We start from the raw sequence: 57,671 nt of genomic DNA, 5'->3' as shown, positions 1-57,671 counted from the left end.
ATGAATATAAGAATAACTAAGCAAGCTGCAGAGGAGTTTGCCAGCATTAATTCAAAAGCTTACCGGATTGTATTGCAAGGCTATGGCTGATCAGGTCCATATTTTGGATTGGCTCAGGGTGAGCCACAGGATGGAGAAGTAACAGTGGAAAAAGACGGCATGGCTTTCTCAGTAGAAAGGGAAATCGCCGATGTAGTCAACTATTTAGAAATTGACTACAATAAAGGCTGGCTTAGAAAAGGTTTCTCGATATATGTGAACGGTTCAAGAAGCTCTTGCTGATAACAAAGGCTGTATATACAATGACTTGCATATACAGCCTTTACTTCTAGTTAATACACCTGCCTGATACAAAAAAATACCACAGAACACTTGGTTTAACTATTATATTCCGTTTAAAGATTTATATGAAAAGGAAACGAAGGATTTGGACTATATGCCTAAATTTGATGATTATATTTACACAATAACACATCGTGGTTATGAAATTGCAACGTATGAAAATGGAGAAGTTAAATTAATAGGGGAGTAGATATTAATAGAGGTAATTACAGAGATATTAAGGAAGGTAATATAAGGTATATCAATTATTGATATGCCTTTTTTATTATTAGAAGATAAATTCTCGATTTTATCAGGATATTAGGCTTTAAAACCGTTGCGGCTCAAAGAGTATAGATGATGTAAGTTTCAAAATACATAATTAACATATACTATTCAAATAATAAGCAATAATGAAGCTTAACTATTACTAATATCATTTGGTGGAGGGAACTACATACATGAATACTGATAAACCCTTAGTTGCTATTTTAATAGGAATGATTTGTACTATACCTTTTCAATTATTTACTATGGTTACGAAATATATGGGATTATCGAAATACACTCTTTATCAATTAGATAGTTTTGCGGTTACAGGGAATAGACCAGTCCCTGTGATAGGGATTATTGTTAGTTCTATAGTTGCAGGTTTTATTGCTTTTGTCCTATATTATGGAATAAACAAAGTTGGTTCTGACTATCTCATCTTAAAAAGTGCGTTTTTGTCATTATTCGTTTGGGCAGTTTTAGAATTTTTCTTAACTGTTACACTAGAAGGAAAAACCTTTCCGTATAGACCAGTAAGTGGCTATCTCGCTGAATTTCTTGGTGCGATTTTTTTTGGAGTAGTATTAGGTTTAGCGTTTAAAAGGTACTTAATAGAAACAACAGTTAAGACAAAGTGATTAATAGTGTTTTATATAAGCTCGTATAGATGGTCTTATACCGTCTATGAGCTTTTTTATGTATAAGAGGGTAAATTTTAGGAAAGAAAATATACCCCTTCTTGCTTCTTCTGCGATAGTGTAGGTGAATCGAAGTTATATAAAGAAAAGATTATTTGCTCAAAGTGTATGAATGAATTGAGTGAGTGCTAAGCATAGCTAATTACCATTACAACACATGATTAACACTTTATGCACTTTAATAGGTCTGAGAAGCGGTTATTTACAAGGGTACATAGAGCAAAAAAGTATATAAATTGATTAAGATGACTAGAATACCTCAGAGTGAAAATATTAGAACTTTTATATTTGCGACTAATATGGTAATATATAATAGTGCCAATCAGTTGGTCTACTCTCAAATTAATCAGTTGGTCGGCTCAGTAATACGTGCGCTCATAGCTCAGCTGGATAGAGTGGCTGACTTCGAATCAGTAGGTCGGGGGTTCGACTCCCTCTGGGCGCACCATATATATGAATAAATAAATATGCATCTATAGCTCAGCTGGATAGAGCAGCGGTTTCCGAAACCGTGTGCCGTGGGTTCAAGTCCCTCTAGGTGCACCATTTTTAGATAATAATTAAAGTCTTGATATTTCAAGGCTTTTTTGCTTTGTGAAACTATGTTAAATTTCGACACTGAAAACTTTTTTGTGGTTTAGCTGTAACGTTATATGGTTATTGGAATATGTGTTTATATTGCAAGTAGTGCTAGAATAAAAGTGGAAGTAGTAAGTTGACAAGTTGACAGACTGGCACTATAACTATTGACCGCTTTATCAATGGGGATTAAAAAAGATGACTCCTGTACAGTTCAGAAATCATCTTTTGAGTGCTTAGCACTTTTTATAAATGTCTTTGACATAGGTATCAGTTTAGACAGACTGGCACCCTAGATACTAACTGGCTGTGTAATCTACTATTTCTTCAGGAGAAGAGGCAATAAATAAATGCACTATTGACAGAATAAAACTCCTTAAAATGGAGTTTTTTTGTTTTTAGTACTTTTATTTACCGTTCATATAAAAAATCCAGCATTTTACATTTAAATATAGCAATGATTTCCAAAATTTGATATAATCTGATTATAAATTACATTCTTTGTTTTTGAGTGGGGGGGGGGTGATAAATTTTGCGGGTTAATATTCTGGATGTACGTAAACTCTTAGAAAAAGAAAAGAAAGGAATATTGCTGACTGAAGAAATAATTGGAAATGTCGATAATATTACCAAGGATATCCAGAGCTATACACACAATGATGATATCGTTATGTTGAAAAAGCTTAAAAGATTATGTTTAGTAAAGGCATTGACTAAAGAAACAGCAGAGATGATAAGAAACATCGGAATGTACCATTTTTACAAGAACGATACTAAAAAGGCAACCAGGTACATTAGTCAGTCTCTAAGGATTACAATGGAACAGAAGTCATATAATTTGATAGTTCAATTTTTAGCTGACAAAGGGTTAGTGAGTTTCTATGACCTAAAGTACAAGTCAGCCCAAAAAGCATTTAAACAAGCCCTCGAACTTTTGCCTTATACAGATGGCTTAGAGGATAAAACGCAATATTTACTCTATTTGCGTACTGGCATACTATATTGGCACATGGAAGATTACATTAATTCGTACAATGTGCTTTGCGAAGCATTAATATATGCAAAAGAAATCCCACAGCAAGGGAAAGTACTCTTAAATATCGGTGCAAATTATGAAAGGCGTGAGTTATATAATGAGGCACTTGAATATTTCAACAAAGCACTAAAACTCTACGGGGAAGATTATTCGATTGAAAGAAGTAGCATACATAATAGTATTGCAGAATTGTATAAGAATATAGGTAACTATGAAAAAGCTTTGGAGCATATAAACGAAGCATTTGTATTATTGGAAAGTAAGAATATGAGCAAGTTCTTTATATTCTTTATGACATATACTCAGATTAAAATATTACAGGGCGAGTCAAAAGACGAACTAAATAGGCTGGTTGAATTGATAAGTCAGGTTAATGAAATCTTCATGTACAAATGTTTCATCGTTGATGGAATTAACATTGCTGTAAAAGCAGATTTGGAAGACAAACAGATAATGGCCCAATATGCAAAACAGATTACAGATATAATGGATAAGATTGGTAAGGGAAGTAAAACTTGCAAAGGGGAACTCAATAATATTCTAAGCGATATGTGCCTTTCATTAAAAGTACTAAGTTCAAATTAAGAAGGAGGAAAACCAATGAAAAAGCTAATGGTTATTTGTCTTTTAGTTATCACTATCACTTGTACGTCTTTCATGACTGTATTTGCTGTTCATGACACTACACCAGATGCGGTTGTGAATCCTGTAACAGAGGAGCAGTATATTCAAAATACCGATGAGGAATCAATTAGACTTGATGCTCCGCCAATAGTGGTATTAGTGCATGATACTGACCCTGACTAATGTTAAATATACGTTGCAGAGCCTCCAGATAAACTGGGGGCTTTGTGTTTTTTGACACAGAATAATATGTATATTGGTGGATTAATTAACAAGTATTTACAATTAAACAATTTGGTGATAGAATGAAACATGTTGAAAAATGGATAGAAGTTATATGCCAGTCTGTCAACTTGTTAGCTTATTTCTGAATAAGTTGATAAGTTGACAGACTGGCACCCCAAATATAATATAAAGGGGGCTTTTAAGTGGCGAAGCGTAAAAATATTGTTGTAACCTCAGTAACACAATATATCAAAGATGTTGCTTTATCAGATAGCACGAGATTCTATACGCGAACAACAAATTATATGCCTCTATTCCGTGGACAAGCCAATGCAAATTGGCCAATAGAACCATCTGTATATCGAAATAGTCGTTTTAGACATGAGGGCAACTATATACGTGAGATTGAGCGTATTGAACCTGATTCTTTTACAGGGTTAAGCTATATTGAAAAACTCATGAAAATGCAACATTACGGATTACCTACTCGACTTATAGATTTTACGACAAATTCATTGGTTGCCCTGTATTTTGCATGTTGTGGAGAACCCACAAAAGACGGAGCAGTTTTTGAATTACACGCATTTCCTCTTTATCGGCAGGAATTTGTTTGGATATCAATTGTGATGAAGTATATCTTTGAATTTAGTAGTTTGCCTTTTGTGCCACAAGTGCTTATTGATGAGATAAAAAACAATTTGTTAAACTACCCTTTGAGAGGCGTTGAAGATTTGCACAATGATGAGGCTATAATTAAAATACTAACAGATCCGATCGGTATCTATCCCAAACTCACAAATCAAAGATTAAGGTGTCAGGATGGAGTTTTTGTTCTTTGTGGCATGAAAATCAAAGAAAACACGAGCAGTGGTATAGAATTCTGTGAAGCAAGCTATTTATCAATTGACGATCTCTGGCCTGAAAGCAGGACGATCATCATTCCTGCTGCCACAAAAGAACAAATATTGTCCGAACTAGATATGATAGGTGTTAATACAAGGATATTATTTCCTGAACTTGAATCACAAATCCAATACGCAATAAAGCATGTAAATGAGCAAAAAATAAAATATTACATATAATTCTTATTAATTGAATTTCTTATTGATATGTTATATTGATAACTACACATTGGATTATCCATATAATTCAAAGTTGAAATATTAGACATTCTGCGATACAATATACCTAGCCCATTGTTTACTAAACATCTGGCTAATTAATTACTATACTAAGGAAGGCTCGGTATTTGACCTGACAATTGCATAGATTGTAACAAATTTTATTGATGACAATTTGATGACACTTTTTGAATTTGATGACATAACGGTAACGAATTCTATAATACAATGATAGAATAAAAAGCTTATATTACAATGCTTTAAGCAAGCATAGATAAGTTTACATAACAAAATATTACTGACTTCGAATCAGTAGGTCGGGGGTTCGACTCCCTCTGGGCGCACCATGTAAATCCTCGTCACAGGACGTTATAACAAGCACTCCTTTTGGGAATGCTTGTTTTTGTTATGGTTAAATAATCAATAACCTAAGCAGCTGTTAATTATCTACCTGAGAAGGCACCTGTCCCTTGTCCCGCTTAGGAGACGACTATGGATAAATTAAAAAAATATTTATTACCGGCGATTTTTGTAGCCTTATTCGGAGAAATATACTTCTATCCCATAAACAGCAGTTTGAGGATATCTGCAGGTATTATCGCCTTGAACCTAATTGTATTAATTGCTGATGATATTTCAGAATATTATACTGCCGTTTTTGCAGGTGTTATTGTTTTTCTATTGAGAATCATAATAGGTGTGTATTTTTCAGGTATCCCTTTTACTGATATAATACAATATAACTTACCTTCAGTAGCTTACTATTTGGCATATGGATTCCTGATATTATTGCTCCGTATTCGAAAATATAAAGAACACTTCTTTCCTGCTATCTTTCTTTTCTCATTAACAGATTCTCTAAGCAACACCGTTGAGGTTCTTATACGCGATGGAATTGTCAGTTTTGATATAATACAAGTATTCATTCTTATAGGTTTAGTCAGAAGCATCGCAGCATACTTTATTTATCTTCTCTACAAAAACCAAGAGCTTTTTATACTTAGACGGGAGCACCAGAAAAGATATAGCCAATTAAATATCCTTATATCAGATATTCAGGCTGAAATGTTTTATTTGAAAAAATCTATGGGAGATATCGAAAACGTTATGAGTAAAAGCTACAAATTATATGAAAAACATAAAGAAAACGAAGATTTACAAGAAGACACTCTTAATATCGCCCGTGAAGTACATGAAATCAAAAAAGAATATTATCGTATATTAAGTGGCTTTCAAAGTTTCCTGAAGAGCTTTGAAAACAATGGAACCATGACCTTGAAAGATATGCATGCAATAATCAAAGACAACACGAACCGTTATCTTTCTGAACATGAAAAGAAAATAACCATGCATTTTAATTTTAGAGATGATTTTAAATTAAAAAAATATTATAGTCTTTTTACTATCCTAAATAATTTAATTATAAATGCGATTGATGCCTGTGATATTGATGGAATAATAAAGGTAAGTGAAAAGAGCGATGAGGATAACATCTACTTTTGTGTGGAAGATAACGGTGTTGGAATTGAAAAAGATATTCTTCCCTACATATTCAATCCGGGATTTACTACAAAATACTATGATAATGGCAAAGCATCCACAGGTATCGGCCTATCCCATGTAAAAAATATTGTTGAAGAATTGCGAGGCAATATTAATGTGGGGTCTGCTTTAGAAGCAGGAACTATTTTTGAAATAACCTTACCAAAGAATTCTTTATTGGGGTGATATTTAATGGAAAATACTTTTTTCATCATCGATGATGACATCAATATAAGAAAGATGTTTACCCATATTATTTCAAAAAATAATTTGGGTAAAGTTGTAGGCGAATTAAGTAGTGGGGAACATGCGGTAAAAGAAATTATATTCTATAATCCTGATATTGTACTGATTGATCTTCTTCTGCCAGTCAGAGATGGCATCCAAATTATCGAAGCTGTCAAAGCTGAAGGCTATCAAGGGAAATTCATTATGATTTCGCAGGTTGAAGATGAGGATATGATAGCAAAGGCTTATGAAAGAGGGATAATATTCTTTATCGGCAAGCCAATAAATATGATTGAAGTAATAAATGTAATAAAAGGTGTCTGCCACAACATTGAATTGGAGCGTTCTATGCAGCTAATAACGAATGCAGTTATTAATATTAATCAAAATAAGCAGCCTGCTTCAAAATCCATTACTAGTAATAATGCATTTCAAGTTTTCACCGATATTGGAATTATCAGCGAAACCGGCAGTAGAGAACTTATGAAACTGGTTCAGAAGGTTATGGATTTTAAGAAGGTTTCCCCTTCAGAACAATATCAACTTCAAGATTTTTATAAAGAGATTGCTGAAGAAGAATATAAAGGAGAAGATGCAGCTACTAATACAAAGACAATTGAACAGAGAATAAGAAGAGTTATTCTAAAGGCTTTGGAAAACATTGCCTTATTAGGGCATGATGATTATTACAATGATAAATTTGTAGAATACAGCGCTATTTTATTCGACTTCAAGCAAGTAAAGCAAGAAATACGATATATAGAAAATTCCCGGGAGGAAAGAGGAAAAATCAGTGTGAAAAAGTTTGTTGAAGGAATAATTTCTAAGTCAAGCTAATGTAACGCTTATTACAGTATATATTATCTGACAATTGCATTACGCGATTCATTTAGTGCCAAAGATTGAATTTTATAAATCTTTTTGTCGGATTATAAAGTACTCGGTAGTCTGATGTAGGACCTCCATAAAATTAATCTGTATCATTATATTATTTTTATGGAGGTGTTTTTTTATGGTTTTAAAGTTCGATCTTATTCAAACCATCGCATTGGCTGTAGCTGTGCTGTTCCTGGGACAAACCTTAAGAAAGAGAATAGATTTTCTTGAAAAATATTGTATTCCTGCAGCTGTAGTAGGAGGATTGATATTTGCAACACTTTTCCTGGTACTTAGACAAACAGGCATATTGGCTCTTGAAATGGATATTACACTGCAAAAGGTTCTTATGACTGCATTCTTTACAACAGTCGGCTTTACAGCAAGCTTTAAGCTGCTAAAAAAAGGCGGTATAAAGGTTTTAGTATTCTTAGGAGTGTCTGTCATTTTAGTATTATTACAAAACATTGTGGGCGTAAGTCTCGCGAAGGCTTTCAACCTTAACCCCCTACTCGGACTTGCTACAGGATCCGTTCCATTGACTGGCGGCCACGGTACCTCAGGTGCATTTGCCCCATTATTTGAAAAGGCCGGAGCAATAGGAGCCACTACAGTAGCCATGGCCTCTGCTACTTTCGGTTTGGTTATTGGTAGTATGATTGGCGGACCTATCGCAAAACGTTTAATTGAGAAATATGGTTTGTCACAAAACCATCACAAGTCAAAGGCAGCAGGTAAAGCTGCTGTGATATTGGTGGAAAAGACAAAAGAATTGATTCCAGGCAACTTTGCCTCCGCTGCTTCTCAGATTATCTTGGCAATGGGATTGGGTACGATTATTTCAACCTTTTTCCAAAGCGTAGGTATGACTTTCCCATCATATTTAGGTGCGATGTTTGCAGCTGCTATAATGAGAAATATATCTGACGGTACAAAATTATATAATACTTTTATGGATGAGATTGATGTTATCGGAAGTGTTTCACTATCCTTATACCTATCAATGGCCTTAATGGGATTAAAGCTTTGGGAGCTGGCAGAACTGGCTGTACCATTGGTTGTTATGCTGCTTGCTCAAACAATCCTGATGATATTATTCGCTTACTTCGTAACCTTCAGACTTATGGGCAGAGATTATGAAGCAGCAGTACTGGCAAGTGGACATTGCGGCTTCGGAATGGGTGCTACACCTAATGCCATTGCAAATATGGAAACACTCGTAAGCAAATATGGAGCTGCTCCAGCGGCATTCTTCATACTGCCATTAGTAGGAAGCTTATTTATAGACTTCTTTAACGCAGGTATTATTACTGCATTCATGAATTTCTTCGCATAAGATGACTAGAAAAGTTACGTGCCAGTCTGTCAACTTGTTAGCTTATTTCTGAGTAAGTTGATAAGTTGACAGACTGGCACCCTAGATATGCACCAAGTTACCGCTGCAGAAGCTGTGGACACTTAAGCTTTGATAAGCTTCTGCCCTATCGTTACGAGGAATTCCAGGGAGGATACCATTTTCTCCACATCCTCATCGCTTAGCTTTGCAAACTGCTCCTGCATGATGGGGTATAATCTTTCTATAAGATCATTCAAATACTCTTTGCCTGTCTCTGTCATTTCAATATTTATTATCCTTTTATCCGTTGAGGATGAGTTTCTTCTGATCCAGCCTTTTTCCGTCAATCCGTAAATAACTGACGTCATATTGGGTTTTGCAATGCCGATCCACTCTCCAATCTTGGAAATAGGCATGGGCCCGAATTTTTTTAGGGTGAGCAGGATCAGGACATATACCTTCGGGGTATTTGGTTCTCCCACGAGGCTATAGATATAGTTCACATAATTGCTATACTGTATCGGATAGAACAATATGGAATCACTCATTAGATATTCATCTCTCGATTTTTTCATCAGTATGTCCTCCTATTTGATTATGCTCACTTTTTCACCGTCATTCAAGAAGCTTTGCCCTTCTGTTATAATTGCAGCTCCTTCTGACAAGCCTTCAGTAACCTCAGTGATTTTATCATTGGAGAGTCCGGTCTCGACTGAGATTTTTTTGACTTTTCCAGCTTCGACAAGAAACACATATTGAATCGCATCGGCTACAAAGATTGCTTCATTTGGCACGGCTATTATACCTTCCTTGCTCTCCAGCGGCAGTATTACCTTGGCCAACATGCCCGGCTTGATTACATTGTCAGGGTTTTCAAGCCTGAGCTTGACAGTATAAGCCTGGGTTTTGGGATCGGCAGTGGGGCTTATGGTATCTATGATGCCTGTAAACTCGCTTTTCGACAGCGCGGTTATTTTCATGGGTACCTGCTCACCGGTATAGAGTTTTTCAACTACTGTATCAGGCACACTGATTGATATGATTAGAGTTTTTGAGTTGATCACAGTAAAAACCGGTATACCGGTTGCGACAAATTCACCTTCATCGATACTGCGCATTGATACAACTCCGGTAATCGGTGCGGTGACAGCGGAGTCACTGACTTGAATAGAAGCAGACTCATAAGCTGCCTGCGCCTGTTCCAACTGGGCTGATGCTATTGCAGCAGTCTGGGGTGCTGCCTTTTCATTCAGGATTCTTAAACCATCCTTTGCAGAGTTCAGCTGAATTTCTGCGTTTTTAAAGTAGGTTTCTGCAGCTTCCAATTGCTGCTTGGAGACTGCACCAGAGGTGTACATCGTCTGTACCCTCTCATAGCTGCGCCTGGCATCGTCGTATTGCAGCTGTGCCTGGTTAGCTGCCGCTTCCAGCTGCGTGACCTGCTGAACAACTGAGGAATCACTTGCTCTCACCAGGTTTGCTTGTGCATTGACAACAGCTGCTTTTGATTGATTGAGCTGCGCATTTACCGATTTGACATCCAGGCTGAACAGCAGATCGCCCTTTTGCACCTGACTGCCGACATCTGCCTTAACCAGCTCAACCTTACCCGGCAGCTTTGAAGCTATGGTTACCTCTTCAAGGGGAGTGACCTTTCCCGCATATTCGACAGCAATGCTTATAGATGACTTTTTTACCTCAGTGACTTTTACATTTTTTACGGTTTGCGTGTTTTCCTGATTTTTGCTGCACCCAACCAAGGGGAGCAAGGTTAGGGCTGCAATCAGGAGCAGAGAAATCCATTTATGTATCATCCGCCTAGACTGTTTCATTTGTGGCACCTCCGTTAATATTGGTATTTTTACTGCGCTTACGGTGGATATGATTTTTCCAATCATCCATTAGGGTATATACTACAGGGAGCAGAACGGGAGAGAGAAGTGTTGAAGTTATTAGTCCGCCAATCAACGCAACTGCCATGCCCGATTTTATTTCGCTGCCCTCGCCCAAGGCCAATGCCAAGGGCATCATTCCCATGATCATGGTTATGGATGTCATTATAATCGGCCTCAGCCTTGTGATCCCTGACTCCAGCAACGCTTCCCTAAGTGGCAGTCCTCTTTTCATAAGTGTATTGGCATAGTCAATTAGCAAGGTTCCATTCTTTGAAGCCAAACCATCCAGCATGATGATACCTATAAGGGATATGAGATTCAGCGTTTTCCCCGTTATTGCCAGAGCAAGCAAAGCGCCTATGATGCCACAGGGTAGGGAAAGCATCCTGATTAAAGGTGTAAGATACGATTCATATAGCACAACCAGTATCATGTAAATGAGAAGGATCGATGCGACTAATGCCTTGATGAAGGAAGAAAAGGAGTCTGTCATGTTCTCCTGATCACCGCTCAGTTTTATCTGATAGCCATAGGGCAGCTTCAAGATCTTGAGCTTTTCTGTGATTTCACCATTTGCATCACTTAGAGCCCTTCCTTGAAGGTTTGCAGATATTGTTACGACCTTTTGCCGATCAAGCCTCAGTACTTCCTGAGGACTATCAGACTGGTATATCTCGGCAATCTGGCTCAGAGAGATCGGCTGACCTGCCGGACTGATCACCTTTATAGCTCCAATATCACCGGGGGTTCTTACCTGATCCTTATTGAAGCTCACTATTATGTCGTATTCATCCCCGTTTTGCCTGAACACACCAGCCTCGGTACCTGCGATGGCAGTCCTCAGGGTTGAAGCCAGGCCGGCAATGGAGATTCCGTATTCTGACGCTGCAAGTCTGTCTATTTTAACTTTTATTTCCGGCTGGCTTGCCCTTATGGAGTTGTCTATGTCAACTGCGCCGGACACTGACCGGACTATGTCCTCTACCTCTCTGGATACACCCTTCAAAATCTCTGTATCTGTACCCGTTATATTCAGTATTACAGGCTTTGCACCGGCTACCGAGGTTTGCCCCACTATACTGGGCTCTGAAACGGAGAAGCTGATTCCTGTAATACTCTTCCCCCAGCCTCTAAGCTCCTTGGCCAGCTGTGATACATTCTTCTTTCTTTTGTTCTTGTCTACCAGATTGATATTGATTTCTGCTGCAGCCTCATTGCTTTCAGCCCCTACAGTTGTAAAAAACTCCTTGACCTCAGGCATGGACTTGAGGTGCTCCTCTACCTGCTTGGTTTTTTCATTGGTCTTTTCCAGACTGGAGCCCGGAGTCAAGCTCAGACTCACGTTAAGCTTGCTCTGATCAAACTTCGGCAGGAACTCAGCATCTATAACACCAAGGGGGATGAGAGCAGCGCTGAATACGACTCCTGCCATAACAATGCTGACAATCTTCCATCTGTTGTCAAGACACCAGACTAGAAAGCTGCTGTAGGCCGGTTTGGCATATTTATCAAAAAGCTTCGAAAGCTTTCCTTGGTTTTCACTGTGTTCTTCGTCAGGTTTTCCTATACCACCGGACTTTTTATATATTCTGGACGCCATCAATGGTGTCAAGGTGAAGGATATAAAAAGGGAGAACAAGGTGGCGAAAACCACTGTGAGGCCGAACTGCCTGAAAAATTGGCCTACCAGGTCTGTCATAAAGGCTATTGGTGCAAAGACAACGACATCGCAAAGAGTGATGGCAATGGCAGCAAGGCTTATTTCCGCACGTCCGTCTATGGCAGCTGTTATATGATCCTTGCCCATATTCATATGCCTATGTATATTTTCCAGAACAACTATAGAGTCGTCTACCAATATGCCAACACAGAGAGCCAGCGCAGTAAGGGAGACAATGTTGAAGGTGAAATTCAGCACATACATGGCAAAAAAGGTGGAAATTAATGAGGTTGGTATGGCAATAAGCACGATCAGCGAGGAACGCCAACTCCTCAGAAAGAGGTAAAGTACGATTGCTGTAGTAATGATTCCTTCCACCAGATTTCTTTTGGTCTCCCCCAAGGAGGAATTGATGAAATAGGTGGAATCCTCAGCGATTACCAGGTCGGTACCGGGAGATAAGGTCCCTTTCAGAGCTTCAAGCTCATTTTTTACTTTATTGGCAGTAGCCACGATATTGGCATCACTTTGCTTGCGAATAAGAATTCCTATGGAGGGCTTGCTGTTAAGCCTTACAATATCCTCAGCGGCAGGGTACTGCAGCTCTATGTCGGAGATATCGTCCATACGAACATTCCCACCGGTTGACAGAGGAATGCGGAGATCTTTTATTTCATTTATGTTCTCAAACTCCCCCAATAATCTGACAGTCTTATTTCTTGCAGCCTGTTGGATCTGTCCGGCAGGTATATTCAAATTTTCTGCCTTGAGCTTTGAAATGACAGTGCTCACATCGATGCCATAGTATTCCAGAACTGTCTTGTCCAGCTTTATGGAGAGCTCCTTCTTATAAGCACCGCGGAGTGTGACATTTCCTACTCCGGGCAGCTTTTCAACCGCCTGCTTGATCCTGTCCGCTTCCTTATACAGCTCCTCATAAGCCTGCGAACCTGAAACGGAGAGAATAAGAATAGGAGAATCATTGATATTGTACTTGTGAATCACTGGTCTTGAGGCATCCTCGGGCAATTTGTCAATCGCGCCGTCTACAGCCTTCTGCACATCTATGACTGCCGTATTTGGATCAGTAGACATGGAAAACTGCAAGACGCTGTAGCCATAACCCTCTCCTGCTGTAGAATGGATGCTGTCGATACCGCTGATGCCGGATACGGCATCTTCAATGGGTTTGACGATATCCTTTTCAATCTCTTCAGCACTCGCGCCGGCATAGGTCGTCTGAATGGCCATTATTGGCGTGTTCGCAGAAGGAAACAGGTCTGCCCCAATGCTCATATAGCCCATGACACCCAGACCGATAAACAAGGCAACCAGGATTATTATAGCAGTTGGCCTTTTAACGGATAGTTCGGTTATATTCATTTTCCCCCACCTTTACATTAAGCTTGATTAAATGGTACTAAAATATTTTATGCCATATAATGGTTATATATTATAACTATTATATGGCATAAATGATGATATTTCAAGGCTAAAATTACCGTTGCAGTAAGTATGCCAGTCCTTTATTTTCCACAAGCAATACTATTATTTGTTTACAAATACTCACTAGTTTAACTAACCCTAAAACCTGACTATATTTCAATGTTCTTTGACTTGAATTCTTCCTCTGTATCACAGAATGTAAGTTTCCCATAATAGCGGCGGTTGTCTATATACTGCGGTATACCCGATTTCCTCAGAACATCGCTGAATATCACATATTCATGGCGCCCGCTGCCATCATCGTATTTGACATAATCCAGTACTTCATTGCGTATCAGGTAGGCACAGTGAACTAAATTCACCTCGATAAGGCCTTTGATCTTTTGGTTGAATATGTCGCAGAAAGTATCCGAATGCTTGTAGTAGCCATTTTCATCAGTTTCAGGGTGATAGTTGGAAAAAAGGCGTAGGGGGTCATCACCATCATGAAGCATTGGTCCAACAACCGGTAAACCTGTGGATAGCAGCATTTCAAGAGTCTCTGGGACGACAAAGTTGTCACAATCAACTACAAAGTAATGGGTTCCCTTCGCTTTTGCCCAATCTATCGATTCCTGGCGAAGTCGTGCCAGCACCTTTAACCTCAATGAAACCCATTCATGAGGAGCGTAGTTTTGTACAGGTTCCTCAACATCACTGGAATCAAAGTAAACCTCTGAATACCTGTCCCTGACTCGTTTTACCCACTGCTCAAGCAAAGCAGCAGTATTGTCCCAGTTATTGTTTGTACGTATATAGAGCTTTATCTTGGATGCAGGGTAAGTCTGGTTCTCAATCTGGTTAAGGTACAAGGGCAATACATGGGCCTTATCCTTTGCAAGAATAGCAATAGTAACAAATTCTGTGGATGTCATCTAGTTTAGCACTCCTTATTTCTATTTATGAAACAACCCAAGAAGGTTTGTTGTTTGCTATATAATATGTTGTGAAAGTTGAAAGGTTCGGACAAACTGTTAAAATGGATAGTTTTATACTATCCATTTTTTTATCTGCGCAAGTAGTTTCTGAGGCTGCATGCCGTTGTCTTCGAGGAATTTGACCATATCCATTGTAAAAGCAATAGATTTGTCAGGTGAGATGTTCAGCTTATTTATTGAGCTAACGAACTCCTCCATAAAAGCAATATGCCTATAAAATTCAGAGTATCCTTTATAGCCAATATTGTTATCCGGTATTGCCGTTGGTGCAGTCTTCACACTTTGACTGGCTGAATCGGGCAGAGGGGCAGAAATACTTGGTATTAACTTGTTACTTGTTTCATCTTCAGCTATGAATACTTTATTCTTTATCAGATAATTACTAAAATCCTTAACCTGAATTGTCCTTCTGAATTCAAAGTATTTGCGCAGCCCGGCAAAGTATACAATCATGACTTTCGCAAATTTTTTTACAACTCCGCTTTCTTCTAAGCTACTCCTTAGTGCACGTGCTTCTGCATTTTGTATTACATCATAATCGATGCCTTTAACTGATATAACATTATGCCGTAAGTATAATGACATATCTTCCTTATTAGCACCGTCAAGCGCTTTATTTATCTCGGACACCATGAAACAAGGGCTTCCGTTCCAAGTTATCAGGTGTATCTCAGACTCGTTATATATGAGTTTTCTCAGTACTATATTCAATTTGCTACCTCCTGTCTTAAGAATATTATAGGACTTATAACGAATTATGTAAACTTACAGGTATGTGGTAATTTGTGGTATTACTTTATTTTATCTGGTAATTGTATGTGTGACAAATTATAATAGTATAAAATGGGGTGGTTGTCGGTAAGGGACTATGCGTTAAAGGAGGAAACAAGTGGAAAAGTTCGCGAAGTTGCAGGAATTGTTAAGAAGCTACGGAAAAGCTACCATAGCATATTCAGGTGGAGTGGACAGCAGTTTTCTTTTAAGGGTGGCTTTGGATACCCTGGGTAAAGAAAATGTTTTGGCTATAACAATACTTTCTAGTGTAACGCCAAGAGAAGAGCTGGCTGAGACGGAAAAGTTTCTGGCTGCTATGGATGTAAATCATATTTTTATTAAGAAGAATGTATTAGAAATACCGGGCTTTAAGGAAAATCCTAGTGATAGGTGCTACATATGCAAGCATAAGGTATTTGAAGAGATACTTGAAAGAGCGAAGGAAAAAGGCATAGCAGTAGTAGTGGATGGTACAAATGCAGATGATGAGGGAGATTATAGACCAGGACTGAAAGCGCTGCAGGAGCTTAAGGTGTTGAGCCCTCTTAAGCTTAGCGGTCTTGGGAAAAGTGAGATAAGAGAGCTTTCTAAAGAGTTGAAGCTTAATACTTGGAATAAACCGAGTCTAGCCTGCCTTGCCTCCAGAGTACCATATTATGAGGAGATAACAGAAGAAAAGCTTAGTATGGTGGATAAGACGGAAGCATATTTAAGAAGCCTTGGCTTTACACAGTTGAGAGTGAGATGTCACGGCAAGCTGGCAAGGATTGAGCTTGTACCTGAGGATATTAAAAGGATATTTACAGAAGACTTGAATAAAGCCATTGATAGCAAATTGAAAGAAATAGGTTTTCAATATGTTTCTATGGATTTGATCGGCTACAGAACAGGCAGTTTAAATGAGGTATTGGGCAAATTGCACAGGGATTAGCAGGAGCAATTGGGCTGAATGCTGCATTAGGATGATTGTTTTTTAATGGGAGGAACGTTGACATGCACATGGCAGATGCGCTAATAACGCCTTTGGTTGGTGGAGTGATGTATATTGCTGCTGCAAAGGTGGGGAATGACTCCATAAATAGAATTAAAAGTGACATGGATGATACTAAAATACCTATGATGGGAGTCATGGGAGCCTTTATATTTGCGACTCAAATGATAAATTTCACTATACCAGGTACAGGATCAAGCGGACATTTGGGCGGAGGTATGCTTTTAGCAGCTATTCTCGGCCCTTATGCAGGTTTTTTGGCTATGGCAGCGGTACTTACCATTCAAGCATTATTTTTTGCAGATGGAGGCTTGCTGGCTCTGGGCTGCAATATATTTAACATGGGCTTTTATACTTGCTTTATAGCCTATCCCTTTATATACAAAAGGATTTTAACAAAAGGCTATTCTACAATACGTATTACTTGGGCATCTATGTTGGCTTCTATAGTAGGATTGCAATTGGGGGCTTTTAGTGTTGTTGTTCAGACAATGCTATCAGGAAAGCTGGAGCTTCCCTTCACGACATTCTTACTGCTGATGCAGTCAATCCATCTTGCTATCGGTGTAGTTGAAGGCTTAATAACCGCAGCGGTGATCAACTTTATCTGGAAGGCCAGGCCTGAACTGATAGAAGGTTCTGGTGGTTCAAAGACTACTGGCGGCAATGTTCCCTTCAAAAGAATTTTGTTGTCATTGATAATTGCAGCCTTAGTAATCGGAGGTATATTATCCTGGTATGCATCCGGCAATCCTGATGGATTGGAATGGTCTTTGCAAAATTCAGCAGGGCAGGGAGAGCTGAAACAAGGCAGTGAGCTGAGTCAAATGCTTTCCGCTATACAAAATAAACTTGCTATTTTGCCGCATTACAGTTTCAAGTCAGGTGCAGAAGCGCCAAAGCAAGCAGGCACCAGTATTTCCGGAGTAGTGGGGTCAGCAATAACCTTGTTTCTAGCAGCTTGTGTTGGTATAATAATAAAGGTCTTGACTAAGAAAAAGAATCGATGATAATACATAGCAGTCCGAAGCAGGCATGCCCTGCAAATAAATAGCTATGGGGATTGGTAGATATGGTGGATATAACAAAGGCATACTACAAAATATTCATACTGGATGAATTGGCTGAAAAAAAGACTGCTATTCACAGGACCAATCCTGTAGTAAAGCTGGTTGTAACCTTTATATACCTATTAGTTGTTGTATCCTACGATAAGTATGATATATCGGGGCTTTTACCCATGCTTTTTTACCCAGTTATCATAATGACAGTGGGAGATATTTCTCTTAAACCAATACTGGTTGGTCTAGCAATAGCGGCACCCTTGGTAATTGGGGTTGGAATATTCAATCCGTTTTTAGACAGGGCTATAGTGGTTGCTATAGGAGGTATTGGTATTTCGGCAGGCATGCTGTCTTTTGCTTCATTGCTTATAAAATGTGGACTGACAGTAACGGCGGCTTTGCTTCTGCTGGCTACTACAGGTATGAACAAGATTGCAGCTGCTTTGCAAAGACTGCACGTACCACAAATATTCATAATCCAGCTTCTCTTAACCTATAGATACATATCAGTGCTTATGGGAGAGACCTCCAGGGTATATAATGCCTATACCATAAGAGCACCATACAAAAAGGGCATAAGCAGAAATGTTTGGGGGTCTTTGATTGGATTGCTGCTGCTGCGAACCTATGATAGGGCACTCAGACTATATCAGGCTATGAAGCTGAGGGGCTTTCAAGATCAGTACTATGGAGTAAATCTCGATAAGCTTAATAAAATAGATATAATATACTTACTGGGATGGACAGCTTTTCTTTTAGTAGCAAAATTTAATGATATACCCATGCTTTTAGGGTTATTAGTGACAAAGGTGATAAAATGAGCCACCATATAATTGATTTTATAAATATATCTTACTCCTATAATGACGGCAATAAGGCTTTAGAAAACCTTAATATCCGTATTCACCATGGAGAATCAGTAGCAATAGTAGGAGCTAACGGAGCTGGGAAATCCACCATGCTGAAGCTGTTGGTAGGTATTTTGATGCCAGAGCAAGGTGAAATAAGGTTGGGTGAATTTCCTGTTACTAAGAAAACATTGAACATGATACGACAGCAAATAGGTTTTACCTTCCAGGATCCGGAGGATCAGCTGTTCAATACAAGTGTTTATAATGATGTTGCTTTTGGGCCAAGAAACTATGGCTTAGATGAAGAGGAAGTTGAGAGAAGAGTAATAAAAGCACTTCAGACAGTGGGAATAGAACACCTCTTGCATCGTGCCCCTTATAAGCTGTCTGGTGGAGAGAAAAGAGCAGCAGCAATTGCAACAGTGCTGTCCATGGAGCCAAGTGTTTTGGCTATGGATGAACCTACTGCTGCTTTGGACCCCAAGTCCAGAAGAAGATTAATAAATCTGCTGCAGGGTTTTATGCATACAAAGCTTATAGCGACCCATGACTTGGATATGGCACTGGAACTATGCAGCAGAACGATAGTACTGAAGAATGGGAGAGTAGAGTACGACGGACCCACTACTGAAATCATGACGAATTCTCAGCTGCTCGAGGAATGCGGGCTGGAACTACCTTTAAGTCTGCAAGGCTGTCCAATATGTGGGCATTAATCAATCAAAAGGCTCCCTATTTTGTCACATGCTTTATTATTCTACCTGCCATATCAGCAAAATCTATATTTGTATTATATATAATTTGCTTTATTCCTGGCGTATCTAAAGCTGCTATAAGCTTGTCATAATCGTTATTATCAAATTTCTCAATAATTTTTCTAAAACTGGATATGTTTTCTACATGATTCCTTACTTTCTCTACCTGTTTTGTGTAATCCTCATTATTAATGATGGCCCTTGCTGCCAAGATCCCACTTATTATCCCCTCTGGAGCTCCGACACCAAGCAATCTCTCTGTTAGCCCAGCTGCTCTCCCCGCAAGAAGTATATTGCGAACTTGAAACTTTCTTACTTTTCCTGTTGAAAATGGTGGGGGAAGTAATTTATACAAGAATTCTAAGTTAGTTAAACCTTCTTTCTGTAAGAACGCAGAATACAACCTTTCTGAATCAAATTCATCACATCCGATTGTATACAACCCAACTATTGCTTGTGTTGAGCTAAAAGGCGTTAATCTGGCATAACCGGAACCAGTATAACTGGTATCAAGATAAAGGCTCGCTGATTCTTGATTAAAATCTCCTAACGCGACACCGCCCATTATACGGACTAATCCTTCATCTTCCCATATCCCTAAATCTCTGGCTACTATATCATTTCCAGTTGTTACTACGACCCAATCATAATTTTTAGACAGTTCTTTATAATCCACGTTACTATTGAAATGAACTACAGTCTTTCTTAAAAATCTCCTCAATTGCGACTCTATTGATTCCTCACCTTTGCCCCTGGCAATAAAGTAGCCTAGTTTACCATCAATACTAGCAGTCTGATTTGGCGACTTTAATACAATGTTCTTGCATTCACCGATTGGATTTAGGTCCATTTTGTACTCTTTTTTAAGATAGTCAATTATGTCACCGGTATCTCTAAAAAATATGCTTGGCCAATAATTCACAGATGGCCATACCCATCCAACTGTATGGTCTCGTTCATAAAGGTCAGCATACACCCCAAGTCTTTCACACTCGAGTGCACATGCAAGGCCTGTAACGCCAGCACCAAGGATTGCTACTTTCATTTTTCGCACCTCTTCTAAATCATAAGTCACATCTATTATCTAATAGTATGCGTCCGATTATGCAATAAAAGGGGTCCGGGGCAAAGCACAGGTTTTTTATTTACCACTTATTGAAATGCATCCTTTCCTCCGCCTTTATAGAGTGCTGTCTGATTTTTCTGGCACTCTCGTCTGGATAACCCAATGCTATATAGCAAGGAACTTCATAGTCTTCTGGTATGCCTAGTCTATTTTTTATATGCTTGGTCTCTCCATCCAGGCAGGGGATTCGTGTTACGCCATATATGCCTTCGCTTGCTGCAGCAAGCAGTATGTTCTCAATACAGCACCACATTGCAGCCAGCCCATTTAATGAGGACAGTTTAGAAGGTTCCAGAAGCGGCGTTTTCTGGCGCATGCATGGTATGATAAGACATCCGGAATTTACAAGCATGCTATACTGCTTTTGGTTTGCATCAATATACATTTCACGCTGATATTCATCGGCATATCCCCTTCTATTCACCAATTCTGTTGCTTCTTCCTCGGTATAGCTTTCATTCAATTGCTCTATCAGATTTGATCTGGCTGCCCGGTCATTTAACAGTATGAATTCCCACTGGCGCAAATGATCGTTGGAGGGTGCCTTGAGCCCCGCATCAATAATTCTTTTAATTACTTCAAGCTCTATTTCCTTCTCTTGGAAATCTCTGACTGTTCTCCTGGAATTAACGACTTTATAAAAATCCATATGAGCTCCTCCTTATTATGTTGATTAGAATTCTAATCATAGTCTCAAAAAATTTTATATATGATTGTCTTTATTTTCTTTCAGATTGGACAGTACTTTAGTCAGAAGAGTATCAAGCTGTTCTTTTTCCTTATCGGTAAGACACATAAGCGGGTCATAGAGGGCCATATCTTCAGGACCGGATGCACCTTTCAAGGAAGCAAGCTTCTGTCTACCTTCTTCAGTGATGTAAATCCTAATCTGCTTTGCATTTTCTATGTCCTTTTCCCTTCTAACCCATTTTTCCCGCTCTATGTTCTTAATGATGACTGTAGCAGTCGGGCGATCGCAGAAAAGCATATCGGCAATCTGGGAGGGGTAAAGGAACTCTCGTTTTGTTAACTGGTTCAAGACATACTGCTGGTTCAGAGTTATCTTATGTGGAACCAACTCCTTCTGAAGAGCGCGCCTCCACGTAAGAAATACTATTCCCATTTTAGACATTAAAGACAGTTTGCGCATATTTTATCTCCATTTACATAGTTAGAATTCTAACTATAGTATATTCATTTCATTTTTATGTGTCAATACTATTTCTATTAATTAGCAGCTTTTGCTTTTTGAGCAAATCAAAATGGGTTATAAATTGTGTTGAAGAATTAGAGGATTATGGAAATAGATGGAGAAATAAAAACAACAAATATAAATAGGGGTGAAATGAATGAAAAGTATTAAAATCAAGCAGGTAGATGCATTTACGTCTATACCTTTTGGAGGTAATCCTGCCGGGGTTGTCACAGATGCCTCAGGTGTAACTGATGATGTTAAACAGAAAATTGCTAAAGAAATGAACCTTTCTGAAACTGCTTTTGTTTCTACTTCAAGGGTTGCTGATTTTAAGGTACAGTTTTTCACACCCAGATTTGAAGTGGACTTATGTGGTCATGCCACAATAGGCACATTTTCAGCACTTTATGAAGAAGGAAAGCTGGATTTGGGCAAAGATATATTTTATCAGGAAACTAAGGCTGGTGTATTGCCTGTAGAATTGATGAGTATCAACAATGAAAAAGTGTTTATGATGACGCAAGCTACCCCTAAATTTGAAAGCCTTGATTTAAGCAAAAGTGAAGTTGCAGAGCTCTTAGGCTTGAATGAAGGTGAATTGCTGGATATACCGGCTATGAAAGTTAGTACCGGGATATGGTGGCTGGTGTTTGGGATAAAAACACTGGATAAGCTTATGAATGCAAAGCCTGATTTGAAAGCTGTTGAAAGGATAAGTGAGAAGTATAAGCTGATAGGAATTACTCCTTTCTGTCTTGAAGTATTGGACCAGAAATATAGTTATCATATGAGAGCAATTGCTCCCTTTGTTGGAATTGCCGAGGATCCTGTTTGTGGTACCGGCAACGGAAGCGTAGCTTCTTATATAATACAGAATAAACTTGTAGAATGCGATGAAGCTATCGATTTGATTGGAGAAGAAGGACAGGAAGTTGGCAGACCAGGTTGTGTATATGTGAATATTTCAAAACAGAACAGCGAAATACAGAGAGTAAAGGTAGGCGGCACAGCTGTTACTGTTTTGGATGGAGAATTGAGGTACTAGAGGTCATAATTCACGATGAAGAAGTATTTAATGCGCTAAGGGTGGTAAAATAGACATAAGAAGTGTGATAGTAGGAGGTTTGGAAATGCTTACAAAACTTGATGTGAAGCTTGAAGAATTGATAGCAGAGGGTAAGATCAAGACTAAATGGTCCGAGCTTGAAGATCATGGTATAGCTGAGTTGGTGCATGTGATGTTCGGATATGATTTAAGTGGGGATAGTGTTGGTACAACAGCCATTATAGAGAACAAAACAATTTACTTGCACTTGTATGAAGGGGTCATGTATGAGCATGAAGGTGAGGTATATACCCTTGCCAGAGCTTACATTGATACAGATAACAATCTTATCTTCTCAACTCCAAGAGGCGAGCTGTTCCTATATGAGACATATGTAAAAGATGCCGAGGACCCCAGGTATTATTTTGGAAGTGAATAATATGGGTTGGCAAGATAAAAGCCCTAATGTATGATACATCAGGGCTTCTGCTTACTCTTCCAGACTTATTTGCTTGCTATTTTCCCATAGCCCATGGATATTGCAATATGACATTGCATAGATGGTACCGGACTTTTTGATCTTAATCTGAGTCAGTCCTACCGGATCCGTAAAGGTCTCCCCTTCTCCATGAGCGGAGAACCTGAAACTAGCCACTTCGGTTGGGAATTTTGAGCCTTCTGGCTGGAAAAATACTTTAATCCACACTATGTGGTGCTCGAAGGTATTTGGATGGGGTACAGCGTCACCGATTGACACCTTTATTTCAAAGGGAGTATCGAGTTTTACCTTTTCCGGGCAGTGAATCACTGGCACATGTTTTTCGCCCTTCCAGTCGCCTGATTGAATCAATTGGCTTAATGCATTGATGATAATCACACTCCTTCAAATTGTTAAGTTAATTATATCTCATTTAGTATATAAAGGAATCATAATTTTATTACCTGCAATTAAGCAAATTGTTCTGTTGATAAATATTCGTGGGGTACTATCGCGGGAGTTCAGGAAAATCCTGTCAAAACTTGCGAAAAATTTAATAAAGGATACAGCTTCCAAATATAGAAATTATTAAGTTATATAATGATGCCGGAATTACTAATATCCGAATCGAATCAGTCTCAGTTGGATTTGGGGTGAATGAAATGAAGGAAGTTGTCAGTGCTATAGAAAGATATCAGCCGCTGTGGGGCTTCTGGAGAGTGGAGGAGCTTATAGGCCAGGGGGGTGGCTGTGAAGTATACAGGGCGTATAAGGAAGAATGGGGCAAAAGGTATATCTCTACTGTTAAGCTAATGAGCTTTTCCATTGGCAAGAGCGATATTAAGGAAGCACAAGATATAGGTATTGATGAGGCATCAATGCCGGAATATTTTAAAAGCATGGTGGGCAGCATCCTTAACGAAATTGAGCTGATGTACAAATTAAGGGGAAACAGCAACATTGTAATTTATGAAGACCATGCAATTTATCAGAAGAAAGGTGAATTAGGCTGGGATGTACTGATAAGGATGGAGTTCCTTCAGCCATTGCCGGATTTTCTGATAAGCCGGGAGCTTGGAAAGAGCGAGGTGGCAAAGCTTGGAATTGATATATGCAAGGCCCTGGAGGCATGCGGCAGGGAAGGCATAATACACAGGGACATCAAGGATTCCAGCATATATGTATCAACTAAAGGAGAATTCAAGCTGGGCGGCTTCAGTCTGGCAAAGGAGCTCTTAAAGGGCGGAAGGACGGCTCTGGCTCAATTCAACCCCTTATACATGGCTCCTGAGCTATATAAGGAACAGAGCTATGATTCTTCAGTAGATATATACTCACTGGGAATTGTCATGTACAAATTACTTAACAGAGGGAGACTGCCATTTTTGCCTCTGCCCCCGGACAATATTACTGTTGATGATACAGAAAAATCCATAGCTGGCAGGATGGCAGGAGAAGAATTGCCATTGCCTGTAGATGCAGGCGAGAACCTGGGGGCGATAATTCTAAAGGCATGCAGCTATGATAAAAAGGATAGGTATAAGTCACCCAATGAGTTGAGGCAAAAGCTGGAGCGCTTCTTGAAAGCGGATGCAAGGTCTGCAAAGGGAGATGGCTTGGCAATAAACAGCACAGCTGAATGCGCAGCAGGAAAAGCTGATTATGAAGAGGCCCAGATAGCTGTAGATAAAGGAGGAGCCGATGCACGGGCAGCATATGCGCAGGAGCTTGAAAAGATAGCAGTAGTCGAGCTTGTTGCATCGATAGATAAAATGAATAATGCAAAAAAACGCGCGAGAAAGAGATTTATAGTCTCAGTTGCCACCGGGATTATAGCGATGACACTGGCATTTACTTTAGCATTTATTAATGCATATGAGTTTAAACCACCTATAAAAGAGACAGCAACTGATATTATAAAGATTACTCCTTTACCGACTACAACGACAACAACAACTCCAGCCCTAGCCCCTCAGCCTGTTATGGGAAAAAGCGGGGAGGAATATTTCAAGATGGGCTTGGGATATATGAAGAGTAAGCAATATGGGCTGGCCCTTTCTGCTTTTGAAGAATCAAAAAGGCTGGGATACGAAAGCGGTAAGGTGGACAGTCAGATCAAGACTGTAAGAAACTATTTGAAAGTGCAGAAGCTTTATAAAGAAGCAACAGATTATTATGTACGGAATGACTATGAAAGAGCTATTACAGCTTTTGCAGAGCTGGCTAAAATTGATGCCGGTTACAGCAGCTCTGCCCAGTATGCCGATTCCTTCTTTCAGCTTGCCGGGAAGCATAACTTATTGGGGGTGCAATACTTCAATGAAGGCAAACTGGAGCAGGGAGAAAATGAATTTGATAAAGCCTTGAACAAGCTGGAATCCATGAAAGCATGTATAAGTAATTACGATCAAGAGCAGTATTCCAAACTGAAGACTGCATATCTGGGGAACAAAAATAGAATATTGGAAAAGGCTGAAAAGGTATATGAATGCTTTAAATTAGCTGATGAGTGCAATAAAACTGGAGTAAATTACTTTAGTCAAGGAAAGTATGATAAGGCAAAGTTGGAATTTGAGAAGGCAGTAAAGTATATGGACGAAATAAGGCTGCTGGTACCGAAATACTCAGCCAATGGATATGACGGCTTAGTGCAGATTTATGAGGGAAACTTGAGGCGTACAGAGTAATCAGGATTTTGTGAAATCGACCTGGGCTTCAGCATCCATTCCAAGCCCGGCTGCTTTGGCTGGCTTTGAGGAGGAAATGTAATATAACTATGAAATTTGGGTGCGGATTAAGAAATTAATCAAAATTGCTCCTCTGCACAGAAAACAAGTAGAACGTTTTTTTAGCAGACAGATATAGGATATTACAAAATATTGCATTCTTCATATGGTGTAATTTGGATAAGCAGGCAATATAAAACGAAAGCGGTGGTAAGTCTCGGAGTTGGACACTGCCTGTCAGTAAAAATAGCTAGGAGGTAATAGAATGGTGAGAAAGAGAAAATGTACTTTATGTATGGTTCTATGTATAGTTCTTCTCGTTAGTTTCACAACTACTTACGCTACTCCTGCTACAGTTGGAAACGCAGCAGAGATACATAGTGATGCAACAGTGGTGGATACTCATTCAGACACATTACTAAACATTATAGACCGTACTACATGGCTTCCCGCTTCAAACATTGGCAATGAAACAGATTTCCAGTTGGACATACCAAAGATGCAGCAAGGTGGAGTCGATGTACAGACCTTCGGTGCATATACTGGTGGGTATGCTATTCCTACTGGGGGACAGGACTTTACCAGGGGAAACAGCCGCATACTGGCTCTTATCAATGCCCTGAAATGGACACTGGATAACAATCCGGACACCATAGAGCAGCCGTTAACCCTCAAAGATATCGAAAAAATTGAACATTCTGGAAGGATTGCTGCATTATCCAGCATCGAAGGAGCCTATTCACTCAATGAGGATACAGGAATTGAGTTGTTAAGGCAGTACTATGACCTTGGTGTGAGGATGTTAGCGCTTAATTGGAGCAATTCCAACGCACTAGGCGAAGGTGTAAACAATAAATACAAGGATGGCACACCTTCTTCAGGCGGTCTGACAGAGCTTGGCAGGGAAGTAATAAGAGAAATGAACAAGCTGGGTATGATTGTGGATGTATCCCATATGAATGAGGCAACCTTCTGGGAAACTATAGAAGCTTCGGAAGCACCAGTAATCGCCAGCCATTCTTGCGTATACAACATAGCAAACCAAGTCCGCAACCTGAAGGATGATCAGATAAAGGCTATAGCAGATGGGGGCGGTGTAATCCAAGTCAATTTTTATAATCTGTTTTTAGGAAATCCCGCAACTGTTACGACCAAAGATCTGGTTGACCATATCGATTACATAGTAAACCTGGTAGGGATTGATTATGTGGGACTTGGCTCTGACTTTGATGGAGCAGACATGCCGATAGACCTCCAGAATGTATCCTTTGTGCCTAATATCACAAAAGAATTGCTTGAAAGAGGGTATATAAAGAGTGATATAGAGAAGATACTTGGCGGGAACTCTTTAAGGTTATTCAAGGAAGTTTGGGGAAAAGCCGCAGAGAATGAAAATAGCGGAGCAGCCCCAATTATTGAACCTTCAATAGCAATGGGGGAAATAATTAGTACTGCAACTCCTACACTAACTGCAGCAGTAAGTACTGACAAAGGCTCCAAGCTTGATATTGACAGCTTGAAGCTAATAGTGGATGGAAATGTATATACTCCTGAATTTGATGAGACAACGGGAACTATGAGCATAGCTGTTACAGAGCCATTAAAGGAAAAATTCCATGTTGTAACCTTTGAAGCAGCAAATCATAGCGGCAAGACTACAAGGGAAGCCAGAATTTTTTGCATTCAGTAGCAGTAATTGTAACAAAAAATCAATAAACCGGCTTAAACCGGTCTATTGATTTTTTTGAATTCCTTTTTAAAGCTAAAGGCATAGTTTATGTAAGCGACAGTATAGACATTTGAATTCTAGATATAATATGAGTGGAAGTTCTTTCATGCATTATTCTAAAAAAAATTACAGCTAATCCAGTAATAAGCTGTTGACATAGCTTACTTTCTTTTGTATAATAAAAAAGTCGGTTGACGAAACTGTACAAAACAAACAAACCTGCGCCATTAGCTCAGTTGGTAGAGCAATTGACTCTTAATCAATGGGTCCACGGTTCGAGTCCGTGATGGCGCACCATTTTTATTTTTTGGACTGTAAACCTTGAGAAATCAAGGTTTTTTTTAATTTTTGGATTTTTGCCGAAAACAGCTAAACATTTTTGTTATTGGGGTAGTTATTGTAACGCTTTTTCTGGTTTATATAGAGCCATTTATGTTAAATAAAATTTTCCATAAATACTATTTTATGTTAAATTTTACTGATATAATAAAGCTGAAACTAAAAGAAATACAAATTCATATATTCGGGGGGAACAATTATGTCATTTCAAGTGCCAATAACAATAAGTGAAGCTATGGAGAACATTGAAAACCATTACTATTTGTTACCAGCAATCCAAAGAGAATTTGTCTGGAACTACGAAAAGGTTGAGAGACTTTTTGATTCTATTATGCAAAATTATCCGATAAGCTCCTTTTTATTTTGGAGAATAGAAGGAGAAACAAAAAACCGTTATAAGTATTACAGTTTTTTGAAAGAATATCGAGAATTGTTTAGGACGCAAAGCGATGAATTCGGAACTGAAGGATTGCATGATTTTTATGCTGTTTTAGATGGACAACAGAGGCTTACTTCTCTATATATTGGGTTAAAGGGTAGCTACGCACATAAAAAGCCAAGAGTTTTCTGGAAAGATACAGAAGATAATATACCTACAAGATATCTTTACTTAAATATTGAATCTGCAGTAAGCAATCAAGAAGATGGTAGAATATATGACTTTAGATTTCTTACTTTAGATGAGTTCGAGTTTGATAGTGGTCATAAAAAGTGGTTTAAGGTTGGTAAGATACTTGATTTGAAGGATAATTTTGAATTCAACAAATACTTAGATACATATGGATATAAGGATAGCGAATTTACTTATAAGGCACTTTCAACATTACATAATGTCATTCACTCAAAACAATTAATAAATTATTTTCTAGAAAAGGAACAAAATATTGAAAAGGCGTTAAATATATTTATTAGAATAAATAGTGGTGGTGAGCCTTTAGATTATTCGGATTTATTAATATCTATAGCGATAGCACACTGGGAAAATTTAGATGCAAAAAAAGAATTTCAAAAACTTATAGAATCTATCAGAGATGAAGGGTTCTTTATAACAAAAGACTTCATTTTAAGAGTCTATTTAGTTTTACATAGTGATAATATTAAATTCAGGGTTAGTAACTTCCAGGCTGATAGTGCAAAACAGTTTGAAGAAAAATGGGATGAAATAAAAAGTGTAATTAAAACATCGTTCGCTTTACTCAGATCTTTTGGCTTCACAGAAAACACATTAACATCAAAAAATGCAATTATACCGATAATCTATTATTTATATCATAAGGATATTTATAAAGATTTTGTGAAATCAAAATTAATGCAAAGTGATAGACGTATCATTCAAAGATGGATTAACTTAGTATTGTTACAGAGAGTGTTTGGGCGCTCTTCGGATACCATACTTTCATTATTAAGAAATGTTATTAAAAGCTATCTTAGTTTGCCTTGGTTTCCATATGAAGAAACAGTTTCTAAATTAATAGATAGTGGCTATATCAGCACAGACGAAAAGTATTTAAGTGAGATATTATATACTCAAAAAGATGATAATTATACATTTTCAATTTTATCATTACTGTATCCACATCTTGATTATAAAAATAATGATTTTCATAAAGACCACATTCACCCGGAAAGCTGTTTTAATATCAACCATTTAACCAACATTGGGATTACAAATGATGATGATATAAAATTTTACTTAGATAAAAATCATTATAATAGTATACTTAACTTGCAGCTTATTGATTCAAGAGAAAATGAATCTAAAAAGGATAAAACGCTAGTTGATTGGGTAACTAAGGAAAATATTGATATACAAAAGCAATTAATTCCAAATTGTTTAAGGATCGAAGATTTTAAAATTTTCATAGAACAAAGAAAGACACTTTTATTAAAGAAACTAAAGGATATACTATAACCTATTTTAGCAACTTATAAATGCACGAAAGTAACCTTTCGTGCATTTATGTCCTGTTTTTACTTTTTATTCCCTTACATACTATAAACTGCTATAATTTAACTAAAGTGAATTTATTATCCAATAATTTATATAATTGGGAGGATTACTTATGGAATGGATAAAATATTTATCGATTATCATCGTTTCTATTGTTCTATTAATAATTTTATTAGTTTATAAGAAGCCTTTAGTGAAAATGTTAACCAGTGTTGCCTCGACAAAAAGATTTGAAAAAACCAAAGATGGTTTTAAAATAGAAGTTGGAGGCTCAGAAAGTGATGATACGTTATTATTACCATCTAGTAGAAAAGAAATTATTAATAAAGATATTGTAGAAAATAATTGTGTTAATGATGAATGTGATCATATAGGTGATGGAGATAAACCATTTGATTGGATATCCCATTATATGAATAAAGACTATGATATTGCAATTAAAGTATTAGAAAGACTAATAGACAAAGCTGAAGATTCAAAAGAAGTAGCAGATAATGAGTATATTATAGGTTTATGTTTGTTAAAAAAAGATTTTAATTCAGGATATAGAAAATTAAATTCTTTTGCTGAGAAATATCCAAGTGATTCAAGACCATATTTGGCATTATCATCAGAATACTTATTATGCAAATTACCTAATGAGGCAATTAACATACTTGATTTAGGCATAAGTAAAATAAAAGATAATTGTAGAATACTGAAAAGAAAAGTAGAAGTTTTAACAGAGCTAGAAAGATTCCCGGAGGCATTAGATATAATAAGTATGCTTGCCGAACATTACCCTAACGATATTGAATGTAACACGCTTAAAGCTGATATTTATATTAAGAAGAATGACTTAGACAATGCTTATGCAAGCTATAATATGGCATTAATGAAAAATCCAAGTGATGAAAATCTTTTAAAAGTTTATGCAGCATTTCTTTATAATAGCAATAAAAAAGAAGAGGCGTTATCTATTTATAAACGTATGATTGAATTATATCCTAAAAATGAGAATTATATAGGCCTACTGGGCAATACATATTTAGATTTGAACTTTTATAATAAAGCATTAGAATGTTATGAAAAAGCCAATGAATTAGCTAATAATAATCAATCATGGATTATTGCTAACATAGGAAATGCTTATAAAAACAAAGGTTTTTATTCCAAAGCTTTGGAATGTTTTACTGCTGCCTTACGTATTGATCCGGATTCAGAATACACACATAACAGAATTTCTACTACATATGAAGCTATTAGGGAAGAAGAAAAGAGGGAGTTAGATATGATTAATACAGTAATGAAAACACGGACAAATAATACTCGAGTCTTAAATAGTGAGGACACTAATATTAAAGCTTAGTACTAGTATATAGCTTTTTTAAAAAGTGCACGAAATTGAGGTTTCGTGCATTTTCTATTATATTATAATTACACAACTTGATTTTTAGTTATAGTTTGGTATTCTAAAATAGAAGGGAGTGTTAAAATATGGCAACATATAGGGAGATACAGGAATATGTAAGAAACAAATGTGGGTATATACCAAAAACATGTTGGATAGCTCACATGAAAGAATTATGTGGCCTTAGCACTAGAGTATCACCAAATAGATATTCACTTGATAATCGTACGCACCCATGCCCACCAAACAAACAAGTAGATATCAGGAATGCCTTTATACACTTTAAAATGCTATAAGATGCACGGAATATAAATTCCGTGCATCTTCCCAGAACTCTATATTTACTATATTAATGCAATGGGGGTTTTCAATTTTGATTATTAGAAGAGGAGATATTTTCTATGCTGATTTAAGCCCTGTTATTGGTAGTGAACAGGGAGGAGTAAGACCTGTTTTAATTATACAAAATGATATAGCAAACAAATATGCGCCAACAACAATTATCGCTGCAATTACATCACAAATTACTAGAGCAACATTACCAACGCATATTGACCTCGATGCAAAAAAATACAATATGGCTAAAGATTCTGTTATATTGTTTGAACAAATTAGAACAATAGATAAAAAAAGACTCAAAGAAAGAATAGCTCATGTTGATGAGGACCTATTAAAACAAATAACGTCAGCTTATCTAGTTGCTGGAGGTGTTATAGATTACTCACTTGATGAAAAAGAAAAAGTTAATAGTTTTTACAAATTTAGACTTGATGAAAAAGTAGACTTTATTGAAGATTATGATTGTGAATTCAAAGAAATAAGAGGACCAGATCCTAATAATTCAATAAATAGCACTATTTCCGAGTATACAGCTTCTTTTTTAAATGGTAGAGGTGGCAGACTTTACTTTGGTATTGCAAATGATAGAGTAGTAAAGGGAGTCCTAATAAATAAGGATAAAGTTGATGAAATTAATAGAACAATTTACTCAAATTTAGCTAGTATACAACCTCCTATTTCTCCTAACTTTTTTGACATCATATACCACCCAGTAGTTGATAAATATAACAAGCCAATAGAAAACCTTTATATAATAGAAATTGTCATACCCCTTTCACCTGATAAAAAAACAATATATTTCGTTAAAGGAAATGAACTTCATGTTAGAGTTAAAGGTGTAAAAAAGAAATTAATAGGAACAGAAATCTCTTCTTACATTATAGGTAAATATAGTAGTCTTGAAGATGAATAAAATATTGTTCTATTATAATTATTTGAAGTAAAAAATCTACATATTGTACGAAATTAATCTTTCGTGCATTTTGCTTTTAAACTTGTAAGGTTGATTGTAACGAATTAGAACTATGTTTACATATTATGCTATTTATTGATAAATTTTGATGTTATAATATTCTAAGTAATTATATTATGGAGGATAATATGGAATTTTTAGCTGAAATTTTTAAAACTAGCATAAGCAAAGTCTCATGTATTCTTATCATGTTTACTGGCACAATATGCGCAGGTTTACTTATTCTTTTTCACTTTTATAGTGAGTATTTTATAAGCTTTGATATTGTTAAGCTAGTATTTTTATCTTCAAGTATCACATTTCCAATTTATTTTATTAATATGTTAATTTACACATTTCCTTATCTTAGTAGTTCATATCGGACAGCTAATTTTAAAAATAACGAGGATATGTTAAATACCGTGGTTATTATAGGTGCTCTATACAATACTGCTATTTTATACATTGCACTTTTTTTATCTTGGAATAAGTCTTATGATATAAATAATTTCATTAAAGTTATTATTATTACTGAACTTTTCGCAGTTGCTGATATTTTTCAGTCTCTTGTTAAATTTCATTTATCAAATAAGAAATTAAAACTAGTAACACTCAAGAGCTACTTAATTTGTTATAGTGGTTTCTTTATAGTAGTATTTTTATTTAATAATTATTTTAGGTCGATATTATAACGCTAAATCGAGGTTTCGTGCATTTTAAATTTTACTACGTTACTTAGATATAAGAAATATTGAAGGATATTATTAAATCACATCGAATTATATATTTACAGTATTTACTATTTAATTATATCTATATAAATTTACTGATGATATATATCGTCAATATGAGAATTTGTAACATTTCTATAAAATTGCTTTAGTTTAAGGAGGTTCATTTATGGAAAAATTGGAGATGGATTTTGTACAATACTGGCATATCGCACTTATTGAAGAAATTAAAGAAGAAGGTCTCATGTTTGATGAGAATCTATCAAAAGATTTATTAATAATAAGATACTTCTCGTATTTAAGAAAAAAGGGTATTAGGAAACCTTATAATATCAAAATTGCAAAAGAGTTTAATTGCCCACCTGAATTGAAAAAAGGATTAGATCAATTGATTGAAGTTTTAAAAAAAGGTGATGACATATCTCCATACCTCAGTAAGCAAGTTGATAAATTAAACAATGATGGAATGTATAATGATTGGGGTATCCTGCATCTTCATTTAGGTGATGAAATAGAAGCCAATAAGAAATATATAAAACGCACTGGACCATTGCTATTTGTTTATTTTTTAAATGATATGGCATACTTGATAAATGTTTTTCAACATAAGGACTGGACTAAAAAAGATATTCTGCAAATAATGCAAAATAACTGGCCTGAACTAATAGAACCATTCAAAATTAAGGGTGCTCAGGGTTTAAGTTATGAAGTCACAGATGCCCAACACCAACAATTAAGAGATGCTGGAATAAGTGTGCCAGTAGAGTTAATTGATAAGGATGGAACAAAGATTGTTATAATTCCTCCCGGGATGGGTATTATGACATCTGGGGATGCAATGATCGATGTAAGAGAATACCAAAATGGAATTAAAGAAGTTAGGAAATTAGAAATATCAGTTAAGAATAATATAGGACTTATAAATGATACAATACTCAAACAAAAGTTACAGGTACCAAATGTACTTAGATTTAATTTGGTCAACATAGATGGTAAATGGAAAGTTAAAGAAGTAAACACAGGTTTAATTTTTAATCTTAGTTCCTAAATGCAAAGTAAAAGTAGAAGTGTCACCTGGTCTATCTGAATACTGCACGATATGAATCTATCGTGCATTTTTTTATCCTAAATAGTACGATTTCGCTTATAAGTAACGGAAAAGTACGAACATGTGTTCGTCATAACTCTTAATCAATGGGTCCGCAATTTGAGTCCGTCATGACACACCATTTATTTATAATAAGCAAACCCTTGAGCAATCAAGGGCAGCTAGCCGAAGAACTATCCAAAAGCTTCGTAGCCTGAATAAACAATATACACTATGTAAGCAGCCATGTAATAGCAAAGGTATACTTATACAAAGCTTGTTAATGGTACTTAGGAACGGAGCCTTAGAAACAGTCGTATGCAAGGCAAGGATGCCGAGCAAGCCTTCCAGGGCCAAGGATGGCCTTTGGAAGGCGGTAGACTTTTCTTAGGCGCAGAGAGTTAGTACCATCAAGATTTGTATAGTTATACCGTGCTATACATGGCTGCTCAATTGTCGCTTATTTCGCATTAGCCACTCCTTGAAGATTCAAGGTTTTTTTATTTCTTTGGATTTTTCCTGGGAATCCAATTCCTTACTGCATTGTACATCACATTATGATATGATAGAAAAAGTCTTTATTAAGTGCTATCTGAATATAATTTCTTATGAATTAGTTATTCTCAATAGTAATGGGAGGTTAATGAATGAAGAAGATAGGTATAATCTTAGTTGTATTGGGTGTTATACTAATTGCTGCCAATGGATTTTTATTGAATACGCTAAATAACAGGCTTGATGGGATGAGCAGCAAGCTTGATCTGCTTGAAGTGCAGCTTGCCAGAGTCCAGAGCAGTGCGAACAATCAGAATTTAATTCAGCCAAAGACTGAAGCAAAGGAAAAGGATGTGTTCACACCTACGGAACTTGCAGAGTATCTGAATATAAATATTAATCAAGTATATGACATGATTGATGCACCAGGTGTAGGACTTCCTTATGTAAATATAGGTGGTGAATATAGGTTCGGTAAAGAAGCTATAGATGAGTGGTTAAAGGGAAATAAAGGTGAAAATACTGGCAACTGACATTGCAGAAAATACAAAAGAGTATTCTCTTAGGGGAATGCTCTTTTAAATTTTTTCATTAAATATTTGATAAAAGGTAAGTGTATGCCAATTACCCAGAATATTCGACAGATAATATAAAAGAGGCTTGCATCATAGGGGGGTATGCTATAATAATCATGGATTACTTAGTGTATACTCATAAAAGAAAGGGAGTGAGGCTATGACAAATATTGAGCATGAAAAAGAAATGATATTTGTTAAGCTCATACGAAAGGGGCCCCATGTTCTAGAGTTCAGCGACGATTACCTGATGGTCCATAATGGCAAGCTCACACTTGCAACATCACTTGTTCTCGAAAAGTACCGCTCAATAAAAAAGGCTGAAAATGTGGAGACAAGGTGTAATCTTGCTCAAACAATTGCCGAATTAATAGATAGGGAGTATTACAGCAACAGCAATTTGGAGTGGTACAATCTCAGAGAGTACATAGCAAATTTCGATGTAAACAGACTGGAGGAGCTTAAGCTGAGAATCAGCTAATGCAGCTTCCGCAGTAAATAACGGGGTGCAAATTCATGAATGTCAAACTGGAGAGAGCTATAAAAAAGGCAGAGGGTAACGTATACACTGGGGTAAGTATCTTAAATGGTACAATAGTGTTTGTTTGGACACTATTGTGCCTTTTTCTTATCAATAAAAGTAAAAGCTTCTTATTCACATCTGTTTTCGGCGGTGCCTATTATATATCATTAGTGATTTTATGCATGCTGCTATTCAAGAGCTTAAGCAGCTATTTGAGTTTTCCGGGGGAGAATAAAAAAATGCCCGTTTTCATCGGGCATAGGCTGGACACTATATTTATTTATCCCGTTATACTAATGTCACTAATAGGGATAATAAGTAATTTGCTTATAGCAACAGGCATTTTTCCCATTGCCCCGCAGCAGATAGATGCGGCGGGCAGCACATCCGCAGAGTTAATAACCAAGGTTATGCTCCTGCCACTGATAGCCTTTGCAGAAGAACTCCTGAATTTGCTTCTGGTTTCTTTCTTATATAAATATATGAAGCTTCCTGGGAAATGCAGGTTATTTGGAAGCATACTTTCCGCTGCTTTGATTTTTGGTATTCTGCACACCTTCGGCTGGGGATTTAATGCCGCAATTCCTATAGGTATTGCTTATATACCGGTATTCTTTGTCACTTTGTATACGGGCAATATCTGGATAAGCTTTTTAGCTCACTTTTACAACGATTTGATTTCTCTTGCAAAATACTATAGCGGCAGTTTTTATCTCATAATAATAACTGCCATCACGCTTATACCGGCTGTCTGGGCTATCAGAGCAATGCTTAGGAAGACGCGCTGACAGCATCCATACCTTTCACAAAATTATAGAAATCCTCATAGACCCCTTCGTAAGTGCTGTCTATTTCATCCTGTGTTCTATGTATCATATGGTTTCTTATCAGGAAGGTTTTCAGTCCCAGCTTAAGGGCGACTAGATCCTCCTGTACATCATTTCCTACCATCATGCACTGCTCAGGTCGTTTACCTATCACCTCAAGTATTTCCTTGTAATAGTGCAGCTGTGGCTTGCAGTAATGATTATCTTCGTAAGATGTAATATATGCGAAATCCTTCAAATCAAGCCCTGCCCACTCAATCCTATGATATATCGCCTTGCGTGGAAATAGGGGATTGGTAGCGACAACGAGCTTATAATTTTTCTCTTTGAGCAGTTTAATGCTCTCTTTTATTAATGCCTGGCTCTGTACGGATTCTCTTGTCTTGTGATATAGAGTGTCATAGAAATCATCAAATCGCTTCTGATACTTGCTGATATCCCCGCCGATAAGCTGCTGGAATTTATTCATGAATACTTCTTCGTTTGTCTTATATTCAGTATTTTCTACCATCTCTTCGGTTGCGGTCCAGATGTATTTTACAAGCAGCTTGGGATCCATCATATCCTTAAACATATTTCCCATTTCTTTAAAATAAATCTCAGTGAATCTTTGCATATCAAGAGGCAGAAGTGTTCCGTCCAAATCAAATAAAATAGTATCAATCATCAGTATTTTTCTCCCTTATTAAAATAAATATAATTATGGTCTCAAAGAATAATATATATAATAATCTGAGAAATGTAAATGAAATATGAGCAGAGAAAGGCAAAGCAACATGCGGCATTTATAGTTTCCTATAAATGCCGCATTCTTTAAAATGAGGGGGAGGAATAAAGAGTATTAGCATTAATTACTTTCCTTAATGTTATTATATTAGAATAGAAAACATAATGATATAGGCTGGAGCCAGTTGTTACAAATTGTTTACATCTTTGGTAAGTTATTATGTACACTAAAAAGCTCCGATACATTTATCGGAGCTTTAAATAGCTTAATACTTATCGCCGCCTAGTTCTCCAAGGAGGCTGCCAAGCCCGCCGAGCACGTTGCCGCTGCTTCTGTCTTCAGCAGATGATTTGGTTGCGTTCCTGAAAAGCGTTCTAGCCAGGGTTGTTATGTTCATGCTTTGGAGTAGTACCTTTCCGTTTCCTGAGAGAGTGGCGAGGAAAAGTCCTTCTCCGCCTAACAAGAGGTTCTTGGCTACCTGGCCTGCACTTTTACCTACCCATTCAATATCATAATCAATATTCTTATCAAAGGCAACCAGAGCGCCGGTGTCTATCTGTATCTTTCCGCCGTAATCCGCAGGATTAAGCTCTATGAAATTACCGCAGGCACCAATGAAAAGAGTACCTTTGTCTGTAAATTTCTCAAGGATGAAGCCTTCACCACCGAAGAAGCCAGCGCCAACCTTCTTTGTAAGTGCGATATCAAAGTCTACTGTGTTTTCTGCTGCCAGGAAGCCGTCCTTCTGAACATACAGCTCACCAAAGTCTTCAATATTCAGAGCCTTTATTTCACCGGGAATAGTCTGGGCGAAAGTTACCAAGCCGCTTTGCCCATGAGTAACATTGAATACTTGAAATGCAGCAGACTCCCCTGCCAGCTTTCTTTTACCCACATTGACAGCGGTATCCATGAACTTGCCAAGGAGTCCCCCGCCGCCTTTTTCTTCAAAGTGACCTTTTTTGTCACTTACATTGAAGGAAGTCTCAAATTTGATATTGTCTGTTTTCCATAGGAATTTTCCGGCTTCACTGTACATCAGCTGATTAGCTCCTAGCTCCACAACAATCTGCTGCATTGCGTTGCCGACTATTTTGTAATTAAGCATACATGACCCACCTTTCATTTTTCATAACACAGTACTGCGGTACCGTTAAAACCTGTAAAACAAATATGTTTCAGCATATATATTCTATTATAAAGTCTACTCAATTTAAATATAAATATTTCTAAATTTAGTAGGAAATGATAAAGCTGTATTAAATAAAGGATTTTAAACATTACTGACGAAAATAAACATATTACTACTCAAAAAATATGGTAATTTTTATTTATGGTGAATAAGATAGTGATGTATATTTGCACGATTTTTATTTTGATAATGCGGGATAATAATCTATTATGATTGGAGGCTTGAATTATGAAAGATATGGTATTAATGACATTTCCCCAAGGTATAAACAAGGAATATCCAAAGGGAACCAAGCTTTCGGAGATCGCAAAAGATTTTCAGCAGGGCTTTAAATCAGATATTGTTGGAGCAATTATGAATAACGAGCTTAAGGAATTGTGGGTTGAAATCCAAAAGGATTGCACTCTGCAGTTTATTGATAGAACTACAGGCTATGGGAACAGGTTTTACTCGAGAAGCTTGGCTTTTCTGTTTATAATAGCGGCAAAAGAGGTATTCAAAGGGTGCAGGGTCACAGTAGAGCATTCCCTCAACAAAGGGCTTTATTGTGAGGTTCATAAGAATGAGCCTTTGACACAGCCGGATATTATAAAAATAGAAGAAAAAATGTGGGAGCTTCAAAAACAGGATATACCCTTTGAAAAAAGAAAAATAGCCAGTACTGAGGCCATAGAACTTTTTAAGAGCACTCAACAGCTGGATAAGGTGGATTTGATAAAATATCGTAAGAAAAAGTACATCAATGTATACAGCTGTCACGGTTACCATGATTATTTCTATGGATATATGGTTCCCTCTACCGGGTATCTCAAACTGTTTGATCTGAAATTCAATAAGCCGGGACTCGTGCTGAGGTTTCCTGAGAAGTCAACTCCCAACCAGCTGCCCGAATACAAGGAGCAAAAAAAGCTTTTCAATATATTCAGAGAGTTTGAAAATTGGGGAAAGATATTGGAGCTGGAAAATATAAGTCATTTGAACGACGCGATAAATGGAGGCAGAATCAGTGAGGTAATAGCGGTTGCTGAGGGTCTCCATGAAAAGAAAATCGCACAGATTGCAGATATGATTTCTGCTTCAAACAATAAGAAGCTTGTGCTTATAGCCGGACCATCCTCATCTGGGAAAACAACCTTTGCCCAGCGTCTGTCGGTTCAGTTGAGAGTTAATGGCTTGAAGCCGGTTCCCATATCAATAGATGATTTCTTTAAGGACAGAGTGGATACCCCTATAGATGAATTTGGAGATTTTGATTTTGAGACAATAGCTGCAATTGATATAGTTACTTTTAATGATGTAATCAGGAGACTAATTAAAGGTGAGGAAGTGGAAATGCCTTCTTTCAACTTCCATACAGGGAATAGGGAGTGGAGGGGCAAAAAACTGAGGATCAGTGAAGAGCAGGTGCTTGTGGTTGAAGGAATACATGGCCTCAACGAAACACTCACACAGGATATTCCCAGGGAGCAAAAGTTCAAGATTTATATAAGCGCCCTCACACACCTCAGCATAGATGACCATAACAGGATTCCTACATCCGATTTAAGACTTATAAGGCGCATAGTGAGGGATTTCCAGTTCAGGTCTGCAGATGCACTTTCCACAATAAAACGATGGGACTCGGTGAGACGAGGGGAAGATACTTATATTTACCCCTTCCAGGAGGAAGCTGATATAATGTTCAATTCATCTCTGGTATATGAGCTGGCTGTGTTGAATCAGATAGCTTTGCCACAGCTGGAGAAGATAGATAACAGCGTCCCGGAATATATAGAAGCAAAGAGACTTTCAAAATTTCTGCAATATTTCCTAAATGCAGATATAGAAGAGATTCCTACCAATTCGATACTGAGGGAGTTCGTGGGCAAGAGCTGTTTCTTTGAAAAAGATTGATAAGCAACCAAAAGCTGCAAGAAATTGCAGCTTTTTTATTTGGAATAAAAGTAAATAAGTTTTTTAATATTATTAGAAGATTAGCGAAAAATATAAATGCAAAACCAAAAATAAAAAATATGGAGGAATAACAGCCTATGAGAAGAAAAACAGGTGTCATATTAGCTTTAGTATTGGTTTTTGCATTCGTGTTTACAGCTTGTGCAGTTAGAAGACCTCTGCAAACACCAGTACAGCCAGGGCAGGGTACCACGGGCTACAATTACAACCGTGGTACAGGCACAACAACAGGTAATCGCACAAACACAGGCACATATAATGGTATGGGGCCAAGTTCTAATAACCCCTACGATTTAGGTTATGGCACAGGAAACAATCCCGGAGCAGGAAACAATCCAGGCTATGGCGGTTATGGCGCAACAGGAGCTGGAACCAACTATGGCGGAACAGGAACTACTGGCAACTATGGCGGAGTAGCATCAAAAGGCAACTATGGCACACTACCAGGTAAAGACAACTATGGCGGAGGAGCAACTGGAATAGGCACCCCATCTTACTACGGCGGTTATGGCGGGTACGGTGGCTATAATCAAGGCATGTATGGCGGATATGGGAATGATTATAGAAATGTTGGAGGAAGCAACAACTCTCCAAACTATGGATTGAATAATACCGGAGGAACAACTCAGGCTGATGGAATAGCAAGATCCATCGAACAAATGGCCGGCGTTGACAACGCGACTGTTGTTGTAAATGGAAATACGGCTTATGTAGGTATAGATACTGATGGGGACCTTACAGGCAGAAATATTTCCTATGGGAACGCAACTGGTCTTGATGCAGTAAAACGATCATGCGCCCAGAGGGTGAAATCAACTGATCCGAGAATACAAACAGTGTATGTCAGCACAGATGCCGACTTTTTTGAAAGACTTAGGAGCGTCGGAGATAGAGTCAAGAGCGGAAGTCCTATAAGTGGCTTTAGAAATGAGCTTACTACGCTCATAAGGGGATTAAATCCCGTAAGGCAGTAATAAGCATTTGAGATTAAAATAGCGTTCCGCAGTGATGCGGAACGTTATTTTTGGTATAATATAGCTAAACATAAGTATATCTGTTATTATATTTGTGGTTTCGAATTATTCTGGTATAATTGGCTAAATTTTATAAACCTAGAAATAATAGATTTATAACATACACATATTTGATGCCTTTTTAATAAACTGTTTCTATATTAATACAGAAGCTTGGGAGGGGTATTTATGGGCTTTGGAAATCCATTCGATTCATTTATGTTTTCGGCTGTTCCGTTTTTTATATTCATAGTCTTTGCAATTGTGGTTATGGTATTCATAACATCTTTAGTTAAAGGAGTCAGTCAGTATGTGAGAAACAGCGGGATTCCGGAGGAGTGTATACCTGCAAGGCTTTTAGCAAAACGTACACATACCTGGGGCGGGCATGGAAATATGAGTGCACATACCAGTTATTATGTTACCTTTGAAACTGAGAAGGGAGAACGATTGGAGTTCCCTGTAAGCAGCTCGCTTTTCGGACTGGATGTGGAAGGTGATGCGGGAATGCTGACTCACCGGGGTACAAGATTTATTGATTTTGAAAGAGAACGTGGATAGGAAAGGAAGTAAACGATGGAAAACAGCGTGTTTGTAATTACTGCTTCAGCACAATACTTTAATCAAGGTCTCAGTGAATTGCAAGAGATAGATGGAAGCGTAAGAGTTGTAAAGCTTTTAGAAAATGGGGTCGCTATTATAGAAACAAAGCTTGAGAAGCTTGATTTTATACAGGCTGTAAAGGCTAAGAAACCGGTATTTATAAGGCATATGAATGCAGTTGACTATATTATTGATTTAGAAGCCGACGGACCCCAGAAGACAGCTGATGCGGTCAAGCAATATCGAAGCAGAATATCAGAGGGGCAAAGGATAGCTGTTCAAGTCAGGAAGGGCCTGGGGGATTATCCTTACAGCTCAATAGATGTCAAAAGTGCTGTTGATGCTGTGCTTACAGACAGTATGGGTGCTATTCCCGAGGTTAAGGAGCCTGAGCAGATCATATCAATATTGCTGTGGTCTGAAAAGTGCTGTATAGGACTTGGCACCCCTGATGACAATATCTCAGACTGGTCAGGTGGCATGATACATTATAAAAAGAGTGAGAATGACGTTTCAAGAGCCAAATATAAGCTAATGGAAGCCATTGAGGTATTCAATATTGAGATGGGAGGGTTCCGTTACGCACTTGATCTTGGGGCTGCTCCGGGTGGATGGACATCAGTGCTTTTAGAGCATGGCCTTCAGGTTACCGCTGTAGATACGGGGGATATGGATGCCAGACTGTTCAAATATCCGAATTTCAAGTTCATAAAAGCAAATGCTGCAGAGTTGGAGCTGAAAAATGACAGCTTTGACCTGATGACATCGGATATAAGCTGGAATCCTAAAAACACTGCAAGGCTCATAAATAATGCTTCAGTATACTTAAAGTCTGGCGGAACTGCTGTAATAACCTTGAAGCTTATGGGCGACAAAGTAAGAAAGACAATCAAGGAAGTTCTTACTATATATAAAGAGGTATTTGAGGTTTTAGCGGTAAAGCAGCTTTTTCATAATAGGGAGGAAGTAACGCTTTATCTAAAAAAAGGATAAGTATCCATATTTAAATGGGGTGTTGCAATGAGGGCAAAAAGACTGAGGGTCGGTGATACAATCGGAATGGTCGCTCCTGCCAGCCCATCCGATCACTCGAAAGTGGAAAAGGCAGTAAGAAACCTGACTGCCATGGGTTATAGAGTCAAGACAGGTGAGTCGGTATACAGCAGCAGAGGTTATCTGGCAGGCGGGGATGAATTAAGGGCTGATGACATCAACAGGATGTTTGCGGATGATGAGGTAAATGCAGTGTTTTGCCTGAGGGGAGGATATGGTTCACAGCGTATATTGGACCTTGTGGATTTCAAGCTTATCAGGGATAATCCTAAAATATTCATGGGCTTTAGCGATATAACGGCTTTGCTCAATGCAATTTACCAGGAATGTGGCCTTATAACTTTTCATGGCCCTATGGGAGGAGACTTTGCAGGAGGTCTGGGTAAACAGACTAAAGCAGCTGTGAAAAAAGCATTGGGGAGCACAGAACCAATAGGAGAAGTGCCAAATCCAGAGATCCCCGAGATTGTTGCTGAAGGCAGAGCAAAGGGGGAGTTGGTTGGCGGCAACCTTTCCATAGTAGCAGCTTCTCTTGGCACGCCTTATGAAATCGACACCAAGGGCAGGATATTACTGCTGGAGGATGTGAATGAGGAACCATATAGTATAGATAGGATGCTGAACCAGCTCAGATTAGCCGGAAAGCTTAGGGATGCGGCAGGGGTTGTGCTGGGCGATTGGGGAGACTCAGACCCGAAAGAGCCTGAAAAGAGCCTGAGTTTGGAAGAGGTTTTTGAGGATATGTTTAAAAATATAGACAAACCGGTGCTGAAAGGCTACAAGATTGGACACTGTAAGCCCAATATAACAATCCCAATAGGTGCGGAGGCTTTAATCGACACTTGCAGCAGAACCTTAAGCATTCTTGAGCAAGCAGTGAGGTAGTCTATGAATATGTGAAAAAATCTTGATTAAGGTTATAGGTATGTTATAATATAAAGGATTGAAGCGATTTAGCTTTCAAATTACCATTGATTCTACAAGGATTAATGCTTGAATTTAGATAAAATTAATAAGCAAAAGAATAGCTTGCAGAATTACATAATTAAGGAGGAAACACATGAATTCAAAATTAGAAAAAATTGAAAACAATATTGCAACATTGGAGATATCAGTCTCACCAGAGAAGCTTGAGGAAGGAATAATGAAATCATACCTCAAGAATGTAAAAAAGTTCAATATTGCCGGATTCAGAAAAGGAAAAGCACCGAGGAAAATAATCGAGAGACATTATGGCGAAGCAGTTTTTTACGAAGATGCCATAAATATTGTTTGCCCGGATGCATATGACGAAGCAGTCAAAGAGCACAACCTGGATCCAGTTGACAGACCTGACATAGACATAGTTGATATTGAAGGCGGCAAAGGACTGATTTTCAAAGCTACAGTTACTGTAAAGCCAGAAGTTGTGTTGGGACAGTATAAAGGAATAGAAGCAGAAAAAAAAGAGTATAATGTTACTGATGAAGATGTAAATAAAGAAATCGAAAAAATGAGAGAGAAAAATGCCAGATTGGTAGAAGTTACTGACAGGCCTGTAAAAAACGGAGACATTACAATAATTGACTTTAAAGGCTTTGTTGATGGTAATCAGTTCGAGGGGGGCACTTCTGAGAACCACAATCTTGAGATAGGCACTGGACAATTCATACCAGGCTTTGAAGAACAGCTTGTTGGCGCTGAGATTGGTAAAGAAGTAGATGTCAATGTCCAATTCCCAGAGGATTATAGAAGCGAAGATCTAGCAGGAAAGCCCGCCATATTTAAGGTTACAGTAAAAGAAATCAAGGAAAAGCAGATGGTTGATCTTGATGACGAGTTTGCAAAGGATGTAAGCGAGTTCAATAGCCTTGATGAGTTGAAAGCAGATATCAGGAAAAAAAGAGAAGAAGAGTCTAAGAGGCTGGAGAAGCAGCAGTATGAAGATGAAGTCATCAGTAAGATTGTAGAGAATGCGACTGTTGATATTCCAGAGGTAATGGTTGATGCACAAGTAAACGTAATGCTTAGGGATTTCGATTACCAGCTTAGATATCAGGGCTTGAATCTGGAAGCTTACCTTAAATATATGAACACAGATATGGATACACTCAAAGAGTCATACAGAAGTGGAGCCAAGGCTAGAGTAAAGAGTCAGCTGGTGCTTGAAAAGGTAGCTGAAGTCGAAGGTGTTGCGGCTACAGAGGAAGATATGAATACAGAAATTGAAAAGACAGCACAGCACTATAAGCAGGATATTGAAAAATTCAAGGAAACCTTAAAAGAAGACGAAATATCATATATAAAGGATGGAATAATAGTCCAAAAGACTATTGACTTCCTTGTGGAAAACAGTGTAACCAAATAATATCTTTCGAGGATGAGGAGGATACTTATGAGCTTAGTACCGATAGTTGTAGAACAGACCAATAGAGGAGAACGCTCCTATGATATTTTTTCAAGACTTCTGAAGGACAGGATAATTTTCCTGGGCGATGAAGTAAATGATGTGACAGCAAGCCTGGTAGTTGCACAGCTTTTGTTTCTGGAAGCTGATGATCCTGATAAGGATATCAGCTTTTATATCAACAGTCCCGGCGGATCAATCACATCAGGTATGGCAATTTATGACACAATGCAGTATATCAAGCCCGATGTTTCCACAATCTGTGTAGGTATGGCGGCCAGCATGGGCGCATTCCTGCTGACTGCCGGAGCAAAGGGAAAAAGATTTTGCCTTCCAAACAGTGAGATTATGATTCACCAACCTTCCGGCGGAGCACAAGGTAAGGCAACAGATGTGGGAATATATGCTGAAAGGCTTCTAAAGTCTAGAAAGAGGCTGAATGAAATACTTAGTGAAAAGACAGGGCAGCCTTTAGAAAAAGTTGAAAGAGATGTTGAAAGAGATTATTTCATGTCAGCTGAGGAGGCAAAGGAATACGGAATTGTTGATGAAATCCTTGTTAAGAGAAGGTAATGTGAGGTGAAAAGATGGCTAAATTTGATGATAAGAAACAGCTGAAATGTTCTTTTTGCGGAAAAAATCAAGAACAGGTCAGGAGATTAATAGCAGGCCCAGGTGTATATATTTGTGATGAATGTATCGAGCTTTGCCAGGAGATCATTGACGAGGAATTTGACGAGGAATTGGATACAGAGCTGCAGGATGTTCCAAAACCAGCACAGATCAAGGAATTTCTTGACCAGTATGTAATAGGGCAGGACGAAGCTAAAAAAGCTTTGGCAGTTGCTGTATACAACCACTATAAAAGAATAAATTCTGATTACAAGATTGATGATGTGGAACTGCAGAAGAGCAATATAGCACTTATAGGTCCCACAGGCTCAGGTAAGACATTACTTGCACAAACCCTGGCGAAGATGCTAAATGTTCCTTTTGCTATCGCAGATGCTACCTCACTGACTGAAGCTGGTTATGTGGGAGAAGATGTAGAAAACATACTTTTGAAGTTGATTCAAAGTGCAGATTATGACATTGAAAAAGCGCAGAAGGGTATAGTCTATATCGATGAAGTTGACAAAATAGCTAGGAAGTCTGAAAATCCTTCAATCACCAGAGATGTTTCCGGTGAGGGAGTGCAGCAGGCGCTTCTTAAGATTCTTGAAGGTACAGTGGCAAGCGTACCGCCTCAAGGAGGAAGAAAGCATCCTCATCAGGAGTTCATACAGATTGATACTACCAATATTCTGTTTATCTGCGGCGGAGCCTTTGACGGTCTTGAAAAAATAATTATGAACCGAACAGGCAAGAAGTCCATGGGTTTTGTAGCTGATATACAGTCTAAGGAACAGCAGGATATAGGAGAGATTTTAAAGAGGATAATGCCTGAAGACCTTCTGAAGTTCGGTTTGATACCGGAATTCGTAGGGAGGCTGCCAATTATAGTTACTCTTAATCCTCTGGATAAAAAAGCATTGGTGCAGATACTCACTGAGCCGAAGAATGCTCTTGTGAAACAGTATCAGAAGCTATTTGAGCTGGATAATGTAGAGCTGGAGTTTGAACCGGAGTCCATAGATGAGATTGCACAGAAGGCTTTGGACAGAAAGACTGGAGCAAGAGGCTTAAGGGCGATATTTGAAGAAACTATGCTGAATGTAATGTACGAAATCCCTTCCAGGGATGATATAGACAAGTGCATAGTTACAAAGGAATCGATATTGGAGCATAAAGAACCAAACATAGTGTACCTTGAACCAGGGTCGAAAAAGACTGTCAAGAAGCAGTCCAGAAAAGGCCAGAAAGCAAAACGAGGTACAGCATCTTAAAAAAACAGAACCGGCTCGGGTAATACCCGAACCGGTTTTTTTATTTTCTATTCCAATGCATCTATTATACTATCCAAGAGCACGATTTTATCTTCAACTTTTTCTATTATCTGCCCCTTATACTCAATTACCTGTGCAAGCTTATCCTTTATTGTTTCAAAATCCTTCACTTCTTTTGCACTTTTTATTTCTGTCCACAATTCCTTTTTTGCTTCCCTTAGAGTCTTAAGCTCTTCTCGTATGGCTTTGAGCTCTTCCCTGTAAGGCTGTATTGTATCGAGGATTTCCAATGAGCCTGATTCCTTAATGTCCTTTATGGTTTCCTTGATATCAGTTCTTTTTTCTACTACCTGCAGGTGAAGGTCCTTATGTTCTGTTCTTAGACCCTGCAACTCAGCTCTCATTTCTTTAAGTTCGGCCTTCAGCTCAGGATTCACTGCATCCCCTGCAGGCTCCTCGGCAAATACCCCTATTGAGAGAGCACACATAAACACCAATACCATAGTTAAAACTAACATTTTTTTCATTTTCTTACACTCCTTATTATTTAGTTGTAACTGAAGCTTTCGTTTCTGCTACAATTTAATAATACCCAAGAACTCCGGCAATTCTGTGTTTCAAATGTGTAAAATCTGTATGAATTTAAATCAGCTCTTAATTTTGCAAAACCCCTTCATACCAGTTTTCAGCAGGAACCTCTATTATACAACAGCTGATATCTTTCATATCAATTTCTATAGATTTGGAAACCAGGCTGCAGACTCTCTGCAGCAGCACCTTTTTATTCTCGGAACTCAGGCCGGGGTACATTATTATTTCTACATATACAAAGCTGCTGCTCCTGCTTTCATGGGCACTTCTAAGCTGTGGAAGAGCTTCATATAGGATAACCTGGCTGATTCTCTCATCAGTATTCAGCAGTTCCACTATTGATTTTCTCACTTCCTTAACCAGTATAGGCTTCTGAAAAGGAAGAATTGTCGAGGAAACATGAATTTTTACTGTTGGCATATTCGCACCTCCACCTATGCACTTTTTTCTACTTGAATAATGTTAAATGCGTTCTATATAGATTATATAGAACTATTTAACATTATTCAATTTAATAAGCATTTATTCATACGCACTAATTTTGTCAAAATTTTTGAAGTACAGGATAAAAAAAACCCATGGGCAGATAATATTATCAATGCTTCAAATATCGCGGAGCAATACATTTTGCGGAAAACATTATTTTTCATATAAATAGCTTTTCAATTGAGATAGAAGCTCTGTTATACACTGAATACAGTTAAGAGAGGGAGGAAGACACGATGACACAATTGTTTTTAGTTATCCAGTTGTTTTTTGCGGTTGTAATTGGGTTATATTTTCTGAACCTGCTAAGGAGCCAGCAGGGGAATAAGGTTGCGATAGAAAAAGAATCACGGAAGGAAATGGAAAAGCTGCAGCATATGCGGGATATTGAGCTCACAAAACCCTTGTCTGAGATTACGCGGCCATCTAATTTTAATGAAATTGTGGGCCAGGAGAATGGAGTGAAGGCTCTAAGGGCTGCAATATGCAGTCCTAATCCGCAGCATGTGATTATATACGGTCCACCTGGAATTGGGAAAACAGCTGCCGCCAGACTTATACTGGAGGAGGCAAAGAAAGTATTCAACTGTCCCTTCAGGCAGGATGCCAAGTTCATTGAAGTTGATGCAACAACTGTGAGGTTTGATGAAAGAGGTATTGCAGACCCGCTTATTGGCTCTGTGCATGATCCAATATACCAAGGTGCAGGAGCAATGGGTGTTGCCGGAATACCACAGCCTAAGATAGGTGCTGTAACCAAAGCGCATGGAGGCGTATTATTCATAGACGAGATTGGTGAGCTGCATCCTATACAGATGAATAAACTACTTAAAATACTTGAAGACAGGAAAGTGTTTCTGGAGAGCGCATACTACAGCTCAGAGGATTCCAACATACCCTTCCACATCCATGATATTTTCCAGAATGGGCTTCCGGCTGACTTTAGGCTGATAGGTGCTACTACAAGAGGCCCTGAAGCAATACCTCCCGCATTGCGTTCAAGATGTCTTGAGATATATTTCAGATCTCTGACTCCGGATGAAATCATAAAGGTGACAACAAATGCTCTTAACAAAATCAAGTTTGAAAGTGAAGAAGGGGTAGCCGAGCTTGTAGGAAAATATGCAACAAACGGCAGGGAAGCTGTAAATATAGTACAAACAGCAGTTGGTGTGAATATTAATGAAAGTAGAAACAAGATCACAGTCAGTGACATAGAATGGGTGCTTAACAATGGACAGTACAGCCCAAGGCCTGAGAGGAAGATCAATGATGAACCTCAGGTCGGATATGTTAACGGACTTGCAGTATATGGTCCCAATATGGGAACGCTTATGGAGATTGAAGCAACTGCGGCAAGCGCCCCGAGAGGAACCGGCAAGCTAGTCGTCACAGGAATAGTTGAAGAAGAAGAGATAGGCTCCAGAGACGGCAGAACTATTAAAAGAAAAAGCATGGCCAAGGCATCCACTGATAATGTACTTACTGTAATTAAGAAGTATCTGGGGATAGACCCCTGTGACTATGATATCCACTTGAATTTCCCCGGCGGAACACCTGTAGACGGGCCTTCTGCGGGTGTTACAATAGCAGTTGCTATATATTCTGCTGTAACCAATACCTATATAGACAACAAAATAGCAATGACAGGAGAAATCTCAATAAGGGGAAAAGTAAAAGCAGTAGGCGGGATTATCCCCAAGGTTGAAGCTGCTTTGCATGCTGGGGCAAAAAGAGTAATGATACCAAAGGAGAACTGGCAGGAAATATTCAATACCTTTGATATTGAAGTGATACCGGTAGATAATATCATAGAGGCAGTCAACATAGCCACCATGAGACAGGCAGAAGTGAAAACTCTCATAGCACAGCCTGTTGATATGAACATACTAACTGCAACGGGTATGAGCAATACACCAACTATACAGGCAATGAGCGATTCCAAATAATAAGCACGATGTGCCCTGTGATAATATTCGTATCTGGCAGCAGAGCACTACATCTATGAAGTCCTTTAAATATATTGATAATTTTTATCCGTAAAGCTATAATAAGTTAGGCCAAGTTTTAGAGTTTAATCCAATATTTTTATATAGATTTACAGGAGTTGATGATATGACAAAAAGAAAAAACGATATCAAAAGGTTGCCACTGCTGCCATTAAGGGGCCTAAGTATCTTTCCTTATATGGTTTTGCACTTTGATGTGGGCAGGGAGAAATCCATAAGGGCATTGGAAGAAGCTATGATAGGCGATCAGCTTATATTCCTTGTGACGCAAAAGGATGCTCACACAGATCTGCCTGACACCGAAGATTTTTATGAGGTGGGCACCATATCAAAGATTAAGCAGCTGTTAAAGCTTCCGGGGGATACAATAAGGGTGCTTGTTGAAGGGATTAGCAGAGCTAAAATACAGGAGATAATTTCAGAGGAAGCTTACTTCCTTGCAGATGTGCTGGAACAGGCTGAAGTGCAGCAGGATGAGGATTTGGAGCTGGAAGCTTTGCGAAGAAGCGTGCTTGAAGTATTTGATGAATATATTAAGGCAAACCCCAAGGTCGCACCAGAGACGCTTATTACTGTATCAGACATAGAGGATGCATCCAGATTCGCAGATGTAGTGGCTTCCAATCTTACAATCAAGATAGAAGAGAAACAGGAAATACTATCTTTATTTGATATAAAGGAAAGAATAGAGAAGATTTATGAGATTCTCTCCAGGGAGCTTGAGATACTTGAAATAGAAAGAAAGATAAACGGCAGAGTAAGAAAGCAGATAGACAAATCACAGAAGGAGTACTATCTGAGAGAGCAGCTTAAGGCTATACAGCGGGAGCTGGGTGAAAAGGAAGGCCATACAGAAGAGATTGACCTGTATAGAGAAAAACTCTCAAAGCTTGAGGTTCCTGAAGAAGTAAAGGATAAGGTAGAAAAGGAGCTGGATAGGCTGTCCAAGATGTCCCCGGGTTCTCCTGAGGTAGGAGTAACCAGAACCTATCTGGACTGGATTTTTGATATGCCATGGAACATTGCTACGGTCGACAACCTTGATATAAAGAATGCCAGAAAGGTGCTTGATGAGGATCATTATGGCCTTAAGAAGGTTAAGGAGAGGGTGCTTGAATACCTTGCAATAAGACAGCTTTCCAACAACATGAAAGGACCTATATTGTGCTTAGTCGGACCTCCTGGGGTTGGCAAGACCTCCATAGCCAAATCCATTGCGAGGGCTATGGGAAGGAAGTTTGCCAGGATGTCCTTGGGTGGAGTACGCGATGAGGCTGAAATAAGGGGACATAGGAGAACTTATATTGGAGCTATCCCAGGCAGAATAATATATTCTATCAAACAGGCAGGCTCCAAGAACCCGCTGTTCCTATTCGATGAAATTGACAAGCTTGCAAGTGATTTTAGGGGAGACCCGGCATCTGCACTGCTTGAGGTGCTTGATGCAGAACAAAACAAGGACTTTAGGGATCACTATATGGAGCTGCCCTTTGACCTCTCCAAGGTTATGTTCCTCACGACTGCAAACTCGATAGACACGATACCGGCACCGCTCTTGGATAGGATGGAGGTAATTCATATTTCTGGCTATACAGAAGAGGAGAAGCTTCATATAGCTACAGATTACCTTGTGCCTAAGCAGATAAAAGAGCACTCGCTGAGCGTGGAGAATATACTTATATCTGAGGCTTCCATAAAAGGCATAATAAGTGGTTACACAAGAGAGGCCGGAGTAAGGAGCCTGGAGAGGGAGATTGCGAATGTTATAAGAAAATGCGCAACTCAAATAGTTGAGGATAATAAGAAAAAAGTCAGGATAACTCCTGCTAATCTCAGGAAATATCTTGGGATAGCAAAATACAGGTATGATATTATTAATCAGAAGAATGAGATAGGTGTAGTAACTGGCCTTGCTTGGACACCTGTGGGCGGAGATACGCTTTTTATTGAGGTTTCTGTTATGTCTGGCACAGGCAAGCTAGAGCTCACAGGTCAGCTTGGGGATGTCATGAAGGAATCAGCAAGAGCCGGTTTAAGCTATATTCGTTCCAGAGCTGAAGAGCTTGGTATTGATAAGGAATTTACAAAGAATATGGATATACACATACATGTTCCGGAGGGTGCCACTCCCAAGGATGGTCCTTCGGCAGGAATAACAATGACTACAGCCTTGGTATCAGCTTTGACCAAGACACCGGTATTCAGAGAGGTTGCGATGACCGGAGAAATCACCTTAAGGGGCAGGGTGCTTCCTATAGGCGGGCTGAAGGAGAAGGTGCTTGCTGCTAAGCGTGCAGGTATAAAGACTATTATTCTGCCCTTTGAGAATGAGAAGGATCTTGAGGAGATTCCAGACACAGTAAAAAGGAATATGAAATTTGTGCTTGTGTCTGATATGGATGAGGTCCTGCCACATGCTCTGGTAAAGGGTGATAAAAATGATAATTAAGAAATGTGAATTTTTAAAAAGTGCAGTTCATAAAGATCAATACCCAGAGTTGGACCTGCCGGAAATAGCTTTTTCCGGCAGGTCCAATGTGGGGAAATCCTCACTGATAAATTCACTGCTCAATAGGAAAAAGCTTGTCAAAGTCAGCTCAAATCCAGGGAAGACCAGACTGATTAATTTCTTTCTGATTAATGAGCAAAGCGTTTTGGTGGACTTGCCTGGCTACGGTTATGCGGCAGTAGCTAAAACTGAAAAGGCAGCCTGGGGCAAAATGATAGAAGAATATTTAAAAAACAGAGAAAACTTACGGTATGTGGTTTTACTTGTTGATATAAGACATGAGCCAACGGCAGATGACAAGCTAATGTACGATTTCATAAAGTATTACAAGGAGCCTGTAATTGTTGTTGCAACGAAATTAGACAAGATATCGAGGTCATCAGTAAACAAGAATTTGAATATAATTAGGAAAAAGCTTGAAATGGACGAAAATGGTATTTTGATACCTTATTCCTCGGAAACCCATGCGGGGAGAGAGGAGTTATGGGAGGTAATGACGGCCGGAGTGTAGGTTTATCGGATTGGGGGGACGATTTTGCTGTTTTATGAGACATTTATTTTGATCTTTACTTTTTTGCTGCTTAACATTCCGATATTTATATCGCTTTATAAGTATGTAATGAAGGACCTCAACCCATTTGCCAAGATTACAGTATGTGTTTTGTACTGGTTTTTTGCATTTCTGACCCAGGAGCTGGTTCCTTTTATCGGGGTGCTTATACTCATTTTCAGAGTACATAGAAAATCAGAAAACGAAACACAGTTGAGAGACATCAATATATGGTCAATTGGCTACATTGATATCGCTTTTGTCGCTGGAGCAGCCTTGGTATTTAAGATTGTGATAAGCCAGTTGAACAGATTATACATAAATATAATAGATGTATATTTAGGAATTAGCGCCAAACCTCAAGAGATAGTTGGTGAGTTTGTAGACGGAGAGTTGTATTACAAAGTCATGCTCTTTGTTTTGGTGGTGGTATTGGCGCCTTTTGTGGAGGAATATATCTTCCGGTATTATATATATGATAAGCTTTTGCTCCCAAGGATGCCGGCTGTTGTGGCTGCAATCATATCATCTGCCCTTTTCACCCTGCTGCATTTTAATGTATCAGGTATTCCTACCTTTCTGGGTTTGGGACTTTACTGCACCTTCATGTACGAAAAGAAGGGCTTTTATGGAGCCGTAATAACTCATGTTGTATCGAATCTTGTTACCGCAGCGTTTTTGATGTGAGGCAGGCGTTTTGCGGAAAAACAGCTATACAAGTAATCAAATTCCGCAAAATCGGTTTCATTAGTTGTTATTGAATTCGCACTATACACAATGAGTATACTGACGTGCGTTCAATACCTGAAAGGATGGATATGTATATGGAGAAGGAGTTTCAAGGGGCACTATTGGACGCATTGACGGAAGCCATAGTGAGGAAATCAGTGGTTACAGTAAAAAACGCTGAGAATAGCAGCATAATAGTAATCACAGCCACAGAAGATGAGATAATTGTGTCTCTAAGTAAAATTCCCACAATGATGAATGATGTTATTACTGCAGTATCCGACTGCCTGGGCAGGAGTCCCGACATGGTATACAACAGAAGCAGCATATTGAAGGATGATTTTATCATATATTATATGGTTTGGCTGAACAGCAATGATGGAGCAAAGTCCTTCGTAGAAAAGGAATTTGCGACACCTCAGAACAGGATAACGTTCATGAGTCCTAAGGCTCTAACGCTTCTGCAGGAAGCAAATTAGACAGAATTATTAATATATTTGCAAATACGAGAGATAATAAGACTGAGTGTCTTATTATTTTTTTTAAATTCGAGCATTCCGGATAGATTCCAAGTATAATTGCAATACATTGAGTTATTTTAGCCTAGAATGTGAATAATGGGAAAGTAGTCCCAAATATAATATCCAGTATAGTTTTATTATGGTGGGAAAAGTGATATCATGGTAGAGTATGAAAAAAACCACAGGGGAAAATTAAGAAAACGGTGTTTCTAACCATTTTCAGTAGGTTTATGCCTCTAATGTAAGCGGAGGGAATGACATTAATGTTTAAGGATTCAATAAATATCATATTTTTAATATTTCAGATACTGTTTTTCACAATGGGCTTCTATTACTTTGCTACTTCAATATTCGGGCTTGCAGAGAAGGTATACGGCAAAGCCTCAAAGAATTATTTGCCTATAAAAAGATTTGCAATTTTTATTCCTGCCCATAATGAAGAAGTCGTAATAGAGAATATAGTGGATAATTTAAAACAACTGAATTATCCCAAGGATTCTTACGAAGTGTTCGTAATTGCGGACAACTGTACGGATAATACAGCTGCAATCGCAAGTGCAGCAGGTGCAAATGTACTTGAGAGGTTTGACGATAAGAAGGGCGGCAAAGGATATGCCCTGGAGTGGGCTTTTGAGAAGGAACTGTATGGGGAAGATTGTGAATATGATGCAGCTGTCATATTCGACGCCGATAATCTGGTATCAAAGAATTTTTTAAAGGAAATGAACAGCAAGCTTTGTGATGGCAATAAAGTTATACAAGGTTACATAGACAGTAAGAACCCCAATGATTCATGGATTACAGCAAGCTATTCCATTGCTTTCTGGTCCTCCAACAGGCTGTTCCAATGCGCAAGATCATTTATGGGAATGAGCTGTGAAATTGGGGGCACAGGCTTCTGCGTGGATGTTAGCGTTTTGAAACAGGTTGGCTGGCATGCTACCTGTCTGGTAGAAGACCTTGAATTTACTATGAAATTGATGCTGAATGGCATAAAGGTAGGCTGGGCTCACGAAGCAATAGTATATGATGAGAAGCCCCTAACCATGGCTCAGTCCTGGAAGCAGAGAAGAAGGTGGATGCAGGGTTTTGCGGATGTCTGCTCCAGATATTTCTTCAAGCTTTTCATAAAGGGCATAAAGGAACGCAATATAGCACTTGTTGACTGTGCAGTATATACGCTGCAGCCTTATCTTATACTGATCGGCGCTGCAATGCTGCTGGTTCCTTTAGTAAATACATATGTAATGGATGAGAGCATGTATGTAATATCAGCACAAATTGCTCCGGCATTCTTTCAAGTATATGGTTTAACACAATTCCTGCTGATACCCTTATGCTTGTATTATGATAAGAAGCTTTCATATAAGCTGTTCCTTTATTACCCTACATACATATTGTACTGCCTTACCTGGATACCTATAGCCATGCAAGGTATAGTAATGATGAAAAACAAGGAATGGAGCCATACGCTTCATACAAGAAAAGTTACGATACATGAATTGGAATAAGGCGAAAAGCCTTATTCCTTTTAAATTTAAAGGTTTAAAATTCATAGCAACTGGAATATAATTCTATTGAGGGGTTTTAATTATTCCAATATTTTATATGAGGGGGTTTTATAAATGGAGACAAATGAAGTTAGTACAAAAAAGACCCTGCTGCAAAAGCTCAAGCTGTTTGTAGTCAAACCATCTGAGCTGTTCAAGGATTACTTGGAGAAGCCTGCTTGGGCATTGAAGCTCCTCGTAATAGCTGTAGTAACAGCATTATATACATATGCGACCAAGATATTAGGCAAGGATCTTTTTACTGAATTGATGGAAGAGAAGGCTGCTTCAATGCCACCGGATCAGGCTGAAGCTGTAAAGGGTTCCATTACGTTTTTGAATTCACCTATGATGAATGGCATTTCTGCGTTAATTGGTGCAGTATCCATAATTGCAATCATATTATTGATTTCTCTTGTATATATGGCATTTGTCAGAGCATTAAAGGGCAAGATAAAATACTCACAGATGGTTTCGGTGTATACTTTGGCTTATATGGCATCTGTCATTGGAATTCTGGTCAAACTAGCCTATATGTACCTTACCGGTAATCTGCTGTATATAAACCTAAGCCCTACATTTGTCGACGCGTTGTATGACAATCTGGATCTTTTTATTATATGGCAGTCGATTTTGATGGTATTTGGCATTTCTGCCGTATCAGGCTTGCCTGAAAAGAAGAGCACCATAATAGTTGTCGGCATGTGGCTGATTTCTCTGGCGATATCCTTTGGCTCAATTATATTGGCGAAGTAAACTCAATAGTGCTTCACGGTTGTTAAGCTGGGGCTCCTCAATTACCTTTTCCAAAAGATTATTGAGTAGCTCCTTTATTTTCTTTCCAGGCTTTATGCCCAGAGTTATAAGGTCATCTCCGTTAACTGCGAGAGATTTCAAGCTTGTGCACTGCCCTTTTTCTCTTATATCCCGGTATATTTCCCATAACCTTTTAAACTTTTCGGTGCGTTCCTGTAAAAGCTTTGGATTCTGAGCCTTCTTATCGGCTTCCATTACCTTCAGAAGGTCCTCGAACACTTCCTCTCCTACCTTGAACATGGCTTTCCTTACAGATTTATATTCGGTTTTTATATGCATATCATGACATCTCACCAACAGAAGTATTCTGTCCATTGACT

At 38.3% G+C, this 57,671-nt stretch carries 52 protein-coding genes, 3 tRNA genes and 2 pseudogenes (1 of these 57 only partly in view); 43 read left to right on the top strand and 14 right to left on the bottom strand.

Annotation, left to right across the window (positions count from 1 at the left end):
- Positions 1 to 144 precede the first annotated feature (144 nt).
- The 11 genes and pseudogenes from VEB00_16130 to gltS all read left to right on the top strand — a co-directional run bounded on the left by VEB00_16130 (position 145) and on the right by gltS (position 8,856).
- On the top strand, positions 145 to 282 hold the full coding sequence (locus tag VEB00_16130) for a hypothetical protein (protein HYF84540.1): 138 nt from the start codon (positions 145 to 147) through the stop codon (positions 280 to 282).
- A gap of 500 nt (positions 283 to 782) precedes the next feature.
- Positions 783 to 1,229, top strand: coding sequence for a hypothetical protein (locus VEB00_16125; GenBank protein ID HYF84539.1), 447 nt, complete (start codon positions 783 to 785; stop codon positions 1,227 to 1,229).
- 431 nt (positions 1,230 to 1,660) lie between these two features.
- Positions 1,661 to 1,737: transfer RNA gene (locus VEB00_16120), tRNA-Arg, on the top strand.
- 21 nt (positions 1,738 to 1,758) lie between these two features.
- Positions 1,759 to 1,835: transfer RNA gene (locus VEB00_16115), tRNA-Arg, on the top strand.
- A 168-nt stretch (positions 1,836 to 2,003) separates the two neighbouring features.
- Positions 2,004 to 2,108: pseudogene (locus tag VEB00_16110) on the top strand (IS3 family transposase).
- 292 nt (positions 2,109 to 2,400) lie between these two features.
- Positions 2,401 to 3,489, top strand: a complete 1,089-nt coding sequence (locus VEB00_16105) for a tetratricopeptide repeat protein (GenBank protein ID HYF84538.1) — start codon at positions 2,401 to 2,403, stop codon at positions 3,487 to 3,489.
- Between the two features lie 15 nt (positions 3,490 to 3,504).
- On the top strand, positions 3,505 to 3,711 hold the full coding sequence (locus VEB00_16100) for a hypothetical protein (protein HYF84537.1): 207 nt from the start codon (positions 3,505 to 3,507) through the stop codon (positions 3,709 to 3,711).
- Positions 3,712 to 3,956: 245 nt separating this feature from the next.
- The gene (locus VEB00_16095; GenBank protein ID HYF84536.1) at positions 3,957 to 4,835 is read left to right on the top strand and encodes an FRG domain-containing protein; all 879 of its coding nucleotides are present in this window, start codon (positions 3,957 to 3,959) and stop codon (positions 4,833 to 4,835) included.
- A 531-nt stretch (positions 4,836 to 5,366) separates the two neighbouring features.
- Positions 5,367 to 6,602, top strand: coding sequence for a sensor histidine kinase (locus VEB00_16090; GenBank protein HYF84535.1), 1,236 nt, complete (start codon positions 5,367 to 5,369; stop codon positions 6,600 to 6,602).
- Positions 6,603 to 6,608: 6 nt separating this feature from the next.
- Complete coding sequence (locus VEB00_16085; GenBank protein ID HYF84534.1) at positions 6,609 to 7,481, top strand: response regulator; 873 nt, start codon at positions 6,609 to 6,611, stop codon at positions 7,479 to 7,481.
- Between the two features lie 175 nt (positions 7,482 to 7,656).
- Positions 7,657 to 8,856 (top strand): sodium/glutamate symporter, encoded by a 1,200-nt coding sequence (gltS, locus tag VEB00_16080; GenBank protein ID HYF84533.1) that lies wholly within the window; start codon positions 7,657 to 7,659, stop codon positions 8,854 to 8,856.
- A gap of 122 nt (positions 8,857 to 8,978) precedes the next feature.
- Here the strand turns inward: gltS and VEB00_16075 are convergent, their stop codons facing one another.
- The 5 genes from VEB00_16075 to VEB00_16055 all read right to left on the bottom strand — a co-directional run bounded on the left by VEB00_16075 (position 8,979) and on the right by VEB00_16055 (position 15,545).
- On the bottom strand, positions 8,979 to 9,431 hold the full coding sequence (locus VEB00_16075) for a MarR family transcriptional regulator (GenBank protein HYF84532.1): 453 nt from the start codon (positions 9,429 to 9,431) through the stop codon (positions 8,979 to 8,981).
- A 12-nt stretch (positions 9,432 to 9,443) separates the two neighbouring features.
- Complete coding sequence (locus VEB00_16070; protein HYF84531.1) at positions 9,444 to 10,688, bottom strand: efflux RND transporter periplasmic adaptor subunit; 1,245 nt, start codon at positions 10,686 to 10,688, stop codon at positions 9,444 to 9,446.
- Entirely contained in the window at positions 10,675 to 13,794 is a 3,120-nt protein-coding gene (locus tag VEB00_16065; GenBank protein HYF84530.1) for an efflux RND transporter permease subunit, read from the bottom strand. The genes VEB00_16070 and VEB00_16065 overlap by 14 nt, the downstream gene beginning before the upstream one ends.
- Before the next feature lie 212 nt (positions 13,795 to 14,006).
- Entirely contained in the window at positions 14,007 to 14,771 is a 765-nt protein-coding gene (locus VEB00_16060; GenBank protein HYF84529.1) for a hypothetical protein, read from the bottom strand.
- Between the two features lie 114 nt (positions 14,772 to 14,885).
- Positions 14,886 to 15,545: a hypothetical protein gene (locus tag VEB00_16055; GenBank protein ID HYF84528.1), complete on the bottom strand. Its 660-nt coding sequence runs from the start codon at positions 15,543 to 15,545 to the stop codon at positions 14,886 to 14,888.
- Between the two features lie 178 nt (positions 15,546 to 15,723).
- Between VEB00_16055 and larE the strand changes: the two genes are divergently transcribed.
- The 4 genes from larE to VEB00_16035 all read left to right on the top strand — a co-directional run bounded on the left by larE (position 15,724) and on the right by VEB00_16035 (position 19,230).
- On the top strand, positions 15,724 to 16,539 hold the full coding sequence (gene larE / locus VEB00_16050) for an ATP-dependent sacrificial sulfur transferase LarE (protein HYF84527.1): 816 nt from the start codon (positions 15,724 to 15,726) through the stop codon (positions 16,537 to 16,539).
- A gap of 62 nt (positions 16,540 to 16,601) precedes the next feature.
- Entirely contained in the window at positions 16,602 to 17,609 is a 1,008-nt protein-coding gene (locus VEB00_16045) for an energy-coupling factor ABC transporter permease (protein HYF84526.1), read from the top strand.
- 62 nt (positions 17,610 to 17,671) lie between these two features.
- Positions 17,672 to 18,484 carry a cobalt ECF transporter T component CbiQ gene (gene cbiQ / locus VEB00_16040; GenBank protein HYF84525.1) on the top strand — a complete coding sequence of 271 codons (813 nt, stop codon included), beginning with the start codon at positions 17,672 to 17,674 and terminating at the stop codon, positions 18,482 to 18,484.
- A complete protein-coding gene (locus VEB00_16035) occupies positions 18,481 to 19,230 on the top strand; it encodes an ABC transporter ATP-binding protein (protein ID HYF84524.1) in 750 nt (249 codons plus the stop codon). The genes cbiQ and VEB00_16035 overlap by 4 nt, the downstream gene beginning before the upstream one ends.
- A gap of 16 nt (positions 19,231 to 19,246) precedes the next feature.
- On the opposite strand, the gene VEB00_16030 is transcribed toward VEB00_16035, so the two are convergent.
- The 3 genes from VEB00_16030 to VEB00_16020 all read right to left on the bottom strand — a co-directional run bounded on the left by VEB00_16030 (position 19,247) and on the right by VEB00_16020 (position 21,545).
- Complete coding sequence (locus VEB00_16030) at positions 19,247 to 20,314, bottom strand: dehydrogenase (GenBank protein ID HYF84523.1); 1,068 nt, start codon at positions 20,312 to 20,314, stop codon at positions 19,247 to 19,249.
- Positions 20,315 to 20,414: 100 nt separating this feature from the next.
- On the bottom strand, positions 20,415 to 21,044 hold the full coding sequence (locus tag VEB00_16025; protein ID HYF84522.1) for a nitroreductase family protein: 630 nt from the start codon (positions 21,042 to 21,044) through the stop codon (positions 20,415 to 20,417).
- A 54-nt stretch (positions 21,045 to 21,098) separates the two neighbouring features.
- A complete protein-coding gene (locus VEB00_16020) occupies positions 21,099 to 21,545 on the bottom strand; it encodes a MarR family transcriptional regulator (GenBank protein ID HYF84521.1) in 447 nt (148 codons plus the stop codon).
- A 199-nt stretch (positions 21,546 to 21,744) separates the two neighbouring features.
- Between VEB00_16020 and VEB00_16015 the strand changes: the two genes are divergently transcribed.
- Both VEB00_16015 and VEB00_16010 read left to right on the top strand, forming a co-directional pair.
- Positions 21,745 to 22,635, top strand: coding sequence for a PhzF family phenazine biosynthesis protein (locus VEB00_16015; GenBank protein HYF84520.1), 891 nt, complete (start codon positions 21,745 to 21,747; stop codon positions 22,633 to 22,635).
- 85 nt (positions 22,636 to 22,720) lie between these two features.
- A complete protein-coding gene (locus VEB00_16010) occupies positions 22,721 to 23,074 on the top strand; it encodes a hypothetical protein (protein HYF84519.1) in 354 nt (117 codons plus the stop codon).
- A 51-nt stretch (positions 23,075 to 23,125) separates the two neighbouring features.
- On the opposite strand, the gene VEB00_16005 is transcribed toward VEB00_16010, so the two are convergent.
- Positions 23,126 to 23,503: a class II SORL domain-containing protein gene (locus VEB00_16005; protein ID HYF84518.1), complete on the bottom strand. Its 378-nt coding sequence runs from the start codon at positions 23,501 to 23,503 to the stop codon at positions 23,126 to 23,128.
- A 272-nt stretch (positions 23,504 to 23,775) separates the two neighbouring features.
- Here VEB00_16005 and VEB00_16000 point away from each other — a divergent pair, with 272 nt between their 5' ends.
- From VEB00_16000 to VEB00_15950, 11 genes and pseudogenes are all read left to right on the top strand, one after another.
- Positions 23,776 to 25,800, top strand: a complete 2,025-nt coding sequence (locus VEB00_16000) for a protein kinase (GenBank protein ID HYF84517.1) — start codon at positions 23,776 to 23,778, stop codon at positions 25,798 to 25,800.
- A 304-nt stretch (positions 25,801 to 26,104) separates the two neighbouring features.
- Entirely contained in the window at positions 26,105 to 27,529 is a 1,425-nt protein-coding gene (locus VEB00_15995; GenBank protein ID HYF84516.1) for a dipeptidase, read from the top strand.
- 260 nt (positions 27,530 to 27,789) lie between these two features.
- A tRNA-Lys gene (locus tag VEB00_15990) sits at positions 27,790 to 27,865 on the top strand.
- Between the two features lie 241 nt (positions 27,866 to 28,106).
- Complete coding sequence (locus VEB00_15985; protein HYF84515.1) at positions 28,107 to 29,819, top strand: DUF262 domain-containing protein; 1,713 nt, start codon at positions 28,107 to 28,109, stop codon at positions 29,817 to 29,819.
- A gap of 151 nt (positions 29,820 to 29,970) precedes the next feature.
- Positions 29,971 to 31,206 (top strand): tetratricopeptide repeat protein, encoded by a 1,236-nt coding sequence (locus VEB00_15980; GenBank protein HYF84514.1) that lies wholly within the window; start codon positions 29,971 to 29,973, stop codon positions 31,204 to 31,206.
- Positions 31,207 to 31,621: 415 nt separating this feature from the next.
- Positions 31,622 to 31,966: pseudogene (locus tag VEB00_15975) on the top strand (type II toxin-antitoxin system PemK/MazF family toxin).
- Positions 31,961 to 32,500, top strand: coding sequence for an ATP-binding protein (locus VEB00_15970; protein HYF84513.1), 540 nt, complete (start codon positions 31,961 to 31,963; stop codon positions 32,498 to 32,500). Before VEB00_15975 ends, VEB00_15970 begins: the two are co-directional and overlap by 6 nt.
- Before the next feature lie 939 nt (positions 32,501 to 33,439).
- The gene (locus tag VEB00_15965; protein HYF84512.1) at positions 33,440 to 34,318 is read left to right on the top strand and encodes a hypothetical protein; all 879 of its coding nucleotides are present in this window, start codon (positions 33,440 to 33,442) and stop codon (positions 34,316 to 34,318) included.
- Positions 34,319 to 35,004: 686 nt separating this feature from the next.
- Positions 35,005 to 35,385 carry a helix-turn-helix domain-containing protein gene (locus tag VEB00_15960; GenBank protein HYF84511.1) on the top strand — a complete coding sequence of 127 codons (381 nt, stop codon included), beginning with the start codon at positions 35,005 to 35,007 and terminating at the stop codon, positions 35,383 to 35,385.
- Positions 35,386 to 35,587: 202 nt separating this feature from the next.
- Positions 35,588 to 35,908 (top strand): hypothetical protein, encoded by a 321-nt coding sequence (locus VEB00_15955; protein HYF84510.1) that lies wholly within the window; start codon positions 35,588 to 35,590, stop codon positions 35,906 to 35,908.
- Between the two features lie 35 nt (positions 35,909 to 35,943).
- Positions 35,944 to 36,738: a CPBP family glutamic-type intramembrane protease gene (locus VEB00_15950; GenBank protein ID HYF84509.1), complete on the top strand. Its 795-nt coding sequence runs from the start codon at positions 35,944 to 35,946 to the stop codon at positions 36,736 to 36,738.
- Here VEB00_15950 and VEB00_15945 read toward each other — a convergent pair.
- Complete coding sequence (locus tag VEB00_15945) at positions 36,722 to 37,444, bottom strand: HAD family hydrolase (GenBank protein ID HYF84508.1); 723 nt, start codon at positions 37,442 to 37,444, stop codon at positions 36,722 to 36,724. The genes VEB00_15950 and VEB00_15945 overlap by 17 nt on opposite strands.
- A 325-nt stretch (positions 37,445 to 37,769) precedes the next feature.
- Positions 37,770 to 38,612, bottom strand: coding sequence for an AIM24 family protein (locus tag VEB00_15940; protein HYF84507.1), 843 nt, complete (start codon positions 38,610 to 38,612; stop codon positions 37,770 to 37,772).
- Positions 38,613 to 38,924: 312 nt separating this feature from the next.
- Here VEB00_15940 and VEB00_15935 point away from each other — a divergent pair, with 312 nt between their 5' ends.
- The 8 genes from VEB00_15935 to clpX all read left to right on the top strand — a co-directional run bounded on the left by VEB00_15935 (position 38,925) and on the right by clpX (position 47,590).
- Complete coding sequence (locus tag VEB00_15935; protein HYF84506.1) at positions 38,925 to 40,589, top strand: nucleoside kinase; 1,665 nt, start codon at positions 38,925 to 38,927, stop codon at positions 40,587 to 40,589.
- Between the two features lie 137 nt (positions 40,590 to 40,726).
- Positions 40,727 to 41,623, top strand: coding sequence for a YhcN/YlaJ family sporulation lipoprotein (locus VEB00_15930; GenBank protein HYF84505.1), 897 nt, complete (start codon positions 40,727 to 40,729; stop codon positions 41,621 to 41,623).
- Positions 41,624 to 41,851: 228 nt separating this feature from the next.
- Entirely contained in the window at positions 41,852 to 42,223 is a 372-nt protein-coding gene (locus VEB00_15925) for a DUF2500 domain-containing protein (protein HYF84504.1), read from the top strand.
- A 15-nt stretch (positions 42,224 to 42,238) separates the two neighbouring features.
- Positions 42,239 to 43,258: an SAM-dependent methyltransferase gene (locus VEB00_15920; GenBank protein HYF84503.1), complete on the top strand. Its 1,020-nt coding sequence runs from the start codon at positions 42,239 to 42,241 to the stop codon at positions 43,256 to 43,258.
- A 27-nt stretch (positions 43,259 to 43,285) separates the two neighbouring features.
- Positions 43,286 to 44,203, top strand: a complete 918-nt coding sequence (locus VEB00_15915) for an LD-carboxypeptidase (GenBank protein HYF84502.1) — start codon at positions 43,286 to 43,288, stop codon at positions 44,201 to 44,203.
- A gap of 175 nt (positions 44,204 to 44,378) precedes the next feature.
- Positions 44,379 to 45,665 (top strand): trigger factor, encoded by a 1,287-nt coding sequence (tig, locus tag VEB00_15910; GenBank protein ID HYF84501.1) that lies wholly within the window; start codon positions 44,379 to 44,381, stop codon positions 45,663 to 45,665.
- A 27-nt stretch (positions 45,666 to 45,692) separates the two neighbouring features.
- Positions 45,693 to 46,277, top strand: a complete 585-nt coding sequence (gene clpP / locus VEB00_15905; GenBank protein HYF84500.1) for an ATP-dependent Clp endopeptidase proteolytic subunit ClpP — start codon at positions 45,693 to 45,695, stop codon at positions 46,275 to 46,277.
- Between the two features lie 14 nt (positions 46,278 to 46,291).
- The gene (gene clpX, locus VEB00_15900; GenBank protein HYF84499.1) at positions 46,292 to 47,590 is read left to right on the top strand and encodes an ATP-dependent protease ATP-binding subunit ClpX; all 1,299 of its coding nucleotides are present in this window, start codon (positions 46,292 to 46,294) and stop codon (positions 47,588 to 47,590) included.
- A gap of 47 nt (positions 47,591 to 47,637) precedes the next feature.
- Here clpX and VEB00_15895 read toward each other — a convergent pair whose 3' ends face one another.
- Together VEB00_15895 and VEB00_15890 are read right to left on the bottom strand one after the other, a co-directional pair.
- The gene (locus VEB00_15895) at positions 47,638 to 48,117 is read right to left on the bottom strand and encodes a hypothetical protein (GenBank protein ID HYF84498.1); all 480 of its coding nucleotides are present in this window, start codon (positions 48,115 to 48,117) and stop codon (positions 47,638 to 47,640) included.
- 127 nt (positions 48,118 to 48,244) lie between these two features.
- A complete protein-coding gene (locus VEB00_15890; protein ID HYF84497.1) occupies positions 48,245 to 48,601 on the bottom strand; it encodes a tautomerase family protein in 357 nt (118 codons plus the stop codon).
- A gap of 302 nt (positions 48,602 to 48,903) precedes the next feature.
- Between VEB00_15890 and lonB the strand changes: the two genes are divergently transcribed.
- The 7 genes from lonB to VEB00_15855 all read left to right on the top strand — a co-directional run bounded on the left by lonB (position 48,904) and on the right by VEB00_15855 (position 57,291).
- Complete coding sequence (lonB, locus tag VEB00_15885) at positions 48,904 to 50,616, top strand: ATP-dependent protease LonB (GenBank protein ID HYF84496.1); 1,713 nt, start codon at positions 48,904 to 48,906, stop codon at positions 50,614 to 50,616.
- A gap of 166 nt (positions 50,617 to 50,782) precedes the next feature.
- Entirely contained in the window at positions 50,783 to 53,125 is a 2,343-nt protein-coding gene (gene lon / locus VEB00_15880; GenBank protein HYF84495.1) for an endopeptidase La, read from the top strand.
- Positions 53,115 to 53,696: a ribosome biogenesis GTP-binding protein YihA/YsxC gene (gene yihA, locus VEB00_15875; protein HYF84494.1), complete on the top strand. Its 582-nt coding sequence runs from the start codon at positions 53,115 to 53,117 to the stop codon at positions 53,694 to 53,696. Before lon ends, yihA begins: the two co-directional genes overlap by 11 nt.
- Before the next feature lie 24 nt (positions 53,697 to 53,720).
- Positions 53,721 to 54,422, top strand: a complete 702-nt coding sequence (locus VEB00_15870) for a CPBP family intramembrane glutamic endopeptidase (GenBank protein ID HYF84493.1) — start codon at positions 53,721 to 53,723, stop codon at positions 54,420 to 54,422.
- Positions 54,423 to 54,559: 137 nt separating this feature from the next.
- Positions 54,560 to 54,943, top strand: a complete 384-nt coding sequence (locus tag VEB00_15865; GenBank protein HYF84492.1) for a hypothetical protein — start codon at positions 54,560 to 54,562, stop codon at positions 54,941 to 54,943.
- Positions 54,944 to 55,239: 296 nt separating this feature from the next.
- Entirely contained in the window at positions 55,240 to 56,496 is a 1,257-nt protein-coding gene (locus tag VEB00_15860; protein ID HYF84491.1) for a glycosyltransferase family 2 protein, read from the top strand.
- A gap of 114 nt (positions 56,497 to 56,610) precedes the next feature.
- Positions 56,611 to 57,291: a YIP1 family protein gene (locus VEB00_15855; protein ID HYF84490.1), complete on the top strand. Its 681-nt coding sequence runs from the start codon at positions 56,611 to 56,613 to the stop codon at positions 57,289 to 57,291.
- Here the strand turns inward: VEB00_15855 and VEB00_15850 are convergent.
- On the bottom strand, positions 57,271 to 57,671 hold the end of the coding sequence (locus VEB00_15850; protein ID HYF84489.1) for a CCA tRNA nucleotidyltransferase. 940 nt of this gene lie beyond the right edge of the window; 401 of the gene's 1,341 nt are visible here — the last part of the coding sequence; its start codon lies off the right edge, out of view; its stop codon occupies positions 57,271 to 57,273. The two genes, VEB00_15855 and VEB00_15850, sit on opposite strands and share 21 nt — an antisense overlap.

The organism is Clostridia bacterium (assembly GCA_035628995.1).
Classification (GTDB): domain Bacteria; phylum Bacillota; class Clostridia; order Lutisporales; family Lutisporaceae; genus BRH-c25.
The sequence above is the reverse complement of the archived record's forward strand: the minus strand, read 5'-3'. Positions and strand labels throughout refer to the sequence as shown.

Bases quoted from the DNA above. Each gene is read 5' to 3' on its own strand.
- lon (HYF84495.1), top strand. From the start codon at position 50,783: ATGACAAAAAGAAAAAACGATATCAAAAGGTTGCCACTGCTGCCATTA.
- VEB00_16035 (HYF84524.1), top strand. From the start codon at position 18,481: ATGAGCCACCATATAATTGATTTTATAAATATATCTTACTCCTATAAT.
- VEB00_15995 (HYF84516.1), top strand. From the start codon at position 26,105: ATGGTGAGAAAGAGAAAATGTACTTTATGTATGGTTCTATGTATAGTT.
- VEB00_16015 (HYF84520.1), top strand. From the start codon at position 21,745: ATGAAAAGTATTAAAATCAAGCAGGTAGATGCATTTACGTCTATACCT.
- lonB (HYF84496.1), top strand. From the start codon at position 48,904: ATGACACAATTGTTTTTAGTTATCCAGTTGTTTTTTGCGGTTGTAATT.
- VEB00_15945 (HYF84508.1), bottom strand. From the start codon at position 37,444: ATGATTGATACTATTTTATTTGATTTGGACGGAACACTTCTGCCTCTT.
- clpP (HYF84500.1), top strand. From the start codon at position 45,693: ATGAGCTTAGTACCGATAGTTGTAGAACAGACCAATAGAGGAGAACGC.
- VEB00_16025 (HYF84522.1), bottom strand. From the start codon at position 21,044: ATGGATTTTTATAAAGTCGTTAATTCCAGGAGAACAGTCAGAGATTTC.
- VEB00_16020 (HYF84521.1), bottom strand. From the start codon at position 21,545: ATGCGCAAACTGTCTTTAATGTCTAAAATGGGAATAGTATTTCTTACG.
- VEB00_15980 (HYF84514.1), top strand. From the start codon at position 29,971: ATGGAATGGATAAAATATTTATCGATTATCATCGTTTCTATTGTTCTA.
- VEB00_16100 (HYF84537.1), top strand. From the start codon at position 3,505: ATGAAAAAGCTAATGGTTATTTGTCTTTTAGTTATCACTATCACTTGT.
- clpX (HYF84499.1), top strand. From the start codon at position 46,292: ATGGCTAAATTTGATGATAAGAAACAGCTGAAATGTTCTTTTTGCGGA.
- VEB00_16010 (HYF84519.1), top strand. From the start codon at position 22,721: ATGCTTACAAAACTTGATGTGAAGCTTGAAGAATTGATAGCAGAGGGT.
- VEB00_16030 (HYF84523.1), bottom strand. From the start codon at position 20,314: ATGAAAGTAGCAATCCTTGGTGCTGGCGTTACAGGCCTTGCATGTGCA.
- VEB00_15955 (HYF84510.1), top strand. From the start codon at position 35,588: ATGACAAATATTGAGCATGAAAAAGAAATGATATTTGTTAAGCTCATA.
- VEB00_16000 (HYF84517.1), top strand. From the start codon at position 23,776: ATGAAGGAAGTTGTCAGTGCTATAGAAAGATATCAGCCGCTGTGGGGC.
- VEB00_16075 (HYF84532.1), bottom strand. From the start codon at position 9,431: ATGAAAAAATCGAGAGATGAATATCTAATGAGTGATTCCATATTGTTC.
- gltS (HYF84533.1), top strand. From the start codon at position 7,657: ATGGTTTTAAAGTTCGATCTTATTCAAACCATCGCATTGGCTGTAGCT.
- VEB00_15925 (HYF84504.1), top strand. From the start codon at position 41,852: ATGGGCTTTGGAAATCCATTCGATTCATTTATGTTTTCGGCTGTTCCG.
- VEB00_16060 (HYF84529.1), bottom strand. From the start codon at position 14,771: ATGACATCCACAGAATTTGTTACTATTGCTATTCTTGCAAAGGATAAG.
- VEB00_15930 (HYF84505.1), top strand. From the start codon at position 40,727: ATGAGAAGAAAAACAGGTGTCATATTAGCTTTAGTATTGGTTTTTGCA.
- VEB00_15895 (HYF84498.1), bottom strand. From the start codon at position 48,117: ATGAAAAAAATGTTAGTTTTAACTATGGTATTGGTGTTTATGTGTGCT.
- VEB00_15890 (HYF84497.1), bottom strand. From the start codon at position 48,601: ATGCCAACAGTAAAAATTCATGTTTCCTCGACAATTCTTCCTTTTCAG.
- VEB00_16070 (HYF84531.1), bottom strand. From the start codon at position 10,688: ATGAAACAGTCTAGGCGGATGATACATAAATGGATTTCTCTGCTCCTG.
- VEB00_15965 (HYF84512.1), top strand. From the start codon at position 33,440: ATGGAAAAATTGGAGATGGATTTTGTACAATACTGGCATATCGCACTT.
- VEB00_15915 (HYF84502.1), top strand. From the start codon at position 43,286: ATGAGGGCAAAAAGACTGAGGGTCGGTGATACAATCGGAATGGTCGCT.
- VEB00_15940 (HYF84507.1), bottom strand. From the start codon at position 38,612: ATGCTTAATTACAAAATAGTCGGCAACGCAATGCAGCAGATTGTTGTG.
- VEB00_15935 (HYF84506.1), top strand. From the start codon at position 38,925: ATGAAAGATATGGTATTAATGACATTTCCCCAAGGTATAAACAAGGAA.
- VEB00_16085 (HYF84534.1), top strand. From the start codon at position 6,609: ATGGAAAATACTTTTTTCATCATCGATGATGACATCAATATAAGAAAG.
- VEB00_15960 (HYF84511.1), top strand. From the start codon at position 35,005: ATGAAGAAGATAGGTATAATCTTAGTTGTATTGGGTGTTATACTAATT.
- VEB00_15855 (HYF84490.1), top strand. From the start codon at position 56,611: ATGGAGACAAATGAAGTTAGTACAAAAAAGACCCTGCTGCAAAAGCTC.
- VEB00_16045 (HYF84526.1), top strand. From the start codon at position 16,602: ATGCACATGGCAGATGCGCTAATAACGCCTTTGGTTGGTGGAGTGATG.
- VEB00_16090 (HYF84535.1), top strand. From the start codon at position 5,367: ATGGATAAATTAAAAAAATATTTATTACCGGCGATTTTTGTAGCCTTA.
- VEB00_16065 (HYF84530.1), bottom strand. From the start codon at position 13,794: ATGAATATAACCGAACTATCCGTTAAAAGGCCAACTGCTATAATAATC.
- cbiQ (HYF84525.1), top strand. From the start codon at position 17,672: ATGGTGGATATAACAAAGGCATACTACAAAATATTCATACTGGATGAA.
- yihA (HYF84494.1), top strand. From the start codon at position 53,115: ATGATAATTAAGAAATGTGAATTTTTAAAAAGTGCAGTTCATAAAGAT.
- tig (HYF84501.1), top strand. From the start codon at position 44,379: ATGAATTCAAAATTAGAAAAAATTGAAAACAATATTGCAACATTGGAG.
- VEB00_15950 (HYF84509.1), top strand. From the start codon at position 35,944: ATGAATGTCAAACTGGAGAGAGCTATAAAAAAGGCAGAGGGTAACGTA.
- VEB00_15860 (HYF84491.1), top strand. From the start codon at position 55,240: ATGACATTAATGTTTAAGGATTCAATAAATATCATATTTTTAATATTT.
- VEB00_16125 (HYF84539.1), top strand. From the start codon at position 783: ATGAATACTGATAAACCCTTAGTTGCTATTTTAATAGGAATGATTTGT.
- VEB00_15920 (HYF84503.1), top strand. From the start codon at position 42,239: ATGGAAAACAGCGTGTTTGTAATTACTGCTTCAGCACAATACTTTAAT.
- VEB00_15985 (HYF84515.1), top strand. From the start codon at position 28,107: ATGTCATTTCAAGTGCCAATAACAATAAGTGAAGCTATGGAGAACATT.
- VEB00_15865 (HYF84492.1), top strand. From the start codon at position 54,560: ATGGAGAAGGAGTTTCAAGGGGCACTATTGGACGCATTGACGGAAGCC.